The sequence below is a fragment of the Desulforhopalus sp. genome (genome assembly GCA_030247675.1).
In the GTDB taxonomy this organism is placed as follows: Bacteria; Desulfobacterota; Desulfobulbia; order Desulfobulbales; family Desulfocapsaceae; genus Desulforhopalus_A.
In genome coordinates, this window is record JAOTRX010000004.1 from 345706 (window position 1) to 403376 (window position 57671).

General features: G+C 46.6%; 59 protein-coding genes and 1 pseudogene (2 of these 60 only partly in view). 37 read left to right on the forward strand and 23 right to left on the reverse strand.

Annotated features, from left to right (window positions below):
* Positions 1 to 1603 carry the 3' portion of a bifunctional lysylphosphatidylglycerol flippase/synthetase MprF gene (gene mprF / locus OEL83_11075; protein MDK9707579.1) on the forward strand. The gene continues 968 nt to the left of window position 1, outside the view, so 1603 of the gene's 2571 nt are visible here — the last part of the coding sequence; its start codon lies off the left edge, out of view; the stop codon is at positions 1601 to 1603.
* A 37-nt stretch (positions 1604 to 1640) separates the two neighbouring features.
* Here the strand turns inward: mprF and OEL83_11080 are convergent, their stop codons facing one another.
* The 3 genes from OEL83_11080 to OEL83_11090 are packed head-to-tail and all read right to left on the reverse strand — an operon-like array spanning position 1641 to position 4018.
* The gene (locus OEL83_11080) at positions 1641 to 2210 is read right to left on the reverse strand and encodes a DUF1003 domain-containing protein (GenBank protein MDK9707580.1); all 570 of its coding nucleotides are present in this window, start codon (positions 2208 to 2210) and stop codon (positions 1641 to 1643) included.
* A 57-nt stretch (positions 2211 to 2267) separates the two neighbouring features.
* Positions 2268 to 3632, reverse strand: a complete 1365-nt coding sequence (locus OEL83_11085) for a hypothetical protein (GenBank protein MDK9707581.1) — start codon at positions 3630 to 3632, stop codon at positions 2268 to 2270.
* An 11-nt stretch (positions 3633 to 3643) separates the two neighbouring features.
* On the reverse strand, positions 3644 to 4018 hold the full coding sequence (locus OEL83_11090) for a DUF202 domain-containing protein (protein ID MDK9707582.1): 375 nt from the start codon (positions 4016 to 4018) through the stop codon (positions 3644 to 3646).
* A gap of 261 nt (positions 4019 to 4279) precedes the next feature.
* Between OEL83_11090 and OEL83_11095 the strand changes: the two genes are divergently transcribed.
* Both OEL83_11095 and OEL83_11100 read left to right on the forward strand, forming a co-directional pair.
* Positions 4280 to 4486: a hypothetical protein gene (locus OEL83_11095; GenBank protein ID MDK9707583.1), complete on the forward strand. Its 207-nt coding sequence runs from the start codon at positions 4280 to 4282 to the stop codon at positions 4484 to 4486.
* A gap of 87 nt (positions 4487 to 4573) precedes the next feature.
* On the forward strand, positions 4574 to 4753 hold the full coding sequence (locus tag OEL83_11100) for a hypothetical protein (GenBank protein ID MDK9707584.1): 180 nt from the start codon (positions 4574 to 4576) through the stop codon (positions 4751 to 4753).
* A gap of 44 nt (positions 4754 to 4797) precedes the next feature.
* Here the strand turns inward: OEL83_11100 and OEL83_11105 are convergent, their stop codons facing one another.
* The 7 genes and pseudogenes from OEL83_11105 to OEL83_11135 all read right to left on the reverse strand — a co-directional run bounded on the left by OEL83_11105 (position 4798) and on the right by OEL83_11135 (position 11871).
* Positions 4798 to 5949 (reverse strand): MFS transporter, encoded by a 1152-nt coding sequence (locus OEL83_11105; protein ID MDK9707585.1) that lies wholly within the window; start codon positions 5947 to 5949, stop codon positions 4798 to 4800.
* 92 nt (positions 5950 to 6041) lie between these two features.
* Positions 6042 to 6203, reverse strand: a complete 162-nt coding sequence (locus OEL83_11110; protein ID MDK9707586.1) for a hypothetical protein — start codon at positions 6201 to 6203, stop codon at positions 6042 to 6044.
* Entirely contained in the window at positions 6200 to 8308 is a 2109-nt protein-coding gene (locus OEL83_11115; GenBank protein ID MDK9707587.1) for a carboxy terminal-processing peptidase, read from the reverse strand. Before OEL83_11115 ends, OEL83_11110 begins: the two co-directional genes overlap by 4 nt.
* A gap of 152 nt (positions 8309 to 8460) precedes the next feature.
* Positions 8461 to 9087: pseudogene (locus tag OEL83_11120) on the reverse strand (VIT1/CCC1 transporter family protein).
* 309 nt (positions 9088 to 9396) lie between these two features.
* The gene (locus OEL83_11125) at positions 9397 to 10278 is read right to left on the reverse strand and encodes a diadenylate cyclase (protein ID MDK9707588.1); all 882 of its coding nucleotides are present in this window, start codon (positions 10276 to 10278) and stop codon (positions 9397 to 9399) included.
* Between the two features lie 163 nt (positions 10279 to 10441).
* Entirely contained in the window at positions 10442 to 10789 is a 348-nt protein-coding gene (locus OEL83_11130; GenBank protein MDK9707589.1) for a cytoplasmic protein, read from the reverse strand.
* Between the two features lie 230 nt (positions 10790 to 11019).
* A complete protein-coding gene (locus OEL83_11135) occupies positions 11020 to 11871 on the reverse strand; it encodes a M48 family metallopeptidase (GenBank protein MDK9707590.1) in 852 nt (283 codons plus the stop codon).
* A gap of 450 nt (positions 11872 to 12321) precedes the next feature.
* On the opposite strand from OEL83_11135, the gene OEL83_11140 reads away from it, so the two are divergent.
* The 4 genes from OEL83_11140 to OEL83_11155 all read left to right on the forward strand — a co-directional run bounded on the left by OEL83_11140 (position 12322) and on the right by OEL83_11155 (position 17431).
* Positions 12322 to 13482: a cache domain-containing protein gene (locus OEL83_11140; GenBank protein ID MDK9707591.1), complete on the forward strand. Its 1161-nt coding sequence runs from the start codon at positions 12322 to 12324 to the stop codon at positions 13480 to 13482.
* Between the two features lie 25 nt (positions 13483 to 13507).
* Positions 13508 to 15163 (forward strand): response regulator, encoded by a 1656-nt coding sequence (locus OEL83_11145; protein MDK9707592.1) that lies wholly within the window; start codon positions 13508 to 13510, stop codon positions 15161 to 15163.
* 383 nt (positions 15164 to 15546) lie between these two features.
* Positions 15547 to 16248 carry a hypothetical protein gene (locus OEL83_11150; GenBank protein ID MDK9707593.1) on the forward strand — a complete coding sequence of 234 codons (702 nt, stop codon included), beginning with the start codon at positions 15547 to 15549 and terminating at the stop codon, positions 16246 to 16248.
* A 73-nt stretch (positions 16249 to 16321) separates the two neighbouring features.
* Complete coding sequence (locus tag OEL83_11155; GenBank protein MDK9707594.1) at positions 16322 to 17431, forward strand: metallophosphoesterase; 1110 nt, start codon at positions 16322 to 16324, stop codon at positions 17429 to 17431.
* A gap of 103 nt (positions 17432 to 17534) precedes the next feature.
* Here OEL83_11155 and OEL83_11160 read toward each other — a convergent pair whose 3' ends face one another.
* From OEL83_11160 to OEL83_11175, 4 genes are read right to left on the reverse strand one after another with little or no spacing between them, the layout of a single operon-like run.
* Positions 17535 to 18455 carry a cation diffusion facilitator family transporter gene (locus OEL83_11160; protein ID MDK9707595.1) on the reverse strand — a complete coding sequence of 307 codons (921 nt, stop codon included), beginning with the start codon at positions 18453 to 18455 and terminating at the stop codon, positions 17535 to 17537.
* A gap of 41 nt (positions 18456 to 18496) precedes the next feature.
* Entirely contained in the window at positions 18497 to 19021 is a 525-nt protein-coding gene (locus OEL83_11165; GenBank protein ID MDK9707596.1) for a DUF2062 domain-containing protein, read from the reverse strand.
* A gap of 60 nt (positions 19022 to 19081) precedes the next feature.
* A complete protein-coding gene (locus tag OEL83_11170; GenBank protein MDK9707597.1) occupies positions 19082 to 20476 on the reverse strand; it encodes a HAMP domain-containing histidine kinase in 1395 nt (464 codons plus the stop codon).
* On the reverse strand, positions 20473 to 21153 hold the full coding sequence (locus OEL83_11175) for a response regulator transcription factor (protein ID MDK9707598.1): 681 nt from the start codon (positions 21151 to 21153) through the stop codon (positions 20473 to 20475). The genes OEL83_11170 and OEL83_11175 overlap by 4 nt, the downstream gene beginning before the upstream one ends.
* A gap of 596 nt (positions 21154 to 21749) precedes the next feature.
* On the opposite strand from OEL83_11175, the gene OEL83_11180 reads away from it, so the two are divergent.
* The 7 genes from OEL83_11180 to OEL83_11210 all read left to right on the forward strand — a co-directional run bounded on the left by OEL83_11180 (position 21750) and on the right by OEL83_11210 (position 26067).
* Positions 21750 to 22445, forward strand: a complete 696-nt coding sequence (locus tag OEL83_11180; protein MDK9707599.1) for a cytochrome b/b6 domain-containing protein — start codon at positions 21750 to 21752, stop codon at positions 22443 to 22445.
* Positions 22423 to 22791, forward strand: a complete 369-nt coding sequence (locus OEL83_11185; GenBank protein ID MDK9707600.1) for a hypothetical protein — start codon at positions 22423 to 22425, stop codon at positions 22789 to 22791. Before OEL83_11180 ends, OEL83_11185 begins: the two co-directional genes overlap by 23 nt.
* Positions 22792 to 22909: 118 nt before the next feature.
* A complete protein-coding gene (locus OEL83_11190) occupies positions 22910 to 23611 on the forward strand; it encodes an FKBP-type peptidyl-prolyl cis-trans isomerase (GenBank protein MDK9707601.1) in 702 nt (233 codons plus the stop codon).
* A gap of 459 nt (positions 23612 to 24070) precedes the next feature.
* Entirely contained in the window at positions 24071 to 24790 is a 720-nt protein-coding gene (locus OEL83_11195) for a hypothetical protein (protein ID MDK9707602.1), read from the forward strand.
* Between the two features lie 25 nt (positions 24791 to 24815).
* Positions 24816 to 25085 (forward strand): hypothetical protein, encoded by a 270-nt coding sequence (locus tag OEL83_11200; protein ID MDK9707603.1) that lies wholly within the window; start codon positions 24816 to 24818, stop codon positions 25083 to 25085.
* A 95-nt stretch (positions 25086 to 25180) separates the two neighbouring features.
* A complete protein-coding gene (locus OEL83_11205; protein ID MDK9707604.1) occupies positions 25181 to 25618 on the forward strand; it encodes a phosphatase PAP2 family protein in 438 nt (145 codons plus the stop codon).
* A 56-nt stretch (positions 25619 to 25674) separates the two neighbouring features.
* Complete coding sequence (locus OEL83_11210) at positions 25675 to 26067, forward strand: diacylglycerol kinase (protein ID MDK9707605.1); 393 nt, start codon at positions 25675 to 25677, stop codon at positions 26065 to 26067.
* A gap of 332 nt (positions 26068 to 26399) precedes the next feature.
* Here OEL83_11210 and OEL83_11215 read toward each other — a convergent pair whose 3' ends face one another.
* The 7 genes from OEL83_11215 to OEL83_11245 form a co-directional block, all read right to left on the reverse strand.
* The gene (locus tag OEL83_11215) at positions 26400 to 28196 is read right to left on the reverse strand and encodes a SulP family inorganic anion transporter (GenBank protein ID MDK9707606.1); all 1797 of its coding nucleotides are present in this window, start codon (positions 28194 to 28196) and stop codon (positions 26400 to 26402) included.
* Positions 28197 to 28439: 243 nt separating this feature from the next.
* Positions 28440 to 30218, reverse strand: coding sequence for a GAF domain-containing sensor histidine kinase (locus OEL83_11220; GenBank protein MDK9707607.1), 1779 nt, complete (start codon positions 30216 to 30218; stop codon positions 28440 to 28442).
* A 257-nt stretch (positions 30219 to 30475) separates the two neighbouring features.
* Complete coding sequence (locus OEL83_11225) at positions 30476 to 31117, reverse strand: DedA family protein (protein MDK9707608.1); 642 nt, start codon at positions 31115 to 31117, stop codon at positions 30476 to 30478.
* 186 nt (positions 31118 to 31303) lie between these two features.
* Complete coding sequence (locus OEL83_11230; protein ID MDK9707609.1) at positions 31304 to 31648, reverse strand: hypothetical protein; 345 nt, start codon at positions 31646 to 31648, stop codon at positions 31304 to 31306.
* 95 nt (positions 31649 to 31743) lie between these two features.
* Entirely contained in the window at positions 31744 to 34839 is a 3096-nt protein-coding gene (locus OEL83_11235) for an efflux RND transporter permease subunit (protein MDK9707610.1), read from the reverse strand.
* The gene (locus tag OEL83_11240; GenBank protein ID MDK9707611.1) at positions 34836 to 36014 is read right to left on the reverse strand and encodes an efflux RND transporter periplasmic adaptor subunit; all 1179 of its coding nucleotides are present in this window, start codon (positions 36012 to 36014) and stop codon (positions 34836 to 34838) included. The genes OEL83_11235 and OEL83_11240 overlap by 4 nt, the downstream gene beginning before the upstream one ends.
* Before the next feature lie 57 nt (positions 36015 to 36071).
* The gene (locus OEL83_11245) at positions 36072 to 37406 is read right to left on the reverse strand and encodes a TolC family outer membrane protein (GenBank protein ID MDK9707612.1); all 1335 of its coding nucleotides are present in this window, start codon (positions 37404 to 37406) and stop codon (positions 36072 to 36074) included.
* Positions 37407 to 37907: 501 nt separating this feature from the next.
* Here OEL83_11245 and OEL83_11250 point away from each other — a divergent pair.
* The 5 genes from OEL83_11250 (at position 37908) to OEL83_11270 (ending at position 41032) form a co-directional block, all read left to right on the forward strand.
* The gene (locus OEL83_11250; protein ID MDK9707613.1) at positions 37908 to 38267 is read left to right on the forward strand and encodes a hypothetical protein; all 360 of its coding nucleotides are present in this window, start codon (positions 37908 to 37910) and stop codon (positions 38265 to 38267) included.
* Positions 38268 to 38381: 114 nt separating this feature from the next.
* Positions 38382 to 39152 carry an alpha/beta hydrolase gene (locus OEL83_11255; protein ID MDK9707614.1) on the forward strand — a complete coding sequence of 257 codons (771 nt, stop codon included), beginning with the start codon at positions 38382 to 38384 and terminating at the stop codon, positions 39150 to 39152.
* A 137-nt stretch (positions 39153 to 39289) separates the two neighbouring features.
* The gene (locus OEL83_11260) at positions 39290 to 39574 is read left to right on the forward strand and encodes an integration host factor subunit beta (GenBank protein MDK9707615.1); all 285 of its coding nucleotides are present in this window, start codon (positions 39290 to 39292) and stop codon (positions 39572 to 39574) included.
* 11 nt (positions 39575 to 39585) lie between these two features.
* Positions 39586 to 40407, forward strand: a complete 822-nt coding sequence (locus OEL83_11265) for a DUF3786 domain-containing protein (GenBank protein ID MDK9707616.1) — start codon at positions 39586 to 39588, stop codon at positions 40405 to 40407.
* Between the two features lie 208 nt (positions 40408 to 40615).
* Complete coding sequence (locus OEL83_11270) at positions 40616 to 41032, forward strand: secondary thiamine-phosphate synthase enzyme YjbQ (GenBank protein ID MDK9707617.1); 417 nt, start codon at positions 40616 to 40618, stop codon at positions 41030 to 41032.
* A 136-nt stretch (positions 41033 to 41168) separates the two neighbouring features.
* Here the strand turns inward: OEL83_11270 and OEL83_11275 are convergent, their stop codons facing one another.
* Positions 41169 to 41513 carry a hypothetical protein gene (locus OEL83_11275; protein ID MDK9707618.1) on the reverse strand — a complete coding sequence of 115 codons (345 nt, stop codon included), beginning with the start codon at positions 41511 to 41513 and terminating at the stop codon, positions 41169 to 41171.
* 635 nt (positions 41514 to 42148) lie between these two features.
* Between OEL83_11275 and OEL83_11280 the strand changes: the two genes are divergently transcribed.
* Positions 42149 to 42373 (forward strand): HU family DNA-binding protein, encoded by a 225-nt coding sequence (locus OEL83_11280; protein ID MDK9707619.1) that lies wholly within the window; start codon positions 42149 to 42151, stop codon positions 42371 to 42373.
* Positions 42374 to 42732: 359 nt separating this feature from the next.
* On the opposite strand, the gene OEL83_11285 is transcribed toward OEL83_11280, so the two are convergent.
* The gene (locus OEL83_11285; GenBank protein MDK9707620.1) at positions 42733 to 43530 is read right to left on the reverse strand and encodes a LexA family transcriptional regulator; all 798 of its coding nucleotides are present in this window, start codon (positions 43528 to 43530) and stop codon (positions 42733 to 42735) included.
* 911 nt (positions 43531 to 44441) lie between these two features.
* On the opposite strand from OEL83_11285, the gene OEL83_11290 reads away from it, so the two are divergent.
* The 17 genes from OEL83_11290 to OEL83_11370 all read left to right on the forward strand — a co-directional run.
* A complete protein-coding gene (locus OEL83_11290; protein ID MDK9707621.1) occupies positions 44442 to 44912 on the forward strand; it encodes a hypothetical protein in 471 nt (156 codons plus the stop codon).
* Positions 44890 to 45513, forward strand: a complete 624-nt coding sequence (locus OEL83_11295; protein ID MDK9707622.1) for an OmpA family protein — start codon at positions 44890 to 44892, stop codon at positions 45511 to 45513. Before OEL83_11290 ends, OEL83_11295 begins: the two co-directional genes overlap by 23 nt.
* A gap of 45 nt (positions 45514 to 45558) precedes the next feature.
* Positions 45559 to 45852 carry a hypothetical protein gene (locus tag OEL83_11300; GenBank protein ID MDK9707623.1) on the forward strand — a complete coding sequence of 98 codons (294 nt, stop codon included), beginning with the start codon at positions 45559 to 45561 and terminating at the stop codon, positions 45850 to 45852.
* Between the two features lie 17 nt (positions 45853 to 45869).
* Positions 45870 to 46139 carry a type IV conjugative transfer system protein TraL gene (traL, locus tag OEL83_11305; protein MDK9707624.1) on the forward strand — a complete coding sequence of 90 codons (270 nt, stop codon included), beginning with the start codon at positions 45870 to 45872 and terminating at the stop codon, positions 46137 to 46139.
* Positions 46136 to 46795, forward strand: coding sequence for a type IV conjugative transfer system protein TraE (locus OEL83_11310; protein MDK9707625.1), 660 nt, complete (start codon positions 46136 to 46138; stop codon positions 46793 to 46795). The genes traL and OEL83_11310 overlap by 4 nt, the downstream gene beginning before the upstream one ends.
* Positions 46792 to 47607 (forward strand): type-F conjugative transfer system secretin TraK, encoded by an 816-nt coding sequence (locus tag OEL83_11315; protein ID MDK9707626.1) that lies wholly within the window; start codon positions 46792 to 46794, stop codon positions 47605 to 47607. The genes OEL83_11310 and OEL83_11315 overlap by 4 nt, the downstream gene beginning before the upstream one ends.
* Complete coding sequence (locus OEL83_11320) at positions 47604 to 48839, forward strand: TraB/VirB10 family protein (GenBank protein ID MDK9707627.1); 1236 nt, start codon at positions 47604 to 47606, stop codon at positions 48837 to 48839. Before OEL83_11315 ends, OEL83_11320 begins: the two co-directional genes overlap by 4 nt.
* Positions 48836 to 49333, forward strand: a complete 498-nt coding sequence (gene traV, locus OEL83_11325; GenBank protein ID MDK9707628.1) for a type IV conjugative transfer system lipoprotein TraV — start codon at positions 48836 to 48838, stop codon at positions 49331 to 49333. Before OEL83_11320 ends, traV begins: the two co-directional genes overlap by 4 nt.
* A complete protein-coding gene (locus OEL83_11330; GenBank protein ID MDK9707629.1) occupies positions 49330 to 51876 on the forward strand; it encodes a TraC family protein in 2547 nt (848 codons plus the stop codon). Before traV ends, OEL83_11330 begins: the two co-directional genes overlap by 4 nt.
* The gene (locus OEL83_11335; GenBank protein MDK9707630.1) at positions 51863 to 52474 is read left to right on the forward strand and encodes a hypothetical protein; all 612 of its coding nucleotides are present in this window, start codon (positions 51863 to 51865) and stop codon (positions 52472 to 52474) included. Before OEL83_11330 ends, OEL83_11335 begins: the two co-directional genes overlap by 14 nt.
* Positions 52455 to 53390 carry a TraU family protein gene (locus OEL83_11340; protein MDK9707631.1) on the forward strand — a complete coding sequence of 312 codons (936 nt, stop codon included), beginning with the start codon at positions 52455 to 52457 and terminating at the stop codon, positions 53388 to 53390. The genes OEL83_11335 and OEL83_11340 overlap by 20 nt, the downstream gene beginning before the upstream one ends.
* 1 nt (position 53391) lies before the next feature.
* Positions 53392 to 54219 (forward strand): type-F conjugative transfer system pilin assembly protein TrbC, encoded by an 828-nt coding sequence (locus tag OEL83_11345; protein MDK9707632.1) that lies wholly within the window; start codon positions 53392 to 53394, stop codon positions 54217 to 54219.
* A gap of 222 nt (positions 54220 to 54441) precedes the next feature.
* Positions 54442 to 55275, forward strand: a complete 834-nt coding sequence (gene trfA, locus OEL83_11350) for a plasmid replication initiator TrfA (GenBank protein ID MDK9707633.1) — start codon at positions 54442 to 54444, stop codon at positions 55273 to 55275.
* A gap of 454 nt (positions 55276 to 55729) precedes the next feature.
* On the forward strand, positions 55730 to 56152 hold the full coding sequence (locus OEL83_11355) for a hypothetical protein (GenBank protein ID MDK9707634.1): 423 nt from the start codon (positions 55730 to 55732) through the stop codon (positions 56150 to 56152).
* Positions 56145 to 56672 (forward strand): S26 family signal peptidase, encoded by a 528-nt coding sequence (locus OEL83_11360; GenBank protein MDK9707635.1) that lies wholly within the window; start codon positions 56145 to 56147, stop codon positions 56670 to 56672. The genes OEL83_11355 and OEL83_11360 overlap by 8 nt, the downstream gene beginning before the upstream one ends.
* A gap of 74 nt (positions 56673 to 56746) precedes the next feature.
* On the forward strand, positions 56747 to 57601 hold the full coding sequence (locus OEL83_11365) for a conjugal transfer protein TraF (GenBank protein ID MDK9707636.1): 855 nt from the start codon (positions 56747 to 56749) through the stop codon (positions 57599 to 57601).
* On the forward strand, positions 57598 to 57671 hold the start of the coding sequence (locus OEL83_11370; protein ID MDK9707637.1) for a conjugal transfer protein TraH. It continues 1369 nt past the right edge of the window; the window shows 74 of its 1443 coding nt (coding positions 1-74); it begins with the start codon at positions 57598 to 57600; the stop codon falls past the right edge of the window. Before OEL83_11365 ends, OEL83_11370 begins: the two co-directional genes overlap by 4 nt.

Here is a 57671-nt window from a genome sequence, read left to right on the forward strand (position 1 = left end):
CCAATGGCTGGGAATCATGGTGCCCTATCTGCTCTCGGTAACCACCATGATCAGCGGTGCGGTTCTCCTCTTCTCCGGGGCCACACCGACAATACCCGGTCGCCTGCACTGGCTCTACGAGATCCTGCCCTTGCCGGTTATCGAATTATCGCATTTCCTCGGTAGTCTCATTGGGGTATGTCTGCTGCTGCTGGCTCGGGGGCTGCAGCGGCGAATCGATGCGGCCTATGTCTTTATGGCGGTATTTCTCGGGGCCGGTGTCTGCCTCTCACTGCTCAAGGGCGCGGATTATGAGGAGGCCTTACTGCTTAGCCTGATGCTGGCGGCTTTATTGCCCTGTCGGAGACATTTTTACCGCCGCTCCTCGTTGTTCCAGGATTCCTTAAGCTTCGGCTGGATTGCCACGGTCCTGCTGGTTTTGGCCTGTTCCATCTGGCTGGGCGTCTTTTCCTACAAACATGTTGATTACTCTAGTGAAATGTGGTGGCAGTTCGCTTTGGAGGGGGATGCCCCCAGGTTTCTGCGAGCGACGGTGGGTGCCGCTATCCTCCTCTTACTCTTGACCTTGGCAAGACTCATGGGGCCGGCCCTCAAAGATCCCAAACCTCCGGGACAAGACGAGTTAAACCTGGCGCGACAGATTATCGGCCGGTCGCCGCTGACGCTGCCGAATCTTGCCCTGCTCGGCGACAAGGAACTACTGTTCGACGATCAGCATACGGGCTTTGTCATGTACGGAGTCGAGGGCCGCGCCTGGGTGGCCCTGGGGGATCCGGTTGGGCCACCGGAAGTCGCCCGGGAACTCGCCTGGCAATTTCGTGAAATGGTTGAGAGACAGGGCGGGCAGACGGTTTTCTATGAAATCGATATGTCAATGTTGCATGTATATCTGGATATGGGCCTGACCCTCTTTAAGCTTGGAGAGAACGCCAGTGTGCCGCTCACCACATTTTCTCTCGAAGGTGCGGACCGCAAAGGCCTGCGCTATACCCACCGGCATCTGACAAAAGACGGCTGCCACTTTGAAGTCCTCCCTTCCACCGACCTCCCGCAACTCCTGCCGGAATTACGCAAAATTTCCGATGACTGGCTGCTGGATAAACATACCCGTGAGAAACGCTTCTCTCTTGGCAGTTTTGATGAGCAATATCTCCTCAATTTTCCAGTTGCCATAGTAAAACAGCAGGACAAGATCGTCGCCTTTGCTAATCTCTGGATGGGAGCAAATAACCAAGATCTGTCGTTTGACCTCATGCGCTTTGGCTCTCTGGCCCCACGCGGAGTTATGGATTTTCTCTTTATCGGCTTAATGCTGTGGGGCAAGGAGCAGGGCTATCGGTCGATCGATCTCGGCATGGCGCCCCTCTCGGGTCTTGACAACCGCACTTTTGCCCCGCTGTGGAATCGGGTCGGAGCAGTTGTTTTCCAGCATGGGGAACATTTTTATAACTTTGAGGGATTACGTGAGTACAAAGAAAAATTCAAGCCGATCTGGGCGCCCCGCTACCTGGCCTGTCCCGGGGGTTTATTGGCATTACCGCGTATCCTGGTGAAAATTTCCACTTTGATCAGTGGCGGCATCAAAGGGGTAGTTGCCAAATAAGGCGAATTTCACAGCTGGTGCCTGCTGATTCTCCTGGCTATTGAACAGTTTTTCCGACCACATCGCCTACAAATTTCCCGTGGATCTCTTTGGTAAGCGCCTCAATCCTCAGGCTCAAATCCTTTGTAATTTCCGTGAGCTGGGTGTTTTGTTGCAACAACTCCATCAACTGCGCGGTCTGCTGATTGGCAAGGACCTGACGTTGCTCACTGGCCAAGGCCAAGGCCTCTCTATGCTGTGCATCAGCCTCTGCGTGCACCTTGTCCCGTTCGGCTTGTCGGGTTTGCGCCAGGAGAATAAGTGGCGCCGCATAGGCAGCCTGAAGGCTGAAGGCAAGATTTAAGAGGATAAATGGATACACGTCAAACGCTGTCAGCCCCGCTGCATTGATTCCTATCCAGACAGCAACAATAATTGTCTGCACGACAATAAAAAACGGCGTCCCAAAAAATCTTGCAAATGCTTCTGCCTTTAAGGCAAACCAGTCGTCTCCGAATACCGATGCCAAATGCATATGCGGCAGATGAAATCTGAAATAGTGATTTCTCTGATGGTTTGTTGCGGTTGCTCCTGTATTGACGGCAGCTACGGTATCTTTGGGTATCATTTTTTTGCTTCCTTTCCTAAGAATCGAGGACCTTTTTGCCTTGCAAAAACGGTCACCTTATTGTCGGCCGGTGGCCGGCGAGCCGCCACGAATACCGGCTTTTTCATATCTTGCCAGGATCAATCTGGTGAGTTTCGGGTAGTCTTCGTCAAAATGGTGGCCACCCGGCAATTTCAGCAGGTCGGCTTCCGTATGTACAATGTCCATGCAGGCTGTCTCGTCTTTTTCTTTCTCACCGTAAATACATAGTACTTTGTTGGCAGGCAGGCGAAGCAATTCTGGGGCCATGGGCAGTTCACCGCTGCTTTGCCCCAACCACCCGGAAACCTGAATCTCGAAATCAATCTGTTTGCCGATCGCCAAGAAAACCAAAAGACGTACGCTTTCTTTATCACTTAGCGGCAAGCGATTATAGAGCGGTGGAAGGATGTCGGCACCAAATGAATATCCGGCAAGGACAAAGGATTTTGCCCCCCAGGCCTTGCGATAATAGTCTAAGGTCTTGACTAAATCGTCGGTGGCTTGCTCGGGCGTTTTTCGACTCCAAAAGGTCCGCAAGGTATCGACACCAACCACCGGGTAACCTTGTTTCGCCATATCTTCGGCAATGATACGATCAAGATCTCGCCAGCCGCCATCTCCTGAATAAAATATTGTCACGGTTTCATTTGCGGCGGTTGCCGGAACTTCGACAACCGCCATGGGTACAGAAGGACGACCAGACGGATCGATTAGTTTTTGCAGCTCCTCAACCAGAACGGCATCAGTCGCTGTACCGTATGGGGCAATGGTCGTTTTCGCTCCGGAAAGTTCTTTTACAAAGACAGCTGTCTTCTTTGCCGGCTGATCGGACCAAGCTGCATGCCAGGTGCCGACCAAGCCGGACGATGCTGTCAAGATGTTCCGCTCCTCTTGCCGGCTGGTAATAAATGGCGGACAGAGAGTTAAAGAGTCGGGTAATTTTACGGAAAAATCAATGGACAGATTTGTCGCCTTGTGCCCCGAAGACGATTCGGCATAAAGAAAAGGCAGCAAAGCTCCATCGTCGATGCCGCTGACGATAAGATTTTTTTTGTCGGACATGGAAATTTCTTGCAGCAAAGTGCTGATCGATGCCGCTACCTGTGAGGCATCGAGGCATTGCCGGGTTCCCGCTGAACGACCTTTAAAAACACGTTCCGTATCGATAACTGCCACTTGAACCCGGAGTCGCGCAATCCGTTCAGCCAGTTCGGCTGGAGGATATTTCTTTGGATCAGCAAAAACTAAAACCTGTTGGCGATTGCCAAAAAGAGGGTAGGCAATAGAGACGGGACCGAAACTGTCGGTAGCAATATTTGTATGCCAAACCAGTCCGTTTTTATGATAAGCAAACCACAACTCCATGGCTAAAAAGCTCATCACAGCACAGGTTATCGCCATTTTTTTCAAGGTCAGAAAAAGACTCCCCGAAAGAGATACGCGGACAAAGCAGCACCCAGGGCGGCAACCACCAGACTCGTCAAGGCGCTGAGATTGACAAAGTAACCGCTTGGTATCTCGACGGGCTGGAGTGTCTGCAGCACTTTCCTGTACTGCAGGACTGCGGCTGTAGAAGAGAGTACCCCGAGGATAATAAAGGAAAGACCAATCCAGAAGGAAAGCCCCCTCTGCACCGACTCACTGTGTTGCGGCAGCAACATGTGGACAAACAAGCCGAATCTCTCTACCACAAAACCAAAAGCCATGAGGGTCAAAGAGGTTCGAGTCCAAGCCAACAGTGTTCGTTCTGCTGCAAAGAAAACTCTTGGGTCATTGAGGTCAGACATTTTCAGTGATTCACGAATGAGTTGAAAAATTATGCAGGTACGATGTTCTCCGTGCTTTTCAATGATTACAACGTATCGAGTAGTATATTGAAAATCAAGGCGATAATTTGATGAGATGTTGCAGGATAGGAGATCGGGTATGAAAAAAAGTGGCAAAAGCACTGGTCAGATGCTGCGAGGTGGCGTGTAGTATTGACAAACACATGGGATATCCTATTATCTGAGAATAAATGTTAATTGCCTTCTTGGAGCACAACAACCATGCAGATAACCAATATGAGCAACCCAGCACCATCAAGCGGTGTATCCATTCTTAAATCAGCAAATGAGCAACCAAAGCTTGCTGGTGAGCTCATTAATAGGACGGTTGAGGATATGGTGCAAATTCAAGCTGCACAGTCACCCTCCCAACGTATTGACATATCCGAAATAACAGGAACCGGGAAGATAATCAACACTACCGCGTGAATGTTTTTTAGAGAAACACCAAAACAAATATCTCTTCTCGTCAACAACAGGGAGCATGTGATGAGTATAAGTGGGATAAGTGGAACGATGAACTATCAAGCCATGCAAATTGCCGGGCAGAAGAACAGTGGTCAAGCCAACCGTCAGACTCAAGCTGTAGCGCAAAGTTCGACCGAGGAAAGCAAGGAAAACAGAGCTGTTAAAAGTCAGGAAGTCAGCCAGGTGTCCGAGGCCACGGAGGCAAAATCCATCAATCTTTACGCCTGATATTCTGAGAGGATTACTGCTCACCAGGATCGGCTTTGACCGCATCAGCGTGTAACTTGCCGTTCTGGAGCATTTCTCCTCTCGGCTCGGTAAAGGAGCACCCCCATTGCCGTTAAAGCCGCGAACGATGCTCCTGCAATAAACGCGGCTGAGGCGCCGAATCCGCTCCACAACCATCCTGCCAGGGCGCTTGCCGGAAAGAGCGCTATACCGCTTACCAGATTGAAGACCCCGAAGGCAGTACCTCGAAGATCGGCCGGAGCAGTGTCGGCAACGAGTTTTGCGAGCAAGCCTTGGGTGAGTGCCATGTGCAGGCCCCAGAGTGCTGATCCCAGGAATGCAATGCCGGGCGACGCAGCTATCGCCAAGAAGATATCGGAGGCGACAAGTACTCCAAGCCCCAGCAACAAAAGTGTTCGGGCTGAAAATCGGTCCGCCGCAGCGCCTGCCGGATATGCACATCCGGCATAGACAAGATTCATCACAATCATGATCGCCGGTACATAGCCGACAGCAAGTCCGACGTCCTGGGCACGGAGAATCAAAAACGCTTCACTGAAACGAGCGAGGGTAAATCCTGCCCCGAGCGCAACGATAAGCCAGTACCGGCGCGACAGGCGCTTGGCTGCAGCTGGCGTCAGGCGATTTCCGGCCCTTATTGTTTTGCCTGGAGGCTCGGTTTCATGTACCGCAACGATCAGCAGAAACACTGAGAGAAAGGCTGGTATAATAGCTATCCACAGCACGGCTTTGATGTCATTTGCCAACCACAGCATGAAGACAGTGGCGAGGAGAGGCCCGACAAAGGCCCCGACGGAATCGAGCGACTGGCGTAAACCGAAGGCTGCGCCGCGAAGCTGCGGTGGCGCGATATCGGCGACCAGTGCATCACGCGGCGCGCCACGAATGCCTTTACCAATGCGATCGACAAAGCGTGCTCCGAATACCCAGCCTATTGTTGATGCAAGCGGAAATATCGGCTTGGTCATGGCACCTAATGCGTATCCAACTACTGCGAGGAGCTTTCGTTTTCCTAAGTAATCACTGATAGCCCCCGAAAACACCTTGGTGATCGCCGCCGCTCCCTCGGCAATGCCTTCGACAATGCCGATCGTCATCATCGATGCACCGAGCGTCGTTGCCATGAATATCGGCAAGAGGCTGTGTACAAGCTCGGACGAGATGTCCATGAGCATTGAAACAAATCCAAGCGCTCAAATGCCTTTCGGCATTTTGTGGTAGTGGCTCTGAGGAGCGGCGGGCAATTCATTTGTCATGCGATATCTTGTCACACTCTTTTCAGCAATGCCTCAGATTCACTCGGCAGGATGATACTGAAAGTTGTCCAGCCATCACTGCTTTTAACCTCAATGCTGCCGCCATGCAGTTCGACAATCCTGTGGACGATCAATTTCCAGCGGGAATAATTTTGAGAGAACCATATTGTCATTGTCTATTCATATCAACAATGATGTTCTTTGCTTCTCCTACATATGGATCCTGATTTAGTTCTTCTTTCCACCTGAGGATATCGTCCTTGGGGGTATCCTTTTTTTCATCGGTGATCTCAAGTTGATCGTCATATAGCTTTGTCTGGTGGTTTCGGAACTGGGCGCTGAATTTTTTTCGCTCCTCACGGGCCTCTTCTATCCTCTGGCGCATATCTGTTAGCTTCAATGAAATAGCGGTCTGTTTGCTTCGTTCATCCGCCTTTACCGCCTCCTCGGCGATGAGCTGCAACCCCGGATCATGTTCACCTCTCTGCAGACTCATTTTCCGGATCATATCCAGATCAATGGGCTTGCCGCTGAAGGAAGTATACTTTACAGGGCCGATTTGATCCCAAGGAAGAGAGTAATCAAGATACTTTTCACCTGATTTCAGGTGCTGAAATAAACTCGGCAGGACAATATCGGGCACAACACCATTGTACTGGGTGGAACCGCCGGTGATTCGGTAGAACTTCTGGATAGTCACCTTCACCACCCCGAGATCGCCAACTTCTTTTGCCATTGAATCTCGTAGATTTTTGTTCAGATCTATAATGGTCTGCACAGTCCCTTTTCCATGGGTATGTTCGCCACCGACAATAATGGCTCGCTTATAATCCTGCAGGGCTGCGGCCACGATCTCCGACGCCGAAGCGGAAAACTGGTTAACCAGAACAACAAGTGGACCGCTGTATTTGATAGTATCATCGTCGTCGTTCAGAACGCGGATCTTTCCGCTGCTGTCCTTGACCTGAACAACAGGCCCGGACTTGATGAATAACCCGGCGATATCGACGGCATCACCCAGCGAGCCGCCGCCATCATTGCGCAGGTCAAGAATAATCCCATTGAGTTTGTTTTTTCTCAGATCTTTTATGGCTTTACGGGTATCATCGGTGGCGTTCCTGGCATCTTCACCGCTCATTGTCTTTTCAAAATCCCGGTAAAAACTTGGGATCAGGATATAACCGATCTTCCCGCCATCCGGGGCGTCCAGCATCGTATCTTTTACGAAGGTATCTTCTACCTGAACCACATCTCTGACTATTGGTATAACCTTTTTTGTCCCATCCGGTTTCTTCACCGTCAGAAGAACCTTGGTTCCTTTCGGTCCCCGGATCAGGCGCACAGCATCAGTGGGACGCATATTAGTAATATCAACCGGGTCGGCACCATTTTCTGAAATTTGCAGAAGACTATCTTCAGCCTGGAGCATACCCTGTTTGGCGGCAGGGCCTCCAGGGATGATACTCATAACCTTGATAAATCCGTTCTCCTCGCCAAGAAGAGCCCCCACTCCTTGCAGATTACCACGCATTTGAATGTCAAACTCTTCTCTTTGGTTGGGGGGAAGATAGTTTGTATGTGGGTCAAAGGCCCTGGCAATCGCATTAAAAAAGCGGTCATAATGATCCAACAGCGTTTCTTGATGCAGACGAAGGAAAAACTCTTTATTTACCTTGACCTCCTTCTCTTTCGCCTTCTCCCACAGCTCATCTTCCGGAAGTTTCTCCTTCGCTTTTATCTGCTCCTCCTCAAGGTCAAGATACCGGTACATAACCTGCGCTTTCACTATCCTGCGCCATCTGTCCTCTAAGCCTTGCATATCATCGACATAGGCAATTTTTTTTGGATCGGTTTCATAGATTTCATCACTCTTCACATCAAAACCGGTAGCCAATATCTGATCCACCATTTTTTCAACCTGGTCGATCCGTTCTTTCATGATATCGTATCCGGTTGCCGGCAGAACATTGGTCCCTTGTTCCAGGTCATCAGTTATATGGGAGGCAAAGGAACGGAGTACCTTTACGTCGCTACTCAGCAGAAACCTTTTCTGGTAATCAAGCTGCTTCAGGTAGAGATCGAAGACCTCTATGGACAAGGATTCATTCATCTCCTTATGACTGAAGTGGACGGCGGGAAGCTCTTTTTCCAGCATATAACCGATCAGCTGGTTTCTCTTCTGGACAAATCCCTGGATATCTTTTGCACTACCGGAACCGGCAGTGCAAAAAAGAAGCACCAGAAAGATCGCAAAAGCTCGTTTAGTGAAATTTTTCATATATTTTTCAACCGTAAAAAAAGGTGGTAACAGATCGTTATGGACTGCCTGGCACAAATGTCGCGGCTGTGCCTAAAACCTAGATCATTTCGTTCTGATTTCATGTAGTTAATCTCCTGTTCCGACTATTTCCACTATAAATTCTTCCTGTGTCAGGAAATAGCTCGGGCAATAGTGAATGCCGCCGCCGCAGCCAACCCATCGATAAGTCTGGTCTGCAGAGCACTACGTATCGGCCGGGCGCCGGTGAAGAACCCTTTTGCAAAACCAAAGACAAACAGTGCCAATAGCGTTAAAATAGACGAGAGAGTAAGGCTCGACCGCTATTATCCAGAAGCATATAGGGCAAAAGCGGGATCATCCCCCCAAACAATATAGGCGCTTGAAATAGTAAGGGCACTGTTACGCGCCCGCCGAGGTTTAATCCCTTCAAGCCCCAACTCGAAACGCATCATAAAGTTGACCCAGTCGCTTGGTCGATGGCGTAGGGCCTCAACCAGCGGGGCAACCTGCTGGGCGGTGAGTCCGTAACCGAGAAACACTTTTTCGATTTCGGCGCACTCTGTTTCTGGTTTTTCTACTATTTCCCGTTCCTCCCGGCGACGTTCATTGGTGTAATGTTCTATATCGCTACGGGTTGCAAGGTATCCTCCCAACCCCATGGCGATGGAGCCGGCAGCGATATCAGCAAGCCCGGCGGTTACAATAATACCAGTTGCAATGATCGCGCCTGTCAGCCCGGCAGCGAGTGCAAAAGAACCGGTGAGGCCATCCAACATCCAATAACCATGTCACGAACACTGTCACTGGCGGTAAAGTGCTGTTCGGTATGGGAAATCATGGGCATTGGAAACCCCTTCTTGCAATGGTTAATATTATAGTTTCCTTCCGCCGGTAAACGTGAAGAATACCGGGACTATGTTCAGTACCCCTCTTCTGAGTGAATTGACTCTTCGACCGATTGTTGCTTACAAAAAAGCAAGCAACAATCGGTACGGTGATGTCTATAACATGTAAAAGCAATTAACGAAAAATATTGATCAGGCAACATCAATAACCCGATTTCCCACACTTTTAACAACTACCTGTCAGGTGAAGTGGAGCAGTTCCTTGCCCGCTTGGTAGACGGTGATTTCACCGGACGATTCTGAGAGAACAACAGCTATAGCCTGGGTATGACTGGTAAGCGCGCAGGCTGAATGGTGCCGTGCTCCCTTGCCGGATTCCATGCCGTCGGAACGGCCCTGCGTGGCGATGAAGACGGCGGACGACCGCACTTCACCATTGGGGTTCACCAAGAACGCCCCATCCAGGGCGCTCAATTCGCGAAGGATCTCTATGAAGTCATCGCGGAAGATGTTGCGTATGTTTGCAGGATAGCCAGCGCAGGGGTTAAGAATGAGCTGCCAGGTGTAAGGTGCCACATCATCCGGAGAGCTGATAATGAAACAAGTGCCGATAGATTTGCCCTCCCGGCCTTCGTGGGCGAATCGCATGGAGATGCTGATAAGCATCAGGAGGGTTTGTGGAGTTTCAATACTGTCGAACGAGGCAATTTGGCTGTCCATCAGCCAGGGTAGCTGATGGGAGGGTATCACGATGTGCAATCCATTGATCATGCCACTCTCGCAGGCGGTAAGGTTGATCGCCGGTTTGTGAAACTCCAGCTTGCCCGTCACGACTGCCAAGAAATAGCCCAGGGTAAGAAAATTTTCCCCCTTTGCGATCTTCGGTACTGGGATGACCGAATGAGCGGTGGTTTCCTCTACTGGTAGACTTTCCGGGGTTCGAGATAGCCAAATGTAACGTTGAAAAGATCTCGCCTCTGAAAGGAAGTCAATCTCATTACGACCACAGGCTTGGATGATGAGAGTGTCTATACCCAGTTCCCTGGCCAGCGCGTCGGCATGGCTCATGATCAACTTTTCTTGCTCCTGCCCCTGGGGGCAATTATAGCTTTTTGTGTCCATGCTGTTGGTCCTTAATTTGTCAGCAACTAAGTTAGGTATAACAGGCCATCTTTGTTAAGTATTTCTTTCAATTGATAATTGGTCGAATTTTACCCAGATGAGGGTCTGATTTGTCTCAAGGTGCTGGGAAAACAAGGTAGACTCACACAATATTTCAATTTAATTAAAATGTTATGATCTCATATCCGTTATCCCTATATGATGCCATTCCGGGATGGCCGGATACATCATCAAGAATGGTAAGACCCTGTTCTTTTGCAGACTCAAGGGTTCCCAATTTGTTGGAACATGCTTTGCAAACCCCTGCTACCAGGCCTGCCTCAAGATTCTTTTTCCACAATCCGTTCAAGGAATTTTCTGATTTCACCAGTTCTGGGATCAGTTTGACTGAAGCCCCTTCAATAATGATTTTCGCTTCGTGTCCTTTGGCCTTCATATCCAGTGCATTCAAAAGCACATGAATGAAACACATTGGATCGCCGTTGAATACAAATAGGGCAAATTTTTTCATGGTGTGACTCCTTTTATGTATTTTTTGAAAAAATGCTGATGTTCATGCGTCCGATCATATTCGTTTCAAGGAACATATCTGAAAATCAGATAACTGACAGGTGGTGTCTATCCGTATTTTGCGAAAAAGTTCCCCTTGCCAGGATTTTGTATTTCCAATTGCAGGGGCCAAGTCTGTGAAACCCATCCGAGTCCATATCAACAAATGTTTCGGTTGGTTATTTGTTTCAATCACAGTAAAGAAACCACCCATCTGATCAACACAAGGATCAATTCGAAAAGACCAATCACAATTCTTTGCCCATACTGTAGCACCTTTTCAAGAATAGAAATTTGATCTTCTCCCTCGGTATTTTCCTTCTGTAGAAGTCTTTTTGCCCTTGCTTCGGGATCAGGATGACTGGAAAGGAATGTGTGCTGTCTGGCTAAAGCTGCAAGTTTGTTAAGTGCTGAAACAGCAGAAGCTATTTGATACCCTTCTGCTTGAAGAAAATCCGCAGCATATTGATCTGCTTGTCTTTCTTCATGTTGCGAGAATTGAGCATGGGTGAGCTGTTCGGCAAAGCTGCCGATCACGGAACTGGCAATTTGACCAATTTGACTCTCCTGGGATGCCAACCCTTTTCTTAACGCACTTGTGGAATAAGCCAGCACCACTTTCTTTCTGGAATGATTTTTCACGACATGTCCCATTTCATGACCGATAACAAAAAGAAGCTCTTCATCGTTCATAAGATCCATTAACCCAGAAAATACTCTTATGGTCCCATCAGCCATGGCAAACGCATTTACATCCTTTGTGAGATATGCCTTGAAATTAAAGGAGTTTCCATCTCTTTTAGACTGATCTGCAACAAGCTTTCGCAGACGAGCATCATAGGGATTTCCAGTTGGAGCGACATGATGCTTACCGTCCGCATCATAAGCAGCACGCTGTGCGATATTTTTCACACTTTCGTCGGAGAGGGTAATAGCTGTAACAGCATCTGATGCTGCATCTGTCATCACGGCAATATTGGTATCTTCACACGAAACAAGGACCATTGCGGAGAGAATGATGAGAATATATCTAATCTGGATCATGGAGTTTTTAGACTACCTTTTAAAAAGCAGTACTGATAGTTTTATCTATCTGATTAACGGTAGCTTAATACAGCCGGTTTATCATGCAAGTTTTTATCGCGTAAAAAGCAGGACGATACTTCGGATCGATGTCGATCGGCGTGGTAGATAAGCAAATCAATGTGCTCATAGAGATCATGGCAGAAATCATTACATTATAAACAGTTTGTTCTCATCATGTCAGAAAGGCGAAAATCCTTTCACTTCCAAGCGTTGGCACAGATCCAGAATTACTCCACCCTCGCGGTCTCAAAATGTAGGGGGTTGAATTGTTTCCGGGCCTCACCAGAGGACCGTACCCAAGCAGTAGATCAACCCTTTTTATTGTATTCTGGCGACAAGCTGTGATAAATTTTGGAAAGCTCATTTTCCTTCCCTGCCGATTTCTCTGAGAGACTCAGGAGAAAACCTATGCCGACCATTAAAAACAGTCTCTACTTGACATTCTTCTCAAGCGTAATCGGTGCAGCCCTTTTCATGGTAATTGGAATAGGCTATTTTTGGATCGATTCGGAGTTGAAAAGCTTTGATGAAGATGCAATCACGCTGCGAGATTCATTTGTCGAAGAGCAGAAAAACAAGGTCAAGAATGTCGTCGATCAAGTCGTTCAGCATATCAAATTCAGGCGGGATACCACCGAACAGAGCATTAAAGACAACCTTAAAGAACGGGTATATGAGGCCGTAAAACTCTGCCAACATCTCTACGAAACGTACCACGACACGAAAAGCCAAGAAGAACTCATTGTCTTGATTAAAGAGAGTCTGCGGACAATCCGCTTCAACCATGGACGGGGTTATTATTTTATCTACGATTTGCAGGGCAACAATGTCCTTTTACCAAATAACCCCGAACTGGAAGGCAAGAATCTCCTCAACCTGCTCGATGACAAAGGTCAATATACTGTTCAACGCTATATCAAAATTGTCCAGGATCAAAGCGAAGGCTATATGGAATGGAACTGGTATAAGCCAGGCGAAACAACCAAAATGTCCAAAAAGATCGGATTTGCAAAATCTTTCAGCGAGTTAAACTGGTTCATCGGAACTGGTGAATATGTCGAAGACGTTGAAAAGGAGATACAAGAAGAAATTCTGACCTATATCAACACAATCCGTTTTGATTATGACAACTATGTTTTTGCATATGATTTCGCGGCAATTACTCTGGCCCACTTCAAGCCCGAGAACATTGGCAAAAATCAATGGAATTTTGTTGATCCAAACGGCGTGTTGGTTTTACAGAAACTGATTCAACTCTCTCAGGAACCTGACGGCGGTTTTTTACAATATGTCGGCACCATTAAACCGGAAACCGGCAAACCAAGCGAAAAAATTAGTTACGCCGACAGTATCCCTGAATGGCGTTGGATGATAGGGGCTGGGGTTTATCTTGATGATATTGAGCTGGTGCTTGCAAAAAAACATGAAAAATTGCAGCAAAGAATCAAAGATCACTTTTTGAAGGCTATGCTGATCCTGCTGCTAGCCCTTGCCGTGATCGCATTTTGGGCTCGTATCTTTTCAGCCAATCTGAAACGGAACGTCAAGGCATTTACTTCATTTTTTTGAGGAGGCTGCGATAAAGGCCGTTCGAATGGATGACAAGCTTGTTCACTTAGAAGAATTTAAGTACATGGTAATCCCAGCTAACCGTATGCTTGATGATAGAAATAAGGCCCTGGAGGCGCTACAGGAGAGTGAAGAGCGCTTAAATTTGGCTATCAGTGCCACCGGGCAGGGTTTATGGGATTTTAATCTGGAAAATGATATTCTGATTTGGGACCGGAGGGCCTTTTCTATCTTTGGCTGTGATCCGACGACCATCATACCGTCCAGAAAAACCATCGGATCCAAGGCTAATCCCGAAGATTGGGCGGCGGCTGAACGAGCGCTGGAAGATCATTTAACCGGTAAAACGGAAGACTACCGTGCAGAATATCGTTTGCAACGAGACAATAACGAGTGGATCTGGATTCTTGATCAAGGGAAGATTACCAAACGAGATGAAAAAGGCAAAGGTATAAGGGCAGTCGGTACCTATATCGATATTACTTCCGCCAAAGAGGCGGAGCATGAAAAGACCGAACTTCGCGAGCAGTTAAACCGTTCGAAAAAAATGGAGGCGCTTGGGTTACTGGCCGGAGGCGTTGCCCATGATCTGAACAACGTGCTTTCGGGAATTGTCAGCTATCCCGATCTGCTGCTCGAAAACCTGCCCGTAGATAGCTCTCTCAGCAAGCCACTCAAAATGATCAGGGATTCGGGCACCAAGGCTGCGGCAATCGTCCAGGATCTACTTACCTTGGCCCGTCGCGGAATTGTCGCCTATGATGTGGTCAATATCAACGAGATCGTCGCTGAATATCTCGCCTCTCCGGAATATAAAAATCTGCAGTCTCAGTATCCAATGACGAAGGTTGAGGCCCATCTTGACCCCTCTCTGTTGAAAATCAAAGGTTCGGCTAGCCACCTCTATAAATCTCTGACAAATCTCATCACCAATGCCTTTGAGGCTCAGCCCGATGGTGGCCCTATTACAATTGTTACCGCCAACCGATATCTCGAAGAAACCTTCAGGGGTTATGAATCAATTCTTTCAGGAGAATATGTTCTTCTTCGGGTGGAAGATCGAGGAATGGGTATCGCTCCGGAAGACATTAAACGAATCTTCGAACCTTTCTTTACCAAAAAAATCATGGGCCGTCGAAGCGGAACCGGACTGGGAATGGCGATAGTCTGGGGAACCGTTCAAGATCATAGCGGCTATATCGATGTGCAGAGCAAGCAAGATAAGGGCTCAGTATTTGAACTCTATTTCCCGGTTACTCGGGATGAACCTGGTAATGAGCCAACCACCAATGCCACCACAAATCTGATGGGCGCTGGTCAACACATCTTAGTTGTTGATGACATTGCTGAACAGAGACACATTGCCGAGCGTATACTCAGCAATCTCGGGTATAAGGTTACAACTGCAGAAAGTGGAGAAGCTGCCGTTACGATGCTGCAAAAACAGGTTGTCGATCTTGTGGTACTCGATATGATCATGGAACCAGGCATGGACGGTCTCGATACTTATCGGCAGATCATTGAAATTTATCCTGGTCAAAAGGCCATAATCACCAGTGGCTATACCGAAACGGACCGAGTAAAGCAGACTCAGCTGCTTGGTGCTGGACAATACTTGCGAAAACCCTATACTTACAAGGGCCTTGGCCTCGCGGTTTATTTAGAGCTCAGTCGCCGATGATAGAGCAAACTCAATGTTTGATTTTTGCAACCCACATAATTGTTGAGGCATTGAGCGTTGTGAACATGAAGAGACAGACACCGCAATAGGAACTAACTCATTATATTACTATCACCATTCTCTCTGCAACAACACACATCGACGTCATGATCATCCGATGTCACAATTGTTGGTTTGTCCCTCGACAAAAAATGGCGGGATAAAAAAGAACCAAGTCCGCCGTGGCTCGAAGTACTGGTGCTTTGAGTGATAGGTCTTGAAATATTCTCATTTTTCATTGAAGTCTTCATCAATTCTTCACTATCGACCCGTTATATCATAGAGATTCACCTTACTATCATAAATGGTCTTAGATATAACAATCTTGACTTTAAGGGTTGATTATGATGACAAATGAAAAAAAATACAGGCTTGGCGAGTTTATTCTCACAGAGCACGGTGGCGTTTTCCTTACTTGGATCACTCATATGGTTTTTGGCTGCCAACGCAGTGGAAAATGTTTGATTCTTGGCAATATTCTAATAGTATTCCCATGGGAAAGCGAAGAGCCTGGGTACTTGAAGTTGGAATTTCACATGAATCAAATGAGATTGCCAGTATGGAATTCAACCAAATATTATTGCGTTGCTCCGAACCTTCGACAAGTTAGTGTTGATAGAAGTGTTACAAAACATTTGGTAGAGCAAATTTCTGCCAACAAAATCAAATCAGAAACCGTTAATATTACTGGGCCAAGTGTATTTCGCCTCGGTCGGCGTAAAATTTCAGTTGATGAAAATGGTGTTATATCCTGGCAAGCCATAAGTGAGTTGAGCAAAATAATTGGCGGGACATGCAATATCGAATCAGGAGTCCTTTGTCTAGGTCCTAAAGAAATCGAATTTTTAGATGAGGGCCAAAGCAGATTATTTTATACCAGCTTGAAAGTGTTGCAAAAATGGGACAAAACACTTTTATGGGGACACCAAGAATCTCTCTTGATTTGCAAAGAATCGGAACATAGAAATTCTAATATTATTAATTGGAATTCTGAACATACGAAGGCTTGCCTGAGCGACTATTTTCCGTTTCTATCCTCTCCATAAGTGCAATGATCGAAAACACCATCGAATTAATACGGTAGCAAAACCCAACTGTTGCAGCCATCGAGAGAGCCCTATGTTCGGATTCAGTCTGACCGTCGTTTCGACTCTCCTCCTTGTCTATATTATCTGGAGGTTGTCTTCAATACCGAGGTTCAGTGACGTTGTTCCAGGAAAGATTTTTCTCTATGGTGGCATTTTCGTCTGGGCAATTCTCGCAGGAGGACGATTCTTTGGACACGGCGAAGGGCCGGCATGGGCCTCACTAGCTGATTTTATTGGGATTACGATTACTGGCGTGCTCTTTCTTGTGTTTGTCTGTCTTTTTCCTGTTGACCTTGCAACTGGATTCGGACGGTACTTTTCCGGCATAGCCCCGTATCTTCGGGGTTGGGCCATGTTGGGAGGCTGCTTGCTTTCAGTAGCGGCGACGATCCAGGGAGTCCGTGCCCCGACAGTAATCAATCACGAAGTGCAATTGAACAACTTACCGAAGGAAATGGATGGCACAACCATTGTCGCGCTCTCCGACCTCCATTTGGGGGCGGTTTTGGGTCCGAGTTGGCTCGAATCACGCGTTGCACAAGTTCAAATGCTGCAACCTGATTTTATCTTCTTGCTCGGGGATATCTTCGAAGGCCATGGGGAAAACACAGAGGCATTTGCCCCTATCTTTCGCAAATTATCTGCCCCTTATGGTGTCTGGTCCGTGGATGGTAATCATGAAAACCATGGGAAAACAGGAGGGTCCAAATCAAACCTCGATGGAACACAGATCCCCACCCTACAAAACGAGTTGATTGAGCCAATTTCTGGGTTAGTCCTTGCAGGTCGAAGCGTACCTCGCAATCATGATAAGGCCACAACAACACCGTCCTGGAATCCACCCAGGACTCGACCTTCAGGGGGCCTCATCCTGTTATCGCACTTTCCTGAGGACTCCCAGGGTGCTGCCCAAACCGGAGTTGACCTCATGTTGTCAGGGCACACCCACGGTGGCCAGGTGTGGCCTTTCAGTCTTCTTGTGGGCATGGTACAGCCGATGCTCGGAGGGCGTTATGAGGTTGAAGGAATGACATTACTAGTTTGCCGTGGGACAGGTACTTGGGGACCACGGATGCGCCTGTGGCGACCCAGCGAGATTCTCCACATTAGACTCCTATCGGGTAACTCACCGACCGGATAACTTAATTTGTTCAAAAGGACAAATCCTCCTTTTGCCTATGAGCTTGCACCTCTTTTCTTTCTTGAGAAAATCATCTGTTTCGTTGAGGTTAGCAATCCCGCACTCATTTTTCATGACTTTCATGGAATGAATTGTCATCATCAATTGGTTCCACATGGGTAGTAATAAGTGCATCACCTAGAATTGAAAGAATATCACTTTCGAAATCTTCAGCCAGATGATGAGCATCATGCACGGTCCAGGAACCGGGAACGAGCATATGGACTGAGATATATCTATACGATGCTGATTGACGTGTGCGCAATTCATGGAATTCGATGGCTTTCCCCCGGTATTTTGCCATAACTTTTTCAATCAACATTTGTTCGTCCTCCGGCAGAACAATATCCATTAATCCATCTACGGAACGGCGAACCAATCCCACTCCAGTCCAAACGATATTTGCAGCTACCAGTAGTGCAACAATAGGGTCTATTAAACTCCATTGGGTGAGTTCGACCAGACCAACCCCGGCAATGACTCCAGTTGAAGTCCATACATCTGTCATGAGGTGATGAGAATCCGCTTCAAGAGTGATAGAGTTATTTGCTTTAGCGGCTTTCATAAGAACTCGAGCTACCACATAATTAATTGCGGACGCAGCGGCGCATACAACAACACCTATACCGACTTGTTCGAGAAGGCGCGGATGGATTATTCTGTCGATAGCGGTATAAGCAATCCCAGCTGCTGCCACCAGGATAAGAATCCCCTCAACAACACTGGAAAAATATTCAGCTTTACTATGGCCGAACGGATGTTTTTCATCAGCTGGTTGGGCGGCAAGAATCAACATGCGCAGAGCCATCAATGCACCAGCTAAATTGACAAACGATTCTATTGCATCTGAGAGCAACCCGACCGAGTCGGTCATGAGGTAAGCACTCATCTTCATGAATATTGTAACACCAGCAGCCGCGATCGAAAGCCATGCAAATCGAGTCAGTGTTAATCGATCAAAGGGTGATTTTTTCTTTACCTGCATGGGGTTTCCTTATGTTTACGCGCACCTATTAAAAAGCTTGTTCATTTTTCCGGTGGCACTTCATGGAGCAGTGCCCGGTGCCGGCATACGAGTTTGAGGCTGGCCCTGCGGTCGTGATAGACACGCACGCCCCGTACGGTCACGACATAGGTGAAGATGGCCAGGGGGATTCCGATGATGCATCCGCCAAGGGTGGTAATAAGGAGCCACCTCCAGCCCTGGCGCAGCAGATCAAGGAGGCCCAAATTGCTCAGGTCGCTGATACTCATGCTCTCGACCTCCCCCGGCACGAAAACCTTGCCCAGCATATAGAGAAGAGGAAAGACGATGGCCCAGTTGAAGGGGTTGGTCCACCACGTACCTAGGGCTGCGGCGATGGGATTTCCACGGATGAGGAAAGCGATCGCAATAGCGATAATCATCTGCAGGGACAAAAAGGGCATCGCCCCGGCAAATACGCCTGCAGCCAAGCCAAGGGCTATGGACTCCGCCGGAGCGTTGATTCGGACAACGCGCAGGTATCCGTAACGGATCTTCCGTTTGAATTTATTCCAAATTTTTTCCATAACGCTACTTTTAAAGCATGTGAGTTTGAGCTAAAAAACTCATTTCTTGGCCGATTTTATTCACGATAGAGTAACGGAGAATGTCGTCCACCCGTTACGATTTTGCACTTCAATGGAACCACCATGCAATTCTACGATTCTTTTTGCGATCGTCAGGCCGAGCCCGGAGCCGCCAAAGGATTGGGACCGGGACTTTTCCACTCGAAAAAATTGTTCGAACAGTCGTGGCAGAGCTTCAGGGGGAATATCCTGACTGGTGTTGGCGATGATCACATTTAATTTTCCTTTATTTGTCCGGGCTGTGATTCTGATTTTGCCATTTGTCTCAGTGTTGTATTTTGTCGCATTGTCGATGAGGTTAATGAGGAGTCGAAGGATCTTTTCTGAATCGCCGAAGAAATTAGACGCCTCAATGTCAGTTTCCACGGTAATATTTTGTACCTGAAGAATGTCACGATAGTCATCGAGAACTTGCTCTATGAGCACATCCAGCCTGACAGTTTCACGAGCGCAGGTTTCGTCTTGTTCAAGCCTCGAAATATCGAGAAGATTGCGAATTAACAAGCTCAAACGGCGCATGGTGTTGAGTTGTTTTTCTAGTTCTGAGCGAATGGGTCCCGACGACCTCTCGGTCAACATTTCCTCCTGTCCCAGCATCAGGATGGTCAAGGGACTTTTCAGCTCATGGGCAACGTTACTGATAAATTCTTTCTGCCTGGAAAAGGAATGTTGTAAGCGATCAGCCATTGAGTTGAGTGATAAGGACAGGGTATACAATTCATCTTTACTGGTGCCAAGCGGGATCCGCCGATCCAATGAATTTTCACGGATCTCTTTTATTTTGTGATTGATGGTTGCAAGTGGTTGAAGAAGCCTGCCGGCCAGGAAGTAACTTAATATAAAGATAGCTATAATTGTTGTTAAAATTCCGACAATAAGACGATTGAGCAATTCCTGTAGTTCCAGATCCAGGAATAGAAGGGGTTTGGCAATAAGAATGGTGTACTTTTGTTCTGAATAATTTTTGGTTAGCACCAGTACCCTGAATCTTACCGAGTCACCTCTTACTTTTTCTAATTTTTTTGCATCCTGGGGGTCAATCCAAAGGGAGGTCAAGGCGATCTCTTTTTTGATAAAATACGACCGCTTACCTTCCAAGAAAGGAATATCAAATTTTCGTGCTAGGGGGGAGCTAAAGATGGTATTCCGCTCGCTGTCAATGATTTTAAGCCAGTATCGTTCAACGTGCCGATCTTTATGCAGAAGATGGGCTTCCTCACCAGAATCAGAGAATTCAATATTATTGAAGACGGTTCCGGCAATTTCTGTGAGTTCTCTGTCTATTAATCTATAGGGTTCCTCAACGAGTTCAACGTACACAAAAAGAGAAAAGATTGTGGCGGTTGACAGAGCTGCGAGTGAGATCCAGAGAGTAAATTTTGTCCTTACTTTCATTTTTCTTCTAGTTCGATGAGGTAGCCAAATCCTCTAATGCTTTTTATTGCCGATTCCTGTTCGGGGGAATTAAGTTTTTTTCGAAGATTTTTCATATGAACATCGATGAAGTTGGACATTCTAAAAGGGTCAAAGTTATCTCCCCAGACATGCTCGGCTAAGGTAAACCGCGAAATTGCCCGACCACGGTTGTGCAGGAGAAACTCTAGGAGAGCGAATTCCTTGGTAGTAAGTGCCAGTGGCTCACCATCCTTTGTCACCTCGCGACTGACGGTATTGAGTCGAATACCGCCGACTTCCAAAATTGGATTACCGGTATTGCCGCGCCTGAGCAGTGCCCTGATCCTGGCCAGCAATTCCCCAAGAGAGAAGGGCTTGGCCAGATAGTCGTCAGCCCCAAGGTTAAGACCGGTAATCTTGTCTTTTATATCGCCTTTGGCAGTCAGCATCAGGACCGGCGTCAGAATCCCGGCCGCTCGAATTTCGGAGAGGACCTCAAGGCCGTCCATTCCAGGCAACATAATATCTAGGAGTATCAGATCATAGGTATCGTTCCAGACCTTTTCCAGACCTTCTCTGCCATCAGCGGCAGTCTCGACGGTGTAGTGTTCGCTCGTTAGTACAGAATTGAGTTTCTCAAGGAGCTCACGTTCATCATCGATAACAAGGATATTCATTGTCGAACCATCCTGTTGTCGGTTTTTGAGATCTTAATTTTGCTGGTCCAGGATGGAAAAATGAAGGATTTCGGAAAACTATATGGTCCTGCCGGCGTGTGATGTCTAGGGAATCGACGACAATGCGATCCAATTGTTGTTCGATGAATATTACAGAGTAACTGCGGAGCCTTTTCGATAAAGAGCATCTCGGTGTCTCGCAGTATCTCAACTATGACTTGTATCCCTTCTTTGCAGAAGATGATTGAAACGGAGCGCATGGATGGACACCTCTCTTTATTGAATTGTGGCATACTTATTTGTAACGATTCACAGAATAACCTGCAAAAATGAAGAAATGATGAACATTGCGCTACGGAAGAGAAATTCTGTCTGGTTGCTTCAGAAAAAGTCAAATGAGGGTTGCAAAAAGACAATCAGATATTTTCTGCAGATTAACAGCCGCTTACTACAGATTCACATGTTTTCACCAATTCTTCATCAATTCTTCATTGTCCATTAAGTATATTCCAGAAATGCTCAAACAAAGACTGATAAAAACGTTCACCAAAAGATTGAATGGAAACCTTGATTACTATCTGAGGGGGAAAACACGAATGAACAATAATATTCAAATACGCGTATGGGATCTCTTCGTACGAGTTTTTCATTGGTCATTGCTACCGCTTTTCTTTGTGGCATATTTGACAGGAGATGATAAGGGCCCCCTTCATCGCTATGTCGGTTATGCAGTTCTTGGCCTTGTGGCAGTTCGTATAGTTTGGGGATTTGTGGGCACGAAACATGCCCTTTTTAGTGATTTCATATGTTCTCCCGCAAAGGCTCTGACCTACCTGAAAGAACTAGTGACCGGCAAACCAGCCCACTATACAGGCCACAATCCCGCTGCCGCCTGGATGATTATTCTCTTCTTTGCAAACAGTATAATTATCTGCCTGAGTGGATATGCAGCGTATGCAGCCAAGGGAAATAACCCTTCGTTTGGGTTTGGCGATACATTTTCGATTGTCGAAAGCGCCTATGCCGACGATGATGGCAAAAGAGAACATGAGGGAAAGCATGAACGTCACGGCGGAAATCAAAAATCTGAAAAAGAGGGTGATGATGATCGTGATAGCGTATGGAGTGACATCCATGAAATGTCGGCACAATTCATGTTGTTTTTGATCGGTTTACATATAATTGGCGTTGCTGTTTCAAGTAGAAAGCATAATGAAAACCTTGTGATGTCCATGATAACAGGAAAAAAAGACAAGAAAGGAGAAATAAGTGAGTCAAGTAGATTTATCTGAAACAATGCGAAGATTTATGGCGAATGACCAGCTTAAGAAAAAGCTGAAAGTATTTCTTGGGATAGGTTGCCTCGGCATCCTACTGGTGGGTGGTCTTATTATTTGGGCAGGTGTTGCGACCGTTAAACATGTTGCAAGCGTCGGAGCAAACGTCAATGTGCAGGAACAGGTTCAAAACCTAAAGACTGGGGCTCTCAACTTGCCAGCCATAGCAAAGGTTGGCTGCTGGGAAAAAGCGCAAAGCTTGCTGACTATCCAGGTTTGGCTTGAAAAACCTGTCGCCGAAAATCTCCAGGGCCTAAAGGACGCCTGTTTAGGCTCAGAGGGCAAGCCACAAACCAACTGAGAAAATTCTGGGTTAAATGTCCAAAGTGGTCTCAAGAAGAGATTACACCCGAATGGGGAGTTTCCACTCTCAGGCATGAGATTATTTGGATAACATAATATAATAACGAGGAAAAATTATGAATATTGAAAGAATAGCGTTGGCCTTTGGCATACTACTCGCAGCAAACACGGTACTTGCTTCAGAAACCTTGGAGTTGAAAACCTCCAAGGAGAAGGTGAGCTACGCGATCGGCATGGACATGGGCAATAGCCTGAAGAAAAATGGCGTTGATATCAACCCGGATGTCCTTGCAAAGGCGATTAAAGATGTTCTCACAGACCAGAAGCCTCAAATAACCAACCAGGAAGCTGTGACAATCTTAACTGGCCTGCAAGAGGAAATGCAGGGAAAACGTCAGGAGGCGATGAAGGTTCTTGGCGAAAAAAACAAAAATGAAGGTGCCGCCTTTCTTGTTGAAAACATGAAAAAGGAGGGTGTGAAAACTCTTCCAAGTGGCCTTCAATATAAAGTGATAACCGAGGGCAAGGGCAAGTCGCCAAGTGCAACGGATACGGTTACGGTGCAATACACTGGAAGGCTTGTCGATGGGACTGAGTTTGACAGCTCTTATAAACGTGGAGAGGCTGCAACCTTTGTGGTAAATGGCGTTGTTAAAGGATGGACAGAGGCCCTGCAATTAATGAAAGAAGGGAGTAAATGGCAGCTTTTCCTGCCCTCAAACCTGGCTTATGGCGAGACCGGAACCGTTGGTGGTCCGATTGGCCCGAATGCTGTGCTGATCTTTGACGTTGAGCTGGTCTCGCTACAGTCAAAATAACACTCTCGCTATCTCAGGCTGGCAACATAAACTTCGTCTTTTTGCTGTCACTTGGAGAGCGTGTAAAACCCTGCAACACGATGCAAGGGGTGGAGGTTCACTCCTTTGAAGAGGTTGGTCTTCGCCATATTGGTTGTTCTTGGCCTTTGGTTTCTTGTAGACCCGTTCGGCAATATTATTTCCCCGAGAATGCGGAACCTCGCGCGGTAACGGCCAGGGGGGATCTGGCTGCCGATGAGCAAAACACCATTGATATCTTTCGGAATAATTCGCCGTCGGTGGTGTATGTCACCAGCATTGCCCTCAGACGAGGTTTTTTTCGATGAATGCCGTCGAGATCCCCCCAAGGTACTGGCTCTGGTTTTATCTGGGATATAGGTGCGGAGATTATCTTGACCACACTGAGAGATAATAAAATATTTGACGTTCCCCTCAGGCTCACAGCTATGAATTGAGGATTTGAATAAAAGCTCATTCATGCAACAATATACTAATTTTATACCCAATCCAATGTTCAGAATTCCCTATATTATAGGATTTTATTCCGTCTCTGAGGCAATCCGTCGGGTGAGTGATGCTTTGTTCTCATCTTCCCCCGCGGTTTTTTCACGTGCTCTTCTTGCCAATCCCAGAGCTATAGGAGCTGCCTGTCCCAGTTCTTTGAAGCTGGCTCGGACGATTGCCGATTTGGTCACTCTGCCGGACGATGATAGTCTTGTGCTGGAGCTAGGCGGTGGCACTGGCATTGTGACAAAAGCCTTGTTGCAACGCGGTGTAGCTCCAGACAAATTAGTGGTTGTTGAATTGGATAGGTTGCTGGCTCGGTACCTGAAGCAACGATTCCCGGATGTTGCCGTAATTCAAGGCAACGCGGTCAAGCTCTGTCAGTTGTGTAATCGGTATGAAAGAAATATCGGAACCGTGGTTTCTAGTCTGCCTCTGCTTTCCCTACCTTCCACCTCGGTGGCAGCTCTTGGCGGTGAGATACAGAAGATGCTGGGACAAAAGGGTTCGCTCGTTCAGTATACTTATCTTCTAAATAATCGTCCCTCGCCCCTTGCGGCATATCTAGACAGGATTTCAACACAAACCGTGTGGTACAACATACCACCCGCCAAAATCGAAGTATTCAGGGCTCGTGCTCCACTTACTAAAACATCTGACAATAAAACCTTATGATATTTTTTGAAACACAAGCATCACTATGACACTCTTTCAGAGATACCAAAAAGCAGGCATCATCGTCATGCGTATTTTCAGGTGGGACTTGCAGCTTCATTTTTTCTGGGGCTTTACTCTGACCCTGCTCGGTATCTATTGGTTGCCGTTGTGTGGAGCCGGAATTGCGATCACCGTGATTAAAGAATTTCTGGACGTTTGGAGCAAAGGCTCATGGAGTTGGGGTGATTTTTGGTGGGGGATCGTCGGCTCACTTGTATCGTTGGCATTTTTATACACCCAGGAAATTGGGTGATAGCCAGTACAAAACTCCACTTTAACTTTGGCTAATCAGATGCTTTTTGACACTTTTTTTATTGCCTTTCCTGGCTTGGTTCATTTTATTTTATCATGCCTTCCACCCTCATCCTCACTTGCTTTTTGCTCTGGGCCGGAAAATCACGCGAGATTCTCTTACTGGTTGTAGGGTTTTCAACAACAGCGATTGCCGTCCATACCGCTAAATTGATCTTCCGCAGACCAAGGCCGGATTCACTTGTGCACCTAGTCCCTACGCCGACAGACTGGTCATTTCCAAGCGGTCATACCGCCCAGGCGACTGCCTTTTTCCTCTCAGTCACCCTTATTGCCATTCGTATCCTGCCACCGTTTTGGGCAATGCTGACTACTATTTTTAGCCTGCTAATCATTATCGGTGTCGGTTATTCGCGAATCTATCTCCAGGTCCACTATCTTTCAGATGTTCTGGCTGGAATGGCATTGGCAGTTTTTCTAGTTCTGGTGGTAAACGCGCTGCTCCCCAACCGTTACCTGCCAATTGGTAAATGAATTGATATCTGAATTTCAACATCAACCAAATTGCAAGTACAAATAAAGGAATCACCATGCGCAATAAATTTCTCAATACCGGTGAGATTGGCTATCATCCAATACGCAAGATCATGGTTTGTATTTCAGGCCTGCGCTATGCCATCCGCTATGACTTCAGTGTTACCTATAAGGTCTGCATTTCGCTGATCACTCTAATCATATGTTTTTTGTTACGACGCTGGGTCGATTTCCTGCTGATCCTGTCTGCAACTTCACTGGTACTGATTGCCGAGTTGTTCAACAGCGCCATTGAGGCTCTGTGCGATTTCATCGAAACCCATGAGAATCATAAAATCAAGGTTGTAAAAGATATATCAGCGGCGGCGGCCGGCATCAGCATTCTGTTGTGGGTTGTAATACTGATTGTTGAATTTTCGCATCTCTGGCGTATCATGGCCGACTCATAGCGTCCTCAAAAGAAAGCAGTAGATAAAAAAGTTGCCAATGTCAAAGGGATGGCATCTTTATGCCCAAAATGCCATTTTGCTGCTCTGATTCGTTGATTTTGGGACTACGGCTCTGCGTAGTTCAGACTAATCTTGTGCACTTTCTTTTATTGGTATCAAGTGTCGGGATAGTGAAACATGAAAAGAGAAGTAGCGCCGGAAATTTGGATAAGCCTTTAAGTGGAAAATCTGCCACCAAGAAGGTCCATTAAAAGGCTTAATCAAGAAACAGAAAATGGCAAAATAAAACGGATCGTGGTTTGATCATCGGAAGAGCGAATACTGTTGGTGTATTAGCGGTTAAGTTCATCCCAGTCCCGCCACTCTACCTGATGAATTGCCAGATAGCGATCGACCGCCTGACCAAGAGTGGGAAAAAAGTTCTCAGTGCCCAATGTTGTGAATAACTCGTAGCTCTTCAATCGATCTTTAACTGGGCCTTTCATTTCCGCAAAACATAGTTCCATGCCTTCGGCGTGAAGAGCCTTATCGAGTGCTGCCAAAGCATCGGCAGCGGTGATATCGATGTCGGTTACCGGCTCGGCTGCGACGACGATCCACTTGGTCCGGGTTGGTGCTTGAGCGATCGCTTGCAAGATATGCTCATGGAATATTTCGGCATTAGCAAAGAATAGCGGTGCATCCCATCGAAATAATACCAGCCCCGGAATCCGCTTCGCCTCAGGATGACGCGAGATGTCGTGATACCCCTTTAAGCCATCAACGCGGCCCAACACCGCATCGTATGGCCGCCACGCGCGCCAGATAAAGGCAAGTAACGCTAATCCCACGGCCATGAAGATGCCCTGAATCACACCAATCAGCGCCACACCTAGAAAGCTCACCATCGATAATACGAATTCGCTGCGCCGCAATCGATACAGTCGTATCACACCGGTAATTTCGACAAGCGAGAAACAGGCGTAGATCACGATCGCGCCCAAGGCAGCGGTGGGCAAATTCTTCAATAGCCTCGGTGCGAAGATCAACAACAGCGCGATGCAGACCGCACCAACCAACCCCGTAAGCTGCGATTTGGCGCCGGCCGATTCGGCTACCGGGGTACGAGATGCGCTACTGCTGATGGAGAAACCTTGAAAAAGTCCGGTGGCCACATTTGCCACGCCCAGCGCGATGAGTTCCTGATTGCGGTCAACTTCGTAGGCGCCGCGTAAAGCAAAGGTCCGCGACAGCACGCTCATGTCGGCAAATGCCACTAATGCAATCGCCAGGGCACTGGCAAACAAAGTGCTTAATTCATCAAGTGATACACTCGGGATTTGAAAAGCTGGGAGACCTTGGGGCAGTGGCCCCATCACCGCAACACTGTTTTGCACTGCAAGATTGAACCACCATACGGCGATCGTCGCTCCGCCGACTGCGATCAGGATACCGGGGACTTTAGGAGCCCAGCGTTTAAAACCGACGATTACCAGCAAGCAGGCCAAGCCGATCACTAATGTGGTCTTGTTTGTTTGGCCGTCCATAATACCGGCCACGAGGTTATTGGCTTCTTGAATAAGATTACCGCCGCTGACGGAGAAACCGAATATTTTGGGAAGCTGGCCGACCAACACCGTGATAGCAATACCATTCAGATAACCATAACGAATGGGCTTCGATAGCAGATCGGTGACAAAACCGAATCTGGCAAGACCAGCCAAGATGCATAACGCACCCGTCAATATGGCAAGCAGTCCCGCAAGGATCACCAACCGATCGGGGTTCCCGGAACCTAACGGCAGAATTGTCGCGGCGATGATACCGGCGAGCGCTGAATCTGGCCCTAGCACCAGAATGCGGCTCGGCCCGAAGAGAGTGTAGGCAACAAGTGGAACGATGGTGGCGTATAGACCGCAAATGGCGTGCAAGCCTGCGGCTTCAGCATAACCCATGCCGGTAGGTACAAGGATGGCCGTAAGGACGAGACCTGCTACCAAGTCTTTGGCCAGCCAGCTACTCTGATATGTGTGAACCAGCGCGAGGACGGGTAGCCAGCTATGCAAGCCGCGCGGGCGAGCGGCACGAGCGAAGGGATTACTGGGCTCCCCTTCTTTTTGTGGGACAGTCGGGCCAGGAGTTGAGGTCATGTAAACGGCTCATCAATAAGGTATGTTTATTGTCGCTGATTCAGGTACAGGATGGATAACGAGGATAAAACACCAGAATTTCCAAAGCTTGATACAATAACGATACGATCAGCCAGGTCATGGACAATCAGGGCAGTAGTCGATCGGCGTTTCATAATAGCGTTAACCTCATATTTAAAAGAGGATCGATCTGTTCCGTTGTCGTCTGCATCAATTAAATTTCCATAACGAGAGTAACTCAGACTAATCTTGTGCACTTTCATCTGTCGGTATCAAGTGCCGAGATATTGAAACATAAAAAATGACTCCTTGGGGTTTGGCTGGTTCCTGCCAAACTGCACCACCATGCAAAGCTGCGATCTCCTTGACGATGGCCAACCCCAGCCCGGATCCCTGGATTTCTGTTGAAGATGTCTCCCGATTGAACCAATTGAAAATATTGTCGGAATCTTTTCCTTTTAAACCTTGGCCATCATCTGTAATTGTAAATATGTGCAAATCATCTGCCAACCGATAGCCAATTTCAATCCTAGTTAATCCATATCCCCCATGTTTTAATGAATTTTCTATAATATTCCTGAAAATTCTTATAATTGAAAGTCGGTCTGCAACCAGGGTGTCTGGAACGTTTTCTGAGATGACCCACTGCACAGAACGGGTATTGAGCTGGATGAAAAATTCCTCTTGAAGAAGCGGGAAAACTTTTTCCAGAGAAATTTCTTTGATGTTCAATTGAGTTTCTTTTGCTGAAATGAAGCTGTTGATTTTATCAACAAGAGAAGCGATATCTTCCGAGGACTGTTGGATTTGCTCACAAATTTTTTTCCCTCTATCAGTGAGTTCATTGCCATATTTATTGTTGAGAATTCTCGCTAGGCCAAGAATGGCAATTGCCGGATTCTTGAGATCATGAGCAACTGAATAGGAAAAAAGTTTAATTTTTTCAGAGCTTCTTTGGAGTTCCTCTTCTGCTTTCTTCCGATCCGAGATTTCATTAAGAAGATGTTGATTCTGGGTAGCAAGCTCCCTTGTTCGTTCTTCCACCCGTAATTGCAGTTCATCGTGGGCGTTCTGAAGAGCTTCCGTGGCACGTTTGCTCTCGATGATGTGGCCAAGTCTTTCCGCAATCGCATTCAGTAGACTTCGTTCTTCTGTTAAAAATTTTCCTTCATCATTTTTAGACTTATTTTCAAATATGAAAACTTCTAAAATCCCAATTTTTTCTTTGTTGACTATAATTTCCTGGGATTGGAACCAGACAGTTTCAGTGAATTGTTTTGTCCTATATGAGTGGTTGTTCAGCTCGATTCGGGCACAGGTAATTTCTGGGTATTGCCAAGCTGCGGGGATAAGGTCTACAGTTCTTTGAATTATGGCCTCAAGAGTCAAATGATCTTCATCAACAAGTCTTGAGATACCATACAGGCAACTCAGCTCCTTGATACGTTCTTGGAGCTCAAGAGTTGTTTTTCTAAGGGCATCGTCTGCCCGTTTTTGTTGGACAATCTCCCAGGTAACGTCGGCAAGGTAGGAAACGATTTCCACATCCCGTTGTGTGTAATCAGTCGGCTTATTCCCTATTCCAAGAAAGGCAACTGCCTTATCTTTCCGTATCACCGGCACCACAAGTTCTCGAATCACTTTGGCATGGCCCTCAGGCATTCCCTTCTTATGCGGTAGAGATGAGTAGTCATTGTGGATAACTACTTTTTTCTGAGGTAAACAGTCTACCCAAACTCCAGCCTGGTCAATACTGTGATGAGTGCCCATTCCCTCAGCTTGACAAAATTCTTTAAGTGTCCGGGTAGACCATTTTTGCAAAGAAAGTGATTTTTGGTCGGAATCAACAAAGTGATAAAACCCGATGGGGCTATCAAGCAAAGTCCCAACCTCATCTAAAGCTTGGGACAAAAGCTCATCTAGAGTGTGAGTATTGGCATATTCGATGAGAGAAAGACGAATTTTAAGAAAACCTTCCAACAATTGTTTTCCGTCGATATCGTTGTGTTTTTGGTCATTCATCTTTGATGAACCATGAAAATATGTCGAATCCTACTGGACCCTTCAGTAACCAAGGTGCACCCGATCAAATTGTTATGCTTACACAATTGATTGATGACTGAGGGGGCCGCCTATTTCTACCTTTAAGTTTCACCTACGGAACTTCCTCAGAAGATCTTGCAAGCAACCAGGCCAACTGTTGTGTGAGTTGGGTCTGTCTTTTCGCTCATTTCGGGCAAAACTACGAATGTCAGTGATGCCCATTATGCTGTCATACTTTACTCTCCCTGAGATTTCTTTTCTACCATTGCTGAAATACCGCTTGCCTTACGCCGGTAAAAAACAATGTATACCACCATCAACAAACAACTCCCGACGACAGCCCAAATTACCGCCTGTTTTGAATAAGACATGATCAAATCTTGATTTTGCCCGATGAGATAACCGATCCAGGTAAGGACTGAGCACCAGAGGAACGCACCAAGTAATGTGTACATGGAAAAACGTAAATGGTTCATCCGGTAAAGTCCTGCTGGGATTGAAATCAAATGCCTTACTACCGGTAACAGCCTGCCAATAAATGTTGAGATTTCGCCATGTCGAAGAAAAAACCGTTCAATCCGATGAAATTTTTCTGGTGGAATAAGTATATATTTTCCGTATTTAAGTATTAACGGCCTGCCAATATAGAGTGCTCCATAATAGTTTGCATATGCACCGGCAAGACTCCCCAAAGAGCCAGCTAATATTGCGAGCCAGGGATTCATGAGTCCCTGTTGTGCGAGGTATCCAGCTGGAGGCATAACCAATTCACTCGGGACAGGAATAAGAGAACTTTCCATGGCCATGAGAAAAAATATCCCCGGATATCCTAAGATACCGATCCCTTCAACCAGCATCTTCATAAAACTACTGATCATGCAATCACTCCGTATTGCGCCATAAATGAATTAATAGCGATTTCTTGAAAGAAACGGATTAAATGTCTGAATAACTTGTTTGGGTAATTCTTAAGAAACCACTATCCAATTGAAGGATAGTGGGCAAAAAAAATTTCCCCTTCAAATCAATGAACTCGCCTCACTCTGCATCTAACCGTTTTTTTCTCATTCGTTTGATTTTCGCCTGCGATTAGTTCGAATCGGCTTCTGGCGCTGCTTTGCAAGCTCACGTTGCAAGGAAAGAATGAGTCTTTCAAAGCTGGATCGAAACACCTCAAGATAATCAATCCCGGCACCTTTAATTGTAATTTTACCGGTGGGCCGGAGCTTCGCGGAAACCATACATTGCTTGTCTTGGCCTCCTTTTGGGCCGTTGACATCCGAAAAGCGGACCCGGACCCGCATGATGACGGCACGAAACCTCCATAGGAGGATTTGCAGTTGGCGCGCCACGATATTTTTTGATTTTTTGTTAAATTCCAGCTCATTCCATTTGACATCGAAATTCATACAATCCTCTCTTGAGAGTTTCATTAGCGCTTTAATCAGCCGGTGTCCTTGGTTGATCATAAAATAACTGTTTTTAATAATGTTAAAGCTGGCGCCTAATCAATAATTACCTCTTGTTTTTCAGCATACGCTGTCTTTGCCACCTTCGAGGTACCGAAAAGTGTCATCCCGTCGAACCACAGGTACAGTACAGGAGTGATAAATAACGTAATCATTTGTGAGAACAAGAGTCCGCCGACAATTGCGACACCGAGTGGCTGACGCAATTCAGCTCCCGCGCCTAGCCCGATCGCAAGGGGTAATGCGCCCATGATAGCGCACATAGTCGTCATCATGATTGGCCTGAAGCGGAGCAAACAAGCCTTGCGAATCGCCTGTGCAGGTGGCATGTTTTCCCGGCGTTGTGCATCTAAGGCGAAGTCGATCATCATAATTGCGTTCTTTTTTACCACACCAACCAGCAACAAAATACCAATCATGGCAATGAAGCTGAGCTCTAACCCGGTTATTCGTAAAGCCAAAAGTGCACCAACAGCAGCCGATGGAATACCAAGCAAAATCGTAACAGGATGTATCCAGCTCTCATACAGCATGCCGAGAATCACATAGATCACGGCTATCGCAATAACGATCAACCATAACTGGGTGCTTTGTGATTTTTGAAAGAGTGCTGCAAGACCGGCGTAAGAACCGAAAATGGAAACAGGGAGTGCGATTTGTTGCTGCGCGGCTTTGATTGCCATCGTTGCATCGGACAGTGCTTTTCCGGGTTGAATGTCGAACGAAATCGTCACCGCCGGTAGCTGCCCTTGATGATTGATTGCCATGGTACCTTTCGCTCGATTGACTTTGGTGAAGGCACTGAGGGGGACCAACGTTCCGGTAGCGTTGCGCACCTGGATTTTCGAAAGACTACTCTCATCGCGGCGATACTCATCGGCGAGTTCCATGATGACCTGATAGCTGTCCTCCGGTGCATAGATAGTCGATACCTGTTGCGTGCCGTAGGCTGCATACAAGGTGCTGCGCACCCCGGCCATGTCAACACCCAAAAGCGACGCCTTGTCACGATCAACCAGCAAACGTGCCTCAAGACCATCCCGTTGAGAATCTGAATTTAACCCGACGAACACGTCTGATTTTTTTAATTCAGCAATTAATTTCTCAGCCCAAACATCCAAGTCATCGGGGCTCACCGATTGCAGTGTGTATTGGTACATACTCTTCGAGCCGCGACCACCGATTTTAAGATTCTGAACCGGACTGAAAAACATCTGGATATTCGGCAGGAAACTGGTTTCCTTGCGCAACTGCGTCAACACAGCAGCCATAGGCGGTCGTTTACCAATGGTTTTGAGAGTGATGAAAAATGAAGTCGAATCATGGTTAACTCTCGAAACCACATCCTTTACGTTGGGATCCTTTAATATCACGGCTTCAAGCTGTGATAGCACGGCCAACCGTCCTTCATACGACATATCCTGAGGCGCATCGACATTAGCGGAAATCTGCCCGGTGTCTTCCAGAGGGAAAAAACCCTTGGGCGCGATAATATAAAGCCAGGCGGTAAAAGCAAAGGTGGCAAAGGCCACGGTTAGCACGACCGTTCGATGGGCCAAGGCCCAGTCAAGAGCGAGGCTATACTTATTCAACACATAGTTGAATCCATTCTCAAATGATCGCCTCCAAGCGGGCGGAGAACGACGTTCATGGCGATTTTTGATCAGCATCGGCACCAGCACAGGGATAAGCGTTAGGGCTGCGGCGGCTGATACCACAATTGCAAGCGATACAACGATGGCAAACTCATGAAAAAGCAAACCGATTGTGCCGGGCATGAAAAAAATCGGGATAAAGACGGCGATGAGCGAAATCGATATTGATATAACGGTAAAAGCAACCTCGGAGGAGCCACGAACTGCTGCCGCATATGGCTCCATGCCTTCTTCTATATAGCGCATGATGTTTTCCAGCACTACGATAGCATCGTCGACCACCAATCCAACGGCAATCGTTAATCCCATCAGCGAAATATTGTTGAGGCTCAAACCGAATGCGTACATCAGGCCAAAGGTGGCGAGCAGCGAGATAGGCAAGGTTATTGATGGAATCAACGTTGCGGTTATCTGGCGCAGGAATAATAAAATCACCATGATGACGAGGCCGGTGGTCAGGAGCATAGTCAGATTGACGTCGTGAATAGAGTTGCGAATCGAGATCGACCGATCATTGAGCAACTGCACTTTTACCGAGCCGGGCATTTGACTTTCCAACTTTGGAATCATGGCTCGAATGGCGTCAATCGTGGCAACAGTATTGGCACCCGGCTGACGCCGGATCGCCAGGAGAATCGAGCTTTCGCCATTAATCGAGCTGGCATTGTTGGTGCTCTCTATACTGTCGAGAACCGTTGCAAAATCAGATATTCGAACTGATCGGCCATCATGCGATGCCACAATAATGTTGCCGAAATCTTTGGCTTTCATCAGTCCTGCGGGCATTTGCAGTGACATCATCTGCCGATTACTGTCAAGCTCGCCGATTGGCGCATTGGAGTTGGCCGCTTTTAATGCCGCACTTACGTCGGCTAAGGTCAGGTTTACGGCGGCCAGTCGATCCGGATCGACTTCGATGCGTACAGCAAATCGCTTATGCCCGTAGACATTTACCTGCGCCACACCGTTCAACGTCGAAAGAGCAGGTACAATAAGATTGTCGGAATACCCATTCAGATCGGTTACCTTTAAGGCAGGCGAACTGAGGCCAATCAGCAATACCGGGTCATCGGCGGGATTGATCTTTCTGTATGATGGCGGCGTCGTCATTTCGGTCGGCAATGATCGAGTAGCCCGGTACAGCGCTGCCTGTACATCGCCGGCAGCAGCGTCGATATTGCGACCTGGATCGAATTCCAGGGTGATCTGTGTTTCGCCCTGAATGCTGCTGGACGTTGTCGTGAGCAGTCCGGGGATTGCGGTAAACTGTTTTTCAAGCGGTGTCGCAACCGACGTTGACATGGTTGCCGGGCTCGCGCCGGACAATGTCGCGCTGACCTGAATGGTGGGTGTATCGTAGTTGGGCAATGCAGAGATAGGAAGCTGCAGCCAGCACGCAACCCCACCGACAATTACACTTAGCCACAGCAGTATCGTGGCGATCGGACGCTGCATGCATTGTTCGGAAATTTTCATTTTACCGACTCGCTCGCCATGGTGCCGGCACCAGTAGGTTTGTCAGGCGAACTCTTGGGACCGTTCGGATCCGTCACTTGGACCAACATCCCGATGCGCAGATTCTGGCCACCTTCGAGAACCACACATTCACCACTTTTTAATCCATCAATCACGGCCATTTCATCTTGAACACGTATCAAGGTCACTGGTTTGGAGAATACCTTGCTGTCACCATCCACCGCATACACAAAACGCCCAATGGGTCCTTCCATGATCGCCTGTGGTGGTAGGACCACGGCCCCCTTGCTAACACCTGCATGCAACGTGACCCGCACGAAGGCGCCGGGCCATAAATTCTGCTGCGGATTGGGAAAAGCAGCTTTCATATTAATGCTGCCTGTATCGGTGTTGACCGTGTTGTTGATAAACGAGAGCTTGCCTTCAATTGTTTTGCCATCAGGATTGTTGATAGAAACGATTATCGGTGCACTTGCGCGCGCCGCAAGGATCGGATTTAAGTTTTGTTCAGGCAGGCTGAATTCAACCCCTATAGGATCAAATTGCGCAAGAGTTACCAAAGGCGCGGTTGCGGACACCTGGGCCAGACTTCCAGCATGAACTGTCACAGCGCCGGCTTTGCCGGAAAGCGGTGCAGTGATAGTGGTATGTGCGACCATCACCCGTGCGCTCTCTATTTCAGCTTCAGCGGCTTTGAACTGGGCGTGCAAGGCATCGGCTTTGCTGGCGGCTGTATCGACCGCGCTGGGAGCAATAAAATTTGATTTCGCCAGTTCTGTTGCTCGACTAAAGTCGCGCTTGGCATCGGCAAGCTGCGCAGTGATTTGCGCAGCCTGTGCCTCAAACCGTTTTAACTGCGCTGTTGCATCACTTGCGTCTAGCGTGAACAATAATTGACCAACTGTAATTTCATCACCTTCCTTAAAATTCACGCTCTTAATTGTTCCAGTGAGTTGTGGCCGTACGTCTACTTGGCTAAGCGCAACAAGATGTCCCTGCGCTGAAAATTCAATGGGAAAGTCCTGTGTCTTTGTCGCCGTCACACTCACCAAAGGAGGTTTTTTCGGAATGGTCGATTCCGTCTTGGGGCCGAAGAAAAATCCAAATGTGAACGTGAGGGTAGAGCCAATGATGATAAGGCCAATGAGAATTGTTGTCTTTTTATTGATAGCCATTTAGTTTTCACAGTATCGAATCTCATCTGTGCCATTATTGGGAGATATGTTCCTTCGTTACACGCTTGTGACAAGCCAGCCATTGACGTTTTCGATTTCAACTTCGTCGAGGTTTCCAATCGATGCCGCCAGTTGGAGCTTGCTGAGCAAATATTGATATCTTGCAAGAACTAGGTTGTAGAGATTCTGGTAGTGGATTTGCTGAGCATTGAGAACATCTACCGTTGTTCTAATACCTACATCTCGCCCCATCTTGCTTGATGCTACGAAAGACGCACTTGAGAGCAGCACCTGTTCAAACGCTTTGATCTGTGCTGCACCGGTTTCGACACCATAGAATGATTGACGGGTCATTTGCTGAGCATCACGAATCACTGCCTCAAGAGCGTCGCTCTGCTGAGCAGCTAACGAAACAGATTCCCTGTATTTAGAACTGCGATAGCCACCGGTATAAAGGGGAATGGTAAGTTGCAAACCGATGGTACCGTCGGAAGTACGATCCGGAAGATCGGAACCAGCGGACGTGCTCCCATCCCATTGCGTCCCGAAACCGGCAACCAATGTAAGGATGGGAGAGCTTACTAAGCGGTAGCGTGCAATCTCACTCTTCGCAATCTGTAGACCCATCTTTTGGGCAAGCACTGTCAGGTTACCGGACTGTGCTTTTTCAAGCCAAGAGTCAATAATTGCGGGTTGGGGTGGGATCGGTGTTCGGGTCTCTGAGATCGGGACTAACTCAAAAGGATCGAGGTTGGTGAGTTGCTTATATTCGGCCTGCTTGAGCTTGAGATCGTTTCGCGCTGAAATTTCGCCGGCAACAATAGCATCGAAACGAGCTTGCGCCTCATTCGTATCGGTAATAGTCGCCGAGCCAACCGAGAACGATTTTTTCGCTTGAGCCAATTGCTGACTCACCGCATCCATTTGCGCTTTCACCAGGTCGACATTTTTCTGCGACAATAATACTTCGAAGTAGGCCTTGGCGACACGCAACATCAAATCCTGTTCAGCGATACGATATTGCACTTGCGCTTCTTCAGCCTGAAGATTGAGTTCATCACGCATGGCAAATGCAGAAGCATTGTAGATTGGTTGTACCAGCGATATGGCTGATCCGTATTGGGGGCCTTGCTCGTTTGTGCCGGCGGTTAAAGGATCCCCGGGATGAACGCTCTTCTTGATTTGGTCCAAATTTGCTGTGAGTGCAACTTGTGGTAAAATCAGCGAGTCACCCTGCGTCGATTTCTCTAAACCTGCGGCCGATGCTTTACCTGCTGCCAAAAAACTTGCGTCGTAGACACGCGCTGCATGCCACGATGTGAGCAGATCCGCCGCATTGGAATTAGACGCAAAAGTCGTAAATATCACGACAAGGAGGACTTTCTTTAACATGAATTTTTTTCGGTTCGGTGTTTCAATGACATGAATTGTTGTTGATAAATAAACTGGTTGTCTACACTAGACAAGCTTCGGTTAGGGTGCCATTTCAATCATCACAACAATCCAATTGAGCTAATATTGTCTGAGTCGATAGCGTCGGAGACACCTCTATCTGTATTAGTAATCGATCTATCATGAAGAATTGATGAAGACCTTTCTCAGGAAGGAAAAAGGATTCCTTCATATTGGTCTTTTTAGAAATCAACCAGCATTTCAGACATGAAGGATGTCCAGTGGCAAGGTTCAACTAGAAGGCAAACCTCATTGGTTGAGACTGTTCCTGACAAGGAATGGATTGTATGTGCGTGGATATTGCGTTAGGTCAAAAGGTGTTTATCCTGAAAGAAACGGTCCCGCACCAATGTCAGAAACCATGTCAAGGCATGTATTCAAAAGCCTAAGGGACCCAACAAAACAAGTAGAAGCGTCACGAAAGACTCTGCCAATATCTATGTGAAAGATCAAGAACTCTGCGATTGCTTTGCTACTACCGACCCGCTGAAGGGGATGTTCGATCTCAGCCGTGTGCCCGAGGAGGATGAGGCCGCGTTGAAGTGGATTGCCCTCGCCGCTTTGCACGGCATCAACAGCAATGCCGAAAAAATTTCCCTGATTACCACCAGGGACGGCAATGTCAAGGTGACGGTTGAATACCGGCAAGGCGAATTGCCTTCCACCGGTCTGGCCGTCGGCAGGAAGATTGTCGAGGCGATGCGGGCGATGACCCGTATCGAAAAAGATGAGGAGAAAACGACCATTGCCTTCGGCATTCGCAACAGCAGTATGGATCTGAAGATCAAATCACGGCCATGAAGGGGATTACCATTACCTTTCCCTGAGTGGTTTGTTAAAGAAAATCAATGCAAGGATAACAATCGGAGTGCGGCGCAGCCTCGTGGTGGCTAAACTGAAGAAAAATATCACTCAATGAATGAAATCATACAGTTACAAAGCGGTATAGAAATTTATCTTCGCACCATTGAAGGTGATGGAGATAAACCCTGCCTGGTATTTCTGCACGAAGGCCTAGGCTGTACTGCCATGTGGAAAGACTTTCCGGATCGACTTTGTCGCATGGCCAACTGTTCGGGGCTCGTGTATGACAGAACGGGGTATGGGAATTCGTCACCTCTTTGCCGCACTTGGACTATTCACTATCTGCATGATTATGCCCTGAAGGAATTGCCGGAAATTCTTGAAAGGACAATTCCTGGTAAGCCGTTCATATTGATTGGCCATTCCGATGGCGGTAGCATTAGCCTTATTTTCGGTGCCGAAAAACCAGCTCTTCTCAAGGCAATTATTACCGAGGCAGCGCATGTTTTTGTTGAGCCGGAAACTTTAAGAGGCATTCTGGCAGCGGTAGGAGCCTACGAAAAAGGCCACTTTCGTGGACTTGCTAAATATCACGGTGATAAAACCGACGCTCTCTTCAGGGCATGGGCCGACACCTGGCGCAGCGAGTGGTTCAAGTTTTGGAATATTGAATATGTATTGCCCTCCATTGCCTGCCCTCTTCTGGTCCTGCAAGGCAGCCAGGATCAATATGGTACGGAGCGGCAGGTAGAAACGATAGTTGCAAAATCGTCGGGTCAGACAACCTCCGTTCTTATCGACAAGTGTGGTCACGCACCCCATCAGGAGCAGCCGGAAAAAGTTTTACAAATACTGGCGGAGTATATTGGTCGGTTGCTTTAAGACAAGAGGCCCAATGCTGGGATAACCTCACTTATTTTTTGTTCTGGCTTCTTCCAATGAAAAAGTTCTGGTGAATTTCCATCTGACAGATATGATATTGATAATTGACAAGAAACGACCTCCACCAGGGGAACCCTATGAACAAATCAGACCTCATAGAAGCGCTAGCATTAGACCAAAATCTTCCTATTAAAACAACTGAAGCGATTGTCGCTACTGTATTGGATACCATGACAGAAACTTTGGTCGAAGGCGGCAACGTTGAAATTCGTGGTTTTGGCAGTTTTACGGTGCGGGAATACCAGCCCTACGATGGCAGAAATCCAAAGACCGGTCAAAAACTTGAAGTGAAGTCCAAAAAACTACCTTTCTTCGAGGTGGCCAACGAACTTCGTGAAGCTGTTGATCGCTCAAAGTCTTGAGAAGGGAGTGAATGATGGCACTTTCCGTTGTCGATTTATACAGAGATGTGTTGGCAAAAACTAACTGCCGTGATTGCGGTTTTCCGACCTGCCTCGCCTTCGCGGCCAAGGTTGTTTCTGAAAAGCATCCTCTCCGCAATTGTCCACATATTGCCCCTGATCTCCTGGCTCGCAGTGAGATAGAACTGGCCGAGCAGTACGCACAAGGAAAATGGTTAAAACGAGATATGGCTGAGGATGCCTTGCAATGGGCAAAGAGTCGAGCGGCGTCACTCGCTATCGAAGACCTTCCGGCCCGAATTGGAGGTGAACTCATTCAAATTAATGGAGAGAAAGCCCTCAGACTTCCTTATTTCAACGAGCATCTTCATATTATAGGAACCTCAGTAAGCAGACCTGATGGCGGTGAATTGACCAGATACGAACAAGTATTTATCCTCAATCATCTGGCCCAAGGCGGTAGCAGTCTACCGAGTGGCAAATGGAAAGGCTTTATAGAGTTTCCAAACACCGTCTCTAAAGCAGTCACTATGAAGAAAGCCGTGGAGGATGAGCTGATTGAAGGATTTTCTGGTAGAAAAGAAGAACTTCTAACCCGGTCTCTGGCTCTTGGCGCTATACCAATGTCTGCAAATGAAGGCTCCGCTGATGTTGCAGTTGTTTTTACGCCACTCCCGAGACTTCCAGTGGCTCTGCTGTTTTGGGATGCCATTCCCGGAGATGACTTTCAGTCTCAGGCGAAGCTGATGTTTGATGAAACGGTGGTCGAGCATCTTGATATTGAATCAATTGTCTTTCTCAGCGAAAGACTCAGACAATTGCTCTGTGATTAATTCTTCCCTAAATAGTGGTTGAAGGTGGGCAGATCTTTGTCAGTTTGAGTATTCATATAGTAGCCTTCACACCCGCAACTCTCTCTTTACATACGAATACGGCATGTTACGGAGAAGTACTGTTGGGAAGGTTCATATGAAAAAGGACGGTTAGAGTAATCGCGAATACAAGGACCTCAAAGGTGAAGCAGCGTAACAGGAGACCAATATGAGAAGTTACAGAAAGGAGCTGTGGTTTGAAGTCCCTACCCGCAGAGGGTTTATCAATATCACGCCCCAGGTTCAAGAATGCCTGCGAGAAAGCTGCATCACTGAAGGTTTGGTCCTTTGCAATGCGATGCACATAACCGCCTCTGTTTTTATCAATGACGATGAGTCTGGATTACACCATGACTATGAGGTGTGGCTGGAAAAACTTGCACCCCATGCCCCAGTTGAACAGTACAGACATAACGGGTATGAGGATAATGCCGACGCCCATATGAAGCGCCAGATAATGGGCCGTGAGGTGGTGGTTGCTGTAACTGAAGGAAAACTTGATTTTGGTACTTGGGAACAAATATTTTACGGCGAATTTGATGGCAAAAGGAAGAAAAGGGTACTTGTAAAGATAATCGGAGAGTGAGAGCTTCAATATTTAGAATTCCCTAAAAGTTTCGAATCCAGGTGTTGGAAATGATGTCAAAAAAAATCAAAAAAACCGACCCACCAATTTATGGTTGGTTGTAGTTCAGTTCCGACGACTATATATCTGCGATACATCAAAGGTGAATAATGTCCCAGACATCAGCTTCGTTTTTAGGTTCGAGGCTCATGATAAATTCCGCCCATCCTAATGGTGGACTTAGAATTTCGGCACCAAGAGTTTTCCCGTAACCTTTGTCCCTGGTCCACTTGGGAATGACCTGCATTTTGAATCGTTCACCTCCTCCGGAGATGATGACATTTATCAACCGCGCCTCACACTTCAATTTTCTGGGAAAATCGGTCATGCAAATGCCAAGATGGGAGACGTCGGCAATATCGCCACGAAAAAAGCCAACACCATCGAAAGCGTCAAAAGAGAGATTGGTCATTGCAGTTCGTTGATGTCTTCTTTGTTCCATTATTTCGTCCTCCAGTAGTTGAAACTCTAATATTTGTCTTGCCGTAAAGTGTCTGTTCAATAACTGGTCTGAGATGGATTACATTGGTGGTCAATGAAAATCCATCTCAGGCGAGACCGACTTTTCTCCAATATCCTTCAATTTGAAGCTTATTTTTGAGGAACTCGAAGAGGTCAGTTTTAGTGTAACTGCCACGAAAGCAATTGCGGAATTCAGTTATCATTGCCTCTTGTTGTTGAGGTTGGTAGAGGTCCCACTCAATTAAGAGGTCCTGTTGTTGATCATTGGTCATGGCACGCCTTTTTTCTTGGGTTAAGTTGACAGTCGTTGTTCTAGGAACCGCCACCAGCTCTCATAGCTCCTCTTCAATTTGAAATACTCCGCAGCCATCAGAATCCCTTCGTTGCTTTCACATAGATTCCAGCGATGGATAACGTAGTCTTTCTGTTTTTCGGTCTTCATGGTTTCCCCATTGCTGGCCATTATAAATTCCATAGCTTACAAATATCTTACTATCGGAAAATTCAACCGTGGAAAGAGTGAGAATTCGTGCTTTTTTGAGTGAGGCAGATAGCCTTTCTAATGTTTAACTTCGCACGAGGGCAGGGCGGTTAAAGATTTTGGTATTGTGGCAAGTGTTTTTGTGCCTTAAGAAAGAGGCATTTCTGCGACTGTCGAAAGATACCCTTATGAAAGGTTCTGATCTTCTGCTGAGCGGATTTGGGAAATTTAACGTCAGAGACAAAAAGCCTCGCCGTGGACGTAGTCCGCAGACAGGAGAAGATCTCGAACTGGATGCCAGGAGAGTTGTGACTTTTCATCCATCAGGGATTCTGCGAAGCAAGGTTAATGAGGGTTGATTTTCGTTAGGAGTCAATGATCTCCCGCGATCTACAGAAGCGCTTTGATCTTCTCTATCGTCCGAGGCGCAGAACCCTCCAAATGATTGGTTACATTTGCGAAGACCTGATGTTGCCGTTCACGGAGATCATTCACAACATTTTCAACCGCAAAAGCTCATCATCTCTTGGATCAACAATCGTATCCCAAATATTCTTCGTCCGTTCTTCAATTTCCCTCTCGATCCATTCCATGAAGTCTAATCACCCCAGGATCACTCAACCAATCTTTGAACTTCTCGTATACCTCGAAGATTCCCACGGCCAGAGCCTTTAGCTTTTTCTCAGAGTGTTGCTGGCATTGCTGGCATAGAAAACCTTTAATTGACCTCGTGTCCTACCCATAAAACTTCGCCAATCATGCTGAAGTTGCCTGTGTCAACGATGTATGGTGGATAAAGGAGCGAATTTTCACTTGTCACAATTAATGTAGTTCCTTGGAGCGATAGCCTTTTAACCTTGACAGTACGATTTTCACGAAACGCATATGCCTTACCATCAATAATGTCGGTGATATTATTTTTTGATAAATTAACTAGGACGACATCTCCATTATATAAAAATGGTTTCATAGAATTACCTGTAACCTCAAATAGTGCCATTTGATCAGGGTTTCCATACTTCATCAGGAAGTTTTTGTGGAACATCATGTCTGATTCAACAAGGTCTGTATCTGGAAAAGAACCTTGATCGACTGGTAGCTGTGCTGCAAATTTGGGAACAGAAATAAAATTTGCTGTGTTCTGAGGAATTGCATAATCAGGTCGATTTGTTTTGGCGCCTGAGACTTTTGAGGACGAAGCGGCGTCACTCATTGATTCGGAAAGGTCTTGTTTTGTAGAATGCACAAGCGGTGGATAAAATTTCTCGGGAGGATTCCCTCTGAGTATCCATTGACCAAGCTCTAGCAGCTTTTCATAATTCCAACCAAGTTGATCTGCAATCCTTCTTCGCGTAGATTCACTTCCTTGCCTCCTCCCATTTATATAATTATTCAGAGTAGTTGGCCCCATGTTGAGCTTTTTAGCTATCGCGTTTTGCTTTATTCCTTTGGCGGATAAGATATGCATGGTTGCGATGCTGAAAATTTCCATTATGTCAGATTTGTTATTTTCCATCTGCGGATTATACACATTCTGCGGATAAAAATAAACAACTAATGTGAAGATTTTTGTTTACAATAAAATCACAATATGTGTATAAATGTGCCTATACTCCATTAAACGTACATTTATTGTGGATTTACTGGCTTGTGTTTACATTGTGTAAATTTTTTGGCATGTCCCCGCAAATGATACGTGATCTGCAATTGTGGTGACGATTGCTTTCGAAAACAAAGGCTAAAGATTTGTCACTAAAAAAGCAAATACCGTTTGAGTCGTCAGCGATATCAACTGGAGAGTCACTTTATCAACTGCTTGCACAAGCCTACTTGAGGTCGTATCTCACAGAGAGTGAGGATGAAGCATTAATGGAATCTATCTCAATGGAATACTTAGGTTAATCGAAATGTGTTCTGTTAACCCAAATAAACAAAACATCTGGCAACTGGCTCAATCCTGGGTGAGCGCGAACAGGATGTTGATATGGTACATAGCCGCACCATATCATCGGTATATGTCATGCGACTCAAGTGACTTGGCCGGAGAGGCCAAACTTGCTGTGTATCAGGTAATCTCGGCCCTAATCGATCAAAACAAGGATTTGTCCTTAACGAGCAAGTATTTCCGTACTGTTTTTCGCACCAGATGTATCCGGATGGCCGCTGGTGTTGCCTTAGTTAACGGACAACAGGCAACCGTGGCAATTCAAAACGAACAATCCCCCGACCGGAACGATTCTTCTGATATCGATGACTCAGTCATTGCTGAGGCATTGTCTGTACTCACTGGTCGACAAAGGCTGGTTTCCCTGTGGATTCTTTCACAACCAAAACCCGTCAGCTTTTACACTATTGCCAACCATTTTGGGATTCATATCCAATCGGTCAGAAGGATATTGTCAAATACTATCAGGAGAATAGAGGGATATGAAAATCAAAGAATATGCGAAAACCTCTAAGCTTCCGCTGAAAACACTACGCTGGATGGAAAGGATAAAAACAATAAGCGACCCGCTCTCGGCTAACGATTTAATCGCTCTGAAACTACTGGAAAACCTTTGGGGACTGCATGATTTTCTGAGACCTCAGTTGAGTCAGAAAAACATAAAATATCGAAGAGCACTCATTGCCACCTGTGACCTGGAAACAAAATGGGAACGCTATGCGTTTTCCAGGTTCATGAACCTTGCGCCAGACAAACGTCTTTTTATGGAAAATCTGATAGCAGAAATTGAGTTAACCTTCCGGTTTAGGATGTCAGTTTTCGACATTAGAAAATTGTACCGGGTACGAAAGAGAGCCCACAGAGCCAAAGAAAGACAAGTGCAAAAGGAGCTGATTGAAGAGCAACCTGAGGGCATGGATATGTCCAACAATGCCCTCGGGAAAAGCGCATGAGCAATTGCAAATCAACCCTGAAAACTGTGCGACAAAACATAAACAAAGAGAAAGAAACGGTAGTTTCTTTAATGCGACAGAAATGATGACTCAGGCCAAAAAACAAATTCAAAAAACCTTCCGGATTGTAGGGGTATTTTTCATCGCCATCAGTTCGGTTTGTCGTCCGGCTTGGGGGCTTGAAATCCGGCAGGATTTTTTCAGTTACCCACCTGCCATGAACACACCTGTACAAATTCCCATCCATCAAACTTTCATCATTGCAAGCCTCCCATCTTTTTACGCTGAACCGAAAAGCCGTCCGTTCCCTGTGGTTTATTTTGACCTGGGCAGCGCCAACTTGTCCCCGGATGCCGGCAACAAACTTCTGATGGATTTGCGGGATTGTTGTGCCGCCTGTCCTCTGTATCTCACCGGCTATACCTGTTCGATTGGAATCGAAAGCCAGAACGTGAAGCTTTCCAGGTCTCGAGCCGAGGCTGTTGCCACCATGCTTCGAAGAAATGGTTTCAAGGTGGCCTTGGCGGAAGGAAAAGGGATGATTGACAGTAGCAGCCCTGAAAGCAACCGAAGGGTAGAGATAAAACTCACGAAAAACTGAAAGGCACAAGATCGTGCAACAACAGCAACAAAAGGAAAAGTCATCATGAAAAAAGTAACTTTTTTGGCCTTTTTAACCGTTTTACTGCTCCAGACAGTCAGTGTCTTCGCTATGACAACTCCGGCGGCTGGTTCGTTTGCCTATGATCTGTACGATATTGCGGTAACTCAGATTTTGCTCGGCCCTATTGGATTTGTCGCTGGTGTTGCTTCTATGGCTTTTGCAGCCATCCTTGCTATCCGGCAGATGATTCTTCCTGCGGCAGGCGTTGTCCTTGGGGGTGCATTTCTGCTTTCCGCTGATACCGTTGTCCAGTCTATCGGCGCTGTAATCGTCTAACGAGGAGGCTATGAGCAATGATTGCCAGAAAGTTTCCGCAATATCTGTCTAAACCGTTTCAAGTGCTGTGGTTTGAGGTGGATGAGTTGGTCCTGTTCCTCTTCTTTCTTACCCTGTCACTACTCTACGGTAAGTTCATGTGGCTTATCTTCCTGGTATTTCAATATTCCTACACCAAAATCAAACGATCTCAGGCACGGGGATTCTTGAAGCATGTCCTGTATGTCTTTGGCTTGGTCAAGATGAACAACTATCCCGACTACTTCCAGCAGGAGTTTAACGAGTGAAAGCAGACATTTTCGTCCAAAAAACCAGCAATTTGTTTGTTGAAAACCGACTGCTTAAATTTGCTGTCGGGGCAATGGCCGTAGCCGTCTGCTTCAACTCCCTTATGGTGTATCGGGCGGTTAAATATCAACGTGTTGTGCTGATTCCACCCGCTATGACCGGCACAATTGAGTTCGTCCAGGGCAAGCCTACCAAGGCTTACATCAAGGATATGAGCAGAAAGATTGTCAACCTGGCAACTACCTACTCCCCGCCCACGGCAAGAGGGCAGTTTGATGATCTGCTCTCTCTCTACACCTCCGAAGCCTATCCGGAAGCCTCAAAAAGCTGGTACTCCTTGGCGGGTCGTATTGAAGAATCGCAAGTGAGTTCGACATTTTACATGGAGAAAATCACTATAGTCGAAGGCACTATAGAGATGTTTGGGAATGTAGTGCAGTTTGCTGGAGATACAAAACTCGAAAAGGCCGCCAAAACCTTTGTGGTCGCGTATCGCATCCGTGACGGTCGTTTTGAGATTAGCGAGTTTAAGGAGAAAAATCTTAGAGCAGACATAGACGCACAGAAAGCAGAAAAAGAAACAGAAGAACAGCTCAAAAAAAGAGCAGATGCAAAAATGAAGATGGATAAGCACGCGGAGGTGGAAACGAAATGAAGATAATTATTCAGATAAGCCTGTGCTTGCTACTCGCTGCCTCGTCGGTGCAGGCAGAAGAAGCACCGGTTATAAGGGAGCCAAAACCCCTGAAACTTTCAACTAAGACCAATGATCATTTTGAGAAGGTCACGACTGTCAAATTCATTTCCCCTGATATGCCAAGCATCGTGCAGTTGTCCAATCGTGACATCAACCGGATTGTCTGTTCCGGGCCGATGAGTGATTTGATTTACTCGGAAGAAAAGGGCGTAACTGGTCATTTTTCCGGCAATAGTGCCTTTATCAAATTCAAGGCCGAGGAGCTGGACGGACAACTGTCCTATGCTGAGACACCGAGCGAACTATTTATTGTCTGCAATGGGGCAGTTTACACCCTGATTGCCGAACCTCACTCAACCTCATCCGTAACCCTGCATCTGGCCGCACCGACTAAGGATGTTTTGAAAAAGAATATCGACCATTACAAAAACATGCCTTTGGAAAAACAGGTCTTGCAAATCATCAAGGAAGGTTATGAAGGCGGCTATCCATCCAGCTACAAGGTCTCAAATGCCGACACTCTGATTCCCCTCTGTGGTGATCTCAGTGTCAACCTGATCCAGACCGTGGATGTGGAAGGGATAGGATTGCGATTGAAGCAATTCAAGGTGGCCTCTAAGTGGGATGAAACCATGGAATTAAAAGAGAAAACCTTTCTGTCACTTTTTATCAGTGACGCCATCCTGGCCGTGGCAATAGAAGATCAGGTTCTGAACACCGGTGAGGTGACCAGGGTGTTTGTGGTTGAAAAACGGGAGCAAGCGCAATGACCCTGAAAGAAAGGTTCAACAACCTGACGCCACGAAATAAAAAGGTTTTAGTCTGGTCGGCAGTCGGTCTCATTGTTATGGGAATCGCTGTTACTGGTTATAATTCCCGCGCTAAAAAAAGCATGGATGTTGCGGGGACAGAAAAAAACAGGACCATTCACCTTGACCCTGACATGATTGAAAAGACCATGCTCAAGGAACAGGGTCGGCAGATTGATGCTCTGAGAAAGGGCATGACCGATCTGACAAAAAGCCAGACCGATTTTTTGGCTATTGAAGAGAAGAAAAAAAAAGATGCAGAAAGCAAATTAGTTATCCCCACGCCTGAACAATTATCTGTTGGAAAACCCATACCTATACCAGTACTTGGGGCAAATGGAAAACAAGTGCTTGATGAACAGGGAATGCCGGTGTTTCACAATAGTCAACCATCATCAGGTGGTCGTGATCTGGGGCCATCACCTGGGGGGAGTAGCCGTGGTCGTGGAAACCAAAAGCAGGAAAGGAGGATCGTCGGCAAGATTTCAGTGATTTCAAACCAAGCCGCGGCTCTTCCTCAAGATGACGATAAAAAAAAAGGTCGGACGGTCTATCTTCCTCCATCTTTTATGGAGGCGAGACTTTTGACAGGTTTCGATGCTGCTACTTCGAGCGGTGCCAAGGGGGGCAACTCCGAACCTCTTTTGCTCCGTATCCAGACCCCGGCAGTGCTGCCAAATGACATCAAGGCCAACCTGTCCGGCTGTTTTGTTATGGCCGAGGCCGTAGGCAGGTTGGATAAAGAACGAGCAGATGTGCGCTTAGTCTCACTTTCATGTCTCTCCAACGAAGGCAGTGCCATTATTGATACCCCTCTCAAAGGTTTTGTAACTGATTCCGACTCCAAGGTTGGCCTCTCCGGCCGAGTAGTTTCCCGGATGGGCGCTGCAACTGCCAGGGCGATCATTGCCGGAATTTTTGGCGGGGCCGGCGACGCATTAAAAGCGGCGGCCTCCTCAACCTCAACATCTGTCCTGGGAACAACCCAAATTATTGATTCCTCGCAGCTCGGCAAATATGCCGTCGGCGGTGGACTGTCAGAGGGAGCAAACACCCTGCAGAATTTTTATATGGAATTAGCAAAACAAACGACTCCAGTTATTGAAGTGGCTGCTACCAAGAAGGTTACGGTTATTGTCTCGGAAGGCAAAGAACTGGAGATTAAAGACTACAAAAGAGATGAATCCTTATGAAATTACACAATGTCATTCTGCCGTTATTGCTTCTGATCCCCCTGTCAGGTTGTGGTGGGCTACTGGGAGAGCTTGTCAATCCCTATGAGGAAAACTTCAAATGCCGCACGAGAGATGATGCCGGTAAGTGTATTGATACGTCATCGGCTTACAAGGAGGCCAGGTTCCCTGATGTTGATAATGCAGGCGAGACAAGCTGCACGAACGTAAGTGGTGACACTATTCCCTGTCCACCGGCTACAACCGCTGATTCAGGTATAAGGACCAACATCAACCAGCTCACTGCTCAGAATAGCCGTTACAAGGCACTTACCGAACTCATGCAGGAACCGGACAAGCCAATGCTTGAACCACCCAAGATCATGCGGGTACTGATGCTGCCGTACAAAGGAGAGAACGACGAACTGTTTATGACTCGCTATGTCTATTTGAAGCTGAAAGAATCTGGGTGGGTGCTGACAGATATAAGCGAAAAGGCAAAGGCAGTACAATGATAGATTTTTGTAAGCGGCTTCTCTACGGCAACACAGAATACCTGAAACACAGCGATATTGCCAAGTTGACCAGGCGGCATCCTTTTTCTGCCTTCCTGAACTATGTCGCCTACGACCAGGAGCATGAAATCTATGTGAATCAGGACAGCACCTTTGGGATAATATGGGAGTGTTCACCGCTTACCTACGCCGGGGAAAAGGCCATGAACTCACTTGAGGGTATTTTCAGGGCGGGGATGCCTTATGGCACTAATATTCAGTTTATTTTACATGCTGATTCGCACATAGAACCGATCATAGATGCGTATCGAAAAAGCCGGACCAGAACAGAACCGATAATTGTCACCAATACCGAACGAGTCACTGAATTTTTACTCGAAGGGAAAAAGGGGCTGGAGGCATGTAGCTTTATTCCAGTCAGAAATTTCCGGCTGTTTGTAGCGGTTAAAGTCCCTGGGGATGCGTCTGGTATGCCAAAACCAGAAGAATTGGGTGATAAAAAGAAGATTGCACCGTTACAGGACATCAAGCGGCAGATCAACGAGACCTTGAGAGCGGCCCAGCTTTACCCGAGAAACCTGCCGCCAGGCAGTCTTATGGAATGGCTGCGGCGCCTGCTCAATACCTACCCCAAGGATTATCCAGAGCATAACTTCAATTCCTACAGCCCTGATATTCCAATTCTGAAACAGATTATCAATGCGGATACCGTTATCAAGGAAGGGAGCGATTATATTCAGGCTGGAGATAAATACTGGTGTTGCACGACCCCAAAGAGTTTTCCCAAAGAAGTTGACCCGATGCAGACCAACTCCCTGTTTGGCGGGATATGGGGCATTGTCTCGGATGCTGACCAGATCAAGACTGATTTTCTCTATTGCTTCAATATCGTCTTTCAGAAGGGGATAGATGTAACAATCCACGCAAAAACAAATCTTATGCTCAATCAGAAAGGCGTTGGTTCATTATCTACTCTTCTTTACCGCAAGCAAGCGGAACACGTAGAGGCCGCCGATGATCTGGAACATGGTGTAAAATTTCTCAAGATCATTCCCGTTTTCTGGGTTTTTTCGGACGATGTAGAAAATGCCAGAGATTCATGTGTCAGGGTCAGACGGTTGTGGGAGAACAACGGTTATGTGATGCAAAGGGACAACATGATCCTGAAAATTCTGTTTATCTCGTCTTTTCCTCTTTGTCTCTACACGGGCGGTAAGAACATAGAAAATCTGGAGCGTGATTTTACTGCATCAGTACCTTCAATTACCCCATTGCTGCCGGTTCAGGGCGATTTTGTCGGTTCCGGCGGCATCCCGAATCTTATTTTCACCGGCCGAAAAGGGCAGTTGATTTCGCTCGACTTTTTCGCAAAAGGGGCAACCAACTTTAATTGCTTTTGCTGCGCTACATCTGGTTCCGGCAAGTCATTCTTGGTCAACTTCATAGCCTTTAATTATTACGCTTGCGGGTCCATAATCCGCATCATTGACATTGGTGGTTCCTACAAAAAAATGGCTGATATGCTGGGTGCAAGGTATCTGGATTTCAGTCCTGATTCAAATATATGCCTCAATCCCTTTACAAATATTATCGAGCCGGAGGAAGAATTGTCGGCGATTGCAACCGTATTCGGGCAAATGGCCTACGCCAACTCAAAAACAGGATGTGAGGATATAGAGGAAATAAATTTATTTTATTGGGCGGTAAATTGGGCATGGCATCAAAAAGGACAAGCAGCTGATGCCAATACGGTCTGGGAATTTATGAAATTATTTCCGACTGGTCCCGGTATGGAACAACATAAAGAATATGATGAGAATAAAAATTTAATCGAGAAAGCAAGGAAGTTAGGCTTTCTCCTCATGAACTTCACATCGTATGGCTTTTACGGAAAATTCTTTTGCGGCCCCAGCACCTTTGATATTCGCAATGATCAGTTTGTTGTCCTTGAGCTGGAAAACCTGAAGGTAAAACCTGATCTCTACAAGATTGTTACCATGCTCATTATCAATGCCGTAACTCAAGACCTCTATCTCTCAGATCGGTCACGGCATCGGCTGATTATTTTTGATGAAGCATGGCAGTTTCTCGATAAGTCCTCAATGCTTGCTCCGGTTGTCAATGAGGGCTACCGCAGAGCCAGAAAATACTCCGGTAGTTTCATGATTATCACCCAGTCTATTCTTGATCTGGACCAATTCGGTGAGGTTGGAACTGTAATCAAAGACAACTCGGCCTTCAAAATCTTTTTGGAATCTCCTGCTTTTGACAAAGCGCTCGACCTGAAATTGATTGATTACGATGATTTTTCCATGAAGCTCCTGAAAAGTATCAAATCCAACCCTCCGTACTACTCAGAAATCTTCTTTGACACACCCTTTGGAATTGGCCCGGCTCGTTTGATAGTAAACGATTACGCCTATTTTATTTACACCTCAAAGGCTTCTGAAATCGCCATGATCGAAGAGAGAGTTACGTCCGGCATGACCTATCATGAGGCCATCCTGGAAATGGTCGAGTTGCGGAAAAATGGGAAACTGTAAGTTTTTCATTCTCATTATTGGCCTTCTGTCGGCTTCTCTTGCCTATGGAAAAAATCTTGGCACCGTCGGGATGACCTATCCCATAGTGGAGCCTGACCTGGTTGAAGAGATCAAGGCGAGTATTGACTATGAAAAGATGGCAAAGGTCATGGAGGAGAACAGGCAGAACTACAAAGCAAAAGACATCCATGCCCTGCCTGCAGCAGGCAGAGATCGGACCTTTTTCGTCGATATGACCTACACCTTAGATCACGACATCCTTGGTGAAAATGGGGAGATCATGTACCAGCGAGGGCTTACCTGGAACCCTTTGGATTATGTTTCTCTACCTGATGGCTTGGTGGTCATTAATAGCGAGGACGTAAAGCAAGTGGAGTGGTTTGTGAAGTCACCCTATAACAAGAATCGTCAACAGAAATTGCTGATTTCCGCAGGACTTGCCGCCCCCTTGATAAAGCAATTAAACAGGCCCGTTTTTTATCTGACAAAAACCATAGCTGACCGTCTGCAATTAGCCGCTGTTCCTTGTGTGATCACCCAAAATGGTAAAAAAATGATGGTGCAGGAGATAAAGATCGATGGATCGATGTACAAATAAATACCTGCTGGTCTTAGTGCTGTTGTTTTCTGCGTTTCCATCCTTTGCTGGCATCATTAAAAAAGGCGATTCCTTCAACGCTGGTTCGGATATCAACTGGGATGATGTGGAATTTAAGTTTTTAGGTATTTGCATCTGCCCAAGACCTCCACCAGTTTTTTACGAGGAAGGTGAAATTTATGAATATTGGGACCCATCTTTATTCATAGATACGGTTTCAGTGGCCAATTATTCACCGTTTTCAGGTTCTGGTGGTGATGCCGAGGGTACGATTGCTGACGAATTAGGCGGAAAGAACAAATCTTCGGATGCCGTATCTATTGCCGATGAATCAACCTTCTTCCAGGCACATGCGTTTATTTTTTCGATGCTGGATGGAAACCCTTGTGAAAATGACGACACGGGAGGTTGGTGGACTGAATATGATTCAATGTGGCAAAGTGATGAACTTGCGGCCACTATCACTCCGGAAGTTGCATTATTTGCCAATAAAGCCATGCAGTTGCTTTGTATGACCGATGCTACGGCAGCAAATTCGGGATACCCGCTCGATTACATGCCCTGGTGTATTGGAAGCAGCGGGTCAACATATCCCGTAAGCGGCCATGTGGACAACGACAATATTGTTCAGGCCAGTAATACCGCAGCGTCACGGCTGATCTTCAAGCTGAACCGTCTGTTTATGCTTTGCGATCCGTATTTGTATTGTGGCTGCGAGTACACGCCGATCTGGACAAAGAGCCATTACAAAATGCACACCGCCAGGCCCGATCTTCGGGCCACTTATCCTATTGGCCAAGCAGCCAAGACGTATGATTCCGGTCTCAATCCACCCTATGAGGGAGTAAAGGGATCAAATGATGAATTTCTCTGGGTGGTGTTCAGGAAGGTACTCTGTTGCACTTGCTGCGAATGATATGCAAAGACAAATAAGTATCATCATGCTGGCCGGATTGGTTGTCGGCTTATCGGCTTTATCTGCTTTAGCGGTGCAAGGCGATGCATGCCCTTGTTCTGACAAGACTGTCCCTGCTTTGCCTCCTGATCTCTTGGAAAATCCCAGGGCACAGGCTGTAATTGACGACAAAGCAACCAGGAATGCTATGGATACGGCAAGAGAGCTGGCTAAGACCATGACTATTCCTGAAAATATCCATAAAGAGGCAGGAATAAAAGCAGCCCAAAAGACCAATGCTGATTTCAGGAAGCCCGAATTTCAGCAGAAAATAGCAGATGAGTTCAACAGGCAGGTAAATTTGTTTATACCTGAAAGCGGGAAAAACAAACAAAAGGAACAGGAAGCAAAAGGCATCCTTCTTGAGACTGAAAAAGTTTATCTCTTCCTGTCCAGCTCCATCCCAGAGGCATCGTTTCAGGGGTACATGGCCTCTCTCGATGGACTGCCTGAGGTCGTGCCGGTCATGAAGGGAATGGTAGGCGGTCTGGGTAAAGAGAACAAAAAAGAGAGAGTAAAATGGTGGAGCAAGGTTCTGAAAAAAGATACCACCTGCGAAAAGACCCCGGAAGAGCCATGTGACCTGATTAAACCGGCTATTTCGATCAAACCCGCACTCTTTAATCAGTACAGCATCACCGAAGTTCCAGCCCTGGTCTATGAACGAGGCGATGAGATTTTTCAAATTCATGGCGATGTGGGCATTGTTACCCTCTTGGAAAAAGTTAATCAGGAAGCCAAAAGCCCAAGTTTAACTGCTTTTATAGCCAAGGTCAGGGGAAACCGCTAAGTCAGTTTGAATTAAAAAGACCTCTACGATTAGAGCAAGATGTCAAAGCTCTGGTTCACAGCGGAGATTCTGCCATTATCGGACCACACGCAGTGGCTGTGAAGAGACAAAATAGGCCCAGGACGATTCGGCTTTTCCTTGAGGCGAGGAATGTAACGGCTAACCAATGAAAATCAATTTTGAGTCATTTAGCGCATCTTCCGGATGCTAAGAAGAAAAGCTATGACCAAAAGTAAATCTCTGCAAATGCTACCTGATAATCTCGAAGACCAGCAACTCCCGACTTTGCCCGTTCATGCCAATGTTGAGCATGTGGCACCAAACAGTTGTCTGCAATCGGCCCTGTTTGGTTTGATAGAAAAAGGAACGCGAAAATATGTAAAACAACAGAAAGTTGCGTCGCTCAATGGAATAGAAATCTGGTACACCGGCGAGCAACTCGACCAGAGTGATCTTGATGTTTTTCTTCACGCTATTCATTTAACGACAGACAAAAAAAATATCCAGCCGGGAAATGCCGTGCGCTTTTCGATGAATGGCTTTTTGGCGGCTACCGGTAAGAGTGTCGGTGGTTCCGGTGAAAAATGGTTGATGGGTGTCATTGATCGTTTGGCTGCAAATATGGTGTATATCGAAGTCCCTGATGCATATACAGGAAAGCGGAAAATGTACGGCGGCTCGTTAATACACGATTTCTACTACGATTACAAAACAGAAACATATTCACTTCGCTTAAACGGTAGTTTAGGTGCACTGTTTGAGCGAGGATGGACATCTGTGCAATGGGAACAGCGGGTATCGCTGACCAATAATTTATCAAAATGGTTGCATGGTTTTTACAATAGCATGCAAACCATTTTCCCTATGCAGGTGTCCAAATTATTAGAATTGAGTGGTTCAAGTTGCGGTAGGTTAAGCAATTTTCGAGCAGCTTTGCGACGATCACTTGATAATCTTGTAGAAGTTGGAGCTCTAAAATCCTGGACAATAGATAACGAAGACAAGATTCATATCGTTCGTTTTCAGACCAAAAAAGTCATAGAAAAACCAGTTTAAGGGTATGGCATAGCGGTAGCAATGAGTATGGCATAGCGGTAGCAGTGGGTATGGCATAGCGGTAGCAAGGGGTATGGCATAGCGGTAGCAGTGGGTATGGCATAGCGGTAGCAGTGGGTATGGCATAGCGGTAGCAATGAGTATGGCGTAGCGGTAGCAAGGGGTATGGCATAGCGGTCGCAAGGGGTATGGCATAACGGTCGCAAGGGTATGGCATAACGGTCGCAAAGGCATGGGATAGTGGCCGCAAAGGTATGGCATAGCGGTAGCAAAGGCATGGCATAGCGGTAGCAAGGGTATGGCATAGCGGTAGCAAGGGTATGGCATAGCGGTAGCAAGGTATGGCATAGCGGTAGCAATGAGTATGGCATAACGGTAGCACGACCATGGCATAGCGGTAGCAATCTTATTTTTTTAACAATCAAAAAAAAGCCATAAAACGACATGATATTTTGTGAAGTTAAAGTCAGCAAAAGTTCTTAAAAGATTATTAAAAAGAAAAGAAGAAAGCATGACAGAAAAAACGACAAAAACTCCTGGTGAAGAAAAAAAACTAACAGCAAAAGCACCAGGAGCAGAAACTCCAAAAACAACTCCCGGCTATCTGGAAATAATTGTCATCACGATTCTGATCGTTGGTGGTGCGATCTGGGGATACGACCATTTCCTTGCCCAGAAGATTTTGACCTTTGACCTGAGTGGCTATCTGCGGGAGCAAACGGCTTTGATAAAAGCAGGTGAAATGACAGAAGAGCAATTCAAATCAAACTTGGACAGGACAGAAGCTCTTCTGAGTGCAAAAGCGGACAAGAGCCGGCATGTCATACTTTTGAAAGATGTGGTGATGCGAAATGGTAATGAGATTTCTCATGAGTAGCCGGTTGGCTGGTTTTTTCTTCGGGTTGACTCGCTGGGAAAAAACGGTGGCAATGGTTTTTCTCGCTGCCATGTTGCTGGGGTCATTCCTGCCTGGACGGCTCATTGTCGCACTCAGCGATTCGCTCGACCATCGGCTTTTTTTCATGACCGGGTTCAATCAGGAAAAAATCAAAAATGGCGATTATCTCGTTTTTCAAGAAGACAAAGAAGAAGTGGGAAAACATGCCAAGCCAATGTTGAACAACAGACTCGATAAGCTGATAAAAAAAGTTGGTTGCGCTCCAGGTGAAACGCTTACCCGTGACGTCCAAGGCCAATTTTTCTGTGAGGGTGTTTTTGTCGGCAAGGCGTTGGAAGCTGATAGCCTCAAGCGTCCTTTGCCTCAATTTCAATATTCAGGGATTATACCAGAAAAAAACTTCTTCATGATCGGCACGAACCCCCGCAGTTACGACAGCAAATATTTTGGCTTTGTTGATGCAGGCAAAATTCTTCATAAGGCTTTACCGCTTTGGTAACCGGCTTTGGTAACAGGATTATTGGTAGTTGGCTATGTTGCTTACTTCTGGTCATCACCATGACGACAAAGGCCTTGGCCGAAGAGGTTCTTTCGCCGGAACCAGTTTTCTATAAAACCGCCAAAGAAGGTTGGTTCTGGTATCACGACCCGCCCCCAGGAGTAGCGGAGGAATCTGATAACCATAGCTCAACCATAACACGTGAGGCCGGACCAAAGGCATTTGAGAAGAAAAATCCGTCGATGGACAAGTACACCATCAAAGAAATTTGGAATTTACATCCAGACGAATTTCAAGGGCTGTTGAATGGAGTGCAGAAAAAAGCGGTACAAACCCCGAATGAGAAGAATATTCTGGAATATCTTATCATGCAGGATGTGGCTCGCCGGAAGGCTCTGGCTTATGCCAATGCCTCAAAATTCGTCACTCAAAAATACAGTGATAAATTCAATATCAATCAGGTTTATCCGACTACGACACCCGGTATATCGGCCAGGGTACAGGAGCAACAAAAGGAAATATCGGGCACCATTCTGGCTGCTCGTGAAAATCATGCCTTGCTGTTTTTTGTAGGCCAGGGCTGCGGATTCTGTGATAAGCAGGCGGCAATTCTTACTTATTTTATAGAAAAATACGGCTGGCAGATAAAACCCATTGATATCGGCCGGCACAGCACTTTGGCGGCACGGTTTAACATCACTACCACTCCAACCTTGGTTCTCATCAAAAACGGAACAGAACAATCCATGCCGATAGCAGTCGGGGTAGTGGCCCTATCGGAAATGGAGCGGAAACTGTATCAGGCCATCCGTTATATGGGCGGGGAAACAAACATAGATACCTTCCAGACGTATGATTATCAAAAAGGCGGCGCACTTGACCCGGGTGCAATTTTAGAGACGGAAGAACAGCCCTGGAGGGAAAGATGATGAAAAAGATGATCTTAGCTTTATTCGTGAGTTTGCTATGTCCAATATCAGTCCAGGTTGCAGTGGCTGG

Coding starts and splice junctions, on each gene's coding strand:
- OEL83_11080 (MDK9707580.1), bottom strand. CDS start 2,210: ATGATACCCAAAGATACCGTAGCTGCCGTCAATACAGGAGCAACCGCA.
- OEL83_11085 (MDK9707581.1), bottom strand. CDS start 3,632: ATGGCGATAACCTGTGCTGTGATGAGCTTTTTAGCCATGGAGTTGTGG.
- OEL83_11090 (MDK9707582.1), bottom strand. CDS start 4,018: ATGTCTGACCTCAATGACCCAAGAGTTTTCTTTGCAGCAGAACGAACA.
- OEL83_11095 (MDK9707583.1), top strand. CDS start 4,280: ATGCAGATAACCAATATGAGCAACCCAGCACCATCAAGCGGTGTATCC.
- OEL83_11100 (MDK9707584.1), top strand. CDS start 4,574: ATGAACTATCAAGCCATGCAAATTGCCGGGCAGAAGAACAGTGGTCAA.
- OEL83_11105 (MDK9707585.1), bottom strand. CDS start 5,949: ATGCTCATGGACATCTCGTCCGAGCTTGTACACAGCCTCTTGCCGATA.
- OEL83_11110 (MDK9707586.1), bottom strand. CDS start 6,203: ATGACAATATGGTTCTCTCAAAATTATTCCCGCTGGAAATTGATCGTC.
- OEL83_11115 (MDK9707587.1), bottom strand. CDS start 8,308: ATGAAAAATTTCACTAAACGAGCTTTTGCGATCTTTCTGGTGCTTCTT.
- OEL83_11125 (MDK9707588.1), bottom strand. CDS start 10,278: ATGGACACAAAAAGCTATAATTGCCCCCAGGGGCAGGAGCAAGAAAAG.
- OEL83_11130 (MDK9707589.1), bottom strand. CDS start 10,789: ATGAAAAAATTTGCCCTATTTGTATTCAACGGCGATCCAATGTGTTTC.
- OEL83_11135 (MDK9707590.1), bottom strand. CDS start 11,871: ATGATCCAGATTAGATATATTCTCATCATTCTCTCCGCAATGGTCCTT.
- OEL83_11140 (MDK9707591.1), top strand. CDS start 12,322: ATGCCGACCATTAAAAACAGTCTCTACTTGACATTCTTCTCAAGCGTA.
- OEL83_11145 (MDK9707592.1), top strand. CDS start 13,508: ATGGATGACAAGCTTGTTCACTTAGAAGAATTTAAGTACATGGTAATC.
- OEL83_11150 (MDK9707593.1), top strand. CDS start 15,547: ATGATGACAAATGAAAAAAAATACAGGCTTGGCGAGTTTATTCTCACA.
- OEL83_11155 (MDK9707594.1), top strand. CDS start 16,322: ATGTTCGGATTCAGTCTGACCGTCGTTTCGACTCTCCTCCTTGTCTAT.
- OEL83_11160 (MDK9707595.1), bottom strand. CDS start 18,455: ATGCAGGTAAAGAAAAAATCACCCTTTGATCGATTAACACTGACTCGA.
- OEL83_11165 (MDK9707596.1), bottom strand. CDS start 19,021: ATGGAAAAAATTTGGAATAAATTCAAACGGAAGATCCGTTACGGATAC.
- OEL83_11170 (MDK9707597.1), bottom strand. CDS start 20,476: ATGAAAGTAAGGACAAAATTTACTCTCTGGATCTCACTCGCAGCTCTG.
- OEL83_11175 (MDK9707598.1), bottom strand. CDS start 21,153: ATGAATATCCTTGTTATCGATGATGAACGTGAGCTCCTTGAGAAACTC.
- OEL83_11180 (MDK9707599.1), top strand. CDS start 21,750: ATGAACAATAATATTCAAATACGCGTATGGGATCTCTTCGTACGAGTT.
- OEL83_11190 (MDK9707601.1), top strand. CDS start 22,910: ATGAATATTGAAAGAATAGCGTTGGCCTTTGGCATACTACTCGCAGCA.
- OEL83_11200 (MDK9707603.1), top strand. CDS start 24,816: ATGACACTCTTTCAGAGATACCAAAAAGCAGGCATCATCGTCATGCGT.
- OEL83_11205 (MDK9707604.1), top strand. CDS start 25,181: ATGCCTTCCACCCTCATCCTCACTTGCTTTTTGCTCTGGGCCGGAAAA.
- OEL83_11210 (MDK9707605.1), top strand. CDS start 25,675: ATGCGCAATAAATTTCTCAATACCGGTGAGATTGGCTATCATCCAATA.
- OEL83_11215 (MDK9707606.1), bottom strand. CDS start 28,196: ATGACCTCAACTCCTGGCCCGACTGTCCCACAAAAAGAAGGGGAGCCC.
- OEL83_11220 (MDK9707607.1), bottom strand. CDS start 30,218: ATGAATGACCAAAAACACAACGATATCGACGGAAAACAATTGTTGGAA.
- OEL83_11225 (MDK9707608.1), bottom strand. CDS start 31,117: ATGATCAGTAGTTTTATGAAGATGCTGGTTGAAGGGATCGGTATCTTA.
- OEL83_11230 (MDK9707609.1), bottom strand. CDS start 31,648: ATGAATTTCGATGTCAAATGGAATGAGCTGGAATTTAACAAAAAATCA.
- OEL83_11235 (MDK9707610.1), bottom strand. CDS start 34,839: ATGAAAATTTCCGAACAATGCATGCAGCGTCCGATCGCCACGATACTG.
- OEL83_11240 (MDK9707611.1), bottom strand. CDS start 36,014: ATGGCTATCAATAAAAAGACAACAATTCTCATTGGCCTTATCATCATT.
- OEL83_11245 (MDK9707612.1), bottom strand. CDS start 37,406: ATGTTAAAGAAAGTCCTCCTTGTCGTGATATTTACGACTTTTGCGTCT.
- OEL83_11255 (MDK9707614.1), top strand. CDS start 38,382: ATGAATGAAATCATACAGTTACAAAGCGGTATAGAAATTTATCTTCGC.
- OEL83_11260 (MDK9707615.1), top strand. CDS start 39,290: ATGAACAAATCAGACCTCATAGAAGCGCTAGCATTAGACCAAAATCTT.
- OEL83_11265 (MDK9707616.1), top strand. CDS start 39,586: ATGATGGCACTTTCCGTTGTCGATTTATACAGAGATGTGTTGGCAAAA.
- OEL83_11270 (MDK9707617.1), top strand. CDS start 40,616: ATGAGAAGTTACAGAAAGGAGCTGTGGTTTGAAGTCCCTACCCGCAGA.
- OEL83_11275 (MDK9707618.1), bottom strand. CDS start 41,513: ATGGAACAAAGAAGACATCAACGAACTGCAATGACCAATCTCTCTTTT.
- OEL83_11285 (MDK9707620.1), bottom strand. CDS start 43,530: ATGGAAAATAACAAATCTGACATAATGGAAATTTTCAGCATCGCAACC.
- OEL83_11290 (MDK9707621.1), top strand. CDS start 44,442: ATGAAAATCAAAGAATATGCGAAAACCTCTAAGCTTCCGCTGAAAACA.
- OEL83_11295 (MDK9707622.1), top strand. CDS start 44,890: ATGCCCTCGGGAAAAGCGCATGAGCAATTGCAAATCAACCCTGAAAAC.
- OEL83_11300 (MDK9707623.1), top strand. CDS start 45,559: ATGAAAAAAGTAACTTTTTTGGCCTTTTTAACCGTTTTACTGCTCCAG.
- traL (MDK9707624.1), top strand. CDS start 45,870: ATGATTGCCAGAAAGTTTCCGCAATATCTGTCTAAACCGTTTCAAGTG.
- OEL83_11315 (MDK9707626.1), top strand. CDS start 46,792: ATGAAGATAATTATTCAGATAAGCCTGTGCTTGCTACTCGCTGCCTCG.
- OEL83_11320 (MDK9707627.1), top strand. CDS start 47,604: ATGACCCTGAAAGAAAGGTTCAACAACCTGACGCCACGAAATAAAAAG.
- traV (MDK9707628.1), top strand. CDS start 48,836: ATGAAATTACACAATGTCATTCTGCCGTTATTGCTTCTGATCCCCCTG.
- OEL83_11330 (MDK9707629.1), top strand. CDS start 49,330: ATGATAGATTTTTGTAAGCGGCTTCTCTACGGCAACACAGAATACCTG.
- OEL83_11335 (MDK9707630.1), top strand. CDS start 51,863: ATGGGAAACTGTAAGTTTTTCATTCTCATTATTGGCCTTCTGTCGGCT.
- OEL83_11340 (MDK9707631.1), top strand. CDS start 52,455: ATGGATCGATGTACAAATAAATACCTGCTGGTCTTAGTGCTGTTGTTT.
- OEL83_11345 (MDK9707632.1), top strand. CDS start 53,392: ATGCAAAGACAAATAAGTATCATCATGCTGGCCGGATTGGTTGTCGGC.
- trfA (MDK9707633.1), top strand. CDS start 54,442: ATGACCAAAAGTAAATCTCTGCAAATGCTACCTGATAATCTCGAAGAC.
- OEL83_11360 (MDK9707635.1), top strand. CDS start 56,145: ATGAGTAGCCGGTTGGCTGGTTTTTTCTTCGGGTTGACTCGCTGGGAA.